47 protein-coding genes (2 of these 47 cut by a window edge) are annotated in these 57,671 nt (G+C 66.6%); 26 read left to right on the forward strand and 21 right to left on the reverse strand.

Features of this window, described 5'->3' with window-relative positions; all coding sequences use genetic code 11:
- Both ACPDIX_RS12635 and ACPDIX_RS12640 read left to right on the forward strand, forming a co-directional pair.
- Window positions 1-1,619, forward strand: partial view of a hypothetical protein gene (locus ACPDIX_RS12635; RefSeq protein ID WP_423432163.1) — the 3' portion only. Its footprint begins 217 nt before the window's first position; only the last 1,619 of its 1,836 coding nucleotides appear in the window; its start codon lies off the left edge, out of view; its stop codon occupies window positions 1,617-1,619.
- 101 nt (window positions 1,620-1,720) lie between these two features.
- Window positions 1,721-2,731 (forward strand): serine/threonine-protein kinase, encoded by a 1,011-nt coding sequence (locus tag ACPDIX_RS12640; protein WP_423432164.1) that lies wholly within the window; start codon window positions 1,721-1,723, stop codon window positions 2,729-2,731.
- 64 nt (window positions 2,732-2,795) lie between these two features.
- On the opposite strand, the gene ACPDIX_RS12645 is transcribed toward ACPDIX_RS12640, so the two are convergent.
- Window positions 2,796-3,593, reverse strand: coding sequence for a polyprenol monophosphomannose synthase (locus ACPDIX_RS12645; RefSeq protein ID WP_423432165.1), 798 nt, complete (start codon window positions 3,591-3,593; stop codon window positions 2,796-2,798).
- 223 nt (window positions 3,594-3,816) lie between these two features.
- Here ACPDIX_RS12645 and yajC point away from each other — a divergent pair, with 223 nt between their 5' ends.
- From yajC to recJ, 5 genes are read left to right on the forward strand one after another with little or no spacing between them, the layout of a single operon-like run.
- Window positions 3,817-4,149 (forward strand): preprotein translocase subunit YajC, encoded by a 333-nt coding sequence (gene yajC, locus ACPDIX_RS12650; RefSeq protein WP_423432166.1) that lies wholly within the window; start codon window positions 3,817-3,819, stop codon window positions 4,147-4,149.
- A gap of 41 nt (window positions 4,150-4,190) precedes the next feature.
- On the forward strand, window positions 4,191-6,821 hold the full coding sequence (secD, locus tag ACPDIX_RS12655; RefSeq protein WP_423432167.1) for a protein translocase subunit SecD: 2,631 nt from the start codon (window positions 4,191-4,193) through the stop codon (window positions 6,819-6,821).
- 3 nt (window positions 6,822-6,824) lie between these two features.
- Entirely contained in the window at window positions 6,825-7,850 is a 1,026-nt protein-coding gene (locus tag ACPDIX_RS12660) for a TerC family protein (protein ID WP_423432168.1), read from the forward strand.
- Complete coding sequence (locus ACPDIX_RS12665; protein ID WP_423432169.1) at window positions 7,847-8,584, forward strand: exopolysaccharide biosynthesis protein; 738 nt, start codon at window positions 7,847-7,849, stop codon at window positions 8,582-8,584. The genes ACPDIX_RS12660 and ACPDIX_RS12665 overlap by 4 nt, the downstream gene beginning before the upstream one ends.
- A complete protein-coding gene (gene recJ / locus ACPDIX_RS12670; RefSeq protein ID WP_423432170.1) occupies window positions 8,581-10,305 on the forward strand; it encodes a single-stranded-DNA-specific exonuclease RecJ in 1,725 nt (574 codons plus the stop codon). The genes ACPDIX_RS12665 and recJ overlap by 4 nt, the downstream gene beginning before the upstream one ends.
- 71 nt (window positions 10,306-10,376) lie before the next feature.
- On the opposite strand, the gene ACPDIX_RS12675 is transcribed toward recJ, so the two are convergent.
- On the reverse strand, window positions 10,377-12,650 hold the full coding sequence (locus ACPDIX_RS12675) for a cation:proton antiporter (protein WP_423432171.1): 2,274 nt from the start codon (window positions 12,648-12,650) through the stop codon (window positions 10,377-10,379).
- Between the two features lie 188 nt (window positions 12,651-12,838).
- Between ACPDIX_RS12675 and ispD the strand changes: the two genes are divergently transcribed.
- Together ispD and ACPDIX_RS12685 are read left to right on the forward strand one after the other, a co-directional pair.
- Window positions 12,839-13,558: a 2-C-methyl-D-erythritol 4-phosphate cytidylyltransferase gene (gene ispD, locus ACPDIX_RS12680; RefSeq protein WP_423432172.1), complete on the forward strand. Its 720-nt coding sequence runs from the start codon at window positions 12,839-12,841 to the stop codon at window positions 13,556-13,558.
- Between the two features lie 35 nt (window positions 13,559-13,593).
- Complete coding sequence (locus tag ACPDIX_RS12685; protein ID WP_423432173.1) at window positions 13,594-16,851, forward strand: excinuclease ABC subunit UvrA; 3,258 nt, start codon at window positions 13,594-13,596, stop codon at window positions 16,849-16,851.
- 28 nt (window positions 16,852-16,879) lie between these two features.
- Here ACPDIX_RS12685 and uvrB read toward each other — a convergent pair whose 3' ends face one another.
- The 6 genes from uvrB to ACPDIX_RS12715 form a co-directional block, all read right to left on the reverse strand.
- The gene (gene uvrB / locus ACPDIX_RS12690) at window positions 16,880-19,057 is read right to left on the reverse strand and encodes an excinuclease ABC subunit UvrB (RefSeq protein WP_423432174.1); all 2,178 of its coding nucleotides are present in this window, start codon (window positions 19,055-19,057) and stop codon (window positions 16,880-16,882) included.
- A gap of 73 nt (window positions 19,058-19,130) precedes the next feature.
- Complete coding sequence (locus ACPDIX_RS12695; protein WP_423432175.1) at window positions 19,131-19,361, reverse strand: hypothetical protein; 231 nt, start codon at window positions 19,359-19,361, stop codon at window positions 19,131-19,133.
- Between the two features lie 96 nt (window positions 19,362-19,457).
- Window positions 19,458-19,775 carry a hypothetical protein gene (locus tag ACPDIX_RS12700; protein ID WP_423432176.1) on the reverse strand — a complete coding sequence of 106 codons (318 nt, stop codon included), beginning with the start codon at window positions 19,773-19,775 and terminating at the stop codon, window positions 19,458-19,460.
- A complete protein-coding gene (locus tag ACPDIX_RS12705) occupies window positions 19,775-20,287 on the reverse strand; it encodes a hypothetical protein (protein WP_423432177.1) in 513 nt (170 codons plus the stop codon). Before ACPDIX_RS12705 ends, ACPDIX_RS12700 begins: the two co-directional genes overlap by 1 nt.
- Window positions 20,288-20,559: 272 nt before the next feature.
- On the reverse strand, window positions 20,560-20,694 hold the full coding sequence (locus ACPDIX_RS12710) for a hypothetical protein (RefSeq protein WP_423432178.1): 135 nt from the start codon (window positions 20,692-20,694) through the stop codon (window positions 20,560-20,562).
- Window positions 20,695-21,005: 311 nt separating this feature from the next.
- Window positions 21,006-21,368, reverse strand: coding sequence for a hypothetical protein (locus ACPDIX_RS12715; protein WP_423432179.1), 363 nt, complete (start codon window positions 21,366-21,368; stop codon window positions 21,006-21,008).
- Window positions 21,369-21,726: 358 nt separating this feature from the next.
- On the opposite strand from ACPDIX_RS12715, the gene ACPDIX_RS12720 reads away from it, so the two are divergent.
- Both ACPDIX_RS12720 and ACPDIX_RS12725 read left to right on the forward strand, forming a co-directional pair.
- Complete coding sequence (locus ACPDIX_RS12720) at window positions 21,727-22,608, forward strand: AAA family ATPase (protein ID WP_423432180.1); 882 nt, start codon at window positions 21,727-21,729, stop codon at window positions 22,606-22,608.
- A 52-nt stretch (window positions 22,609-22,660) separates the two neighbouring features.
- On the forward strand, window positions 22,661-24,004 hold the full coding sequence (locus ACPDIX_RS12725) for a DUF58 domain-containing protein (protein WP_423432181.1): 1,344 nt from the start codon (window positions 22,661-22,663) through the stop codon (window positions 24,002-24,004).
- A 107-nt stretch (window positions 24,005-24,111) separates the two neighbouring features.
- On the opposite strand, the gene ACPDIX_RS12730 is transcribed toward ACPDIX_RS12725, so the two are convergent.
- From ACPDIX_RS12730 to ACPDIX_RS12740, 3 genes are all read right to left on the reverse strand, one after another.
- Window positions 24,112-26,271 carry a polysaccharide lyase family protein gene (locus tag ACPDIX_RS12730; RefSeq protein WP_423432182.1) on the reverse strand — a complete coding sequence of 720 codons (2,160 nt, stop codon included), beginning with the start codon at window positions 26,269-26,271 and terminating at the stop codon, window positions 24,112-24,114.
- Window positions 26,250-26,999 carry a DNRLRE domain-containing protein gene (locus tag ACPDIX_RS12735; RefSeq protein WP_423432183.1) on the reverse strand — a complete coding sequence of 250 codons (750 nt, stop codon included), beginning with the start codon at window positions 26,997-26,999 and terminating at the stop codon, window positions 26,250-26,252. The genes ACPDIX_RS12730 and ACPDIX_RS12735 overlap by 22 nt, the downstream gene beginning before the upstream one ends.
- A 533-nt stretch (window positions 27,000-27,532) precedes the next feature.
- The gene (locus ACPDIX_RS12740) at window positions 27,533-28,480 is read right to left on the reverse strand and encodes a DMT family transporter (RefSeq protein WP_423432184.1); all 948 of its coding nucleotides are present in this window, start codon (window positions 28,478-28,480) and stop codon (window positions 27,533-27,535) included.
- Window positions 28,481-28,622: 142 nt separating this feature from the next.
- On the opposite strand from ACPDIX_RS12740, the gene ACPDIX_RS12745 reads away from it, so the two are divergent.
- Entirely contained in the window at window positions 28,623-29,042 is a 420-nt protein-coding gene (locus tag ACPDIX_RS12745; protein ID WP_423432185.1) for a rhodanese-like domain-containing protein, read from the forward strand.
- A gap of 65 nt (window positions 29,043-29,107) precedes the next feature.
- Here the strand turns inward: ACPDIX_RS12745 and ACPDIX_RS12750 are convergent, their stop codons facing one another.
- From ACPDIX_RS12750 to ACPDIX_RS12770, 5 genes are all read right to left on the reverse strand, one after another.
- Window positions 29,108-29,266 (reverse strand): hypothetical protein, encoded by a 159-nt coding sequence (locus ACPDIX_RS12750; RefSeq protein WP_423432186.1) that lies wholly within the window; start codon window positions 29,264-29,266, stop codon window positions 29,108-29,110.
- Between the two features lie 7 nt (window positions 29,267-29,273).
- Complete coding sequence (locus ACPDIX_RS12755; protein ID WP_423432187.1) at window positions 29,274-30,044, reverse strand: hypothetical protein; 771 nt, start codon at window positions 30,042-30,044, stop codon at window positions 29,274-29,276.
- 166 nt (window positions 30,045-30,210) lie between these two features.
- Window positions 30,211-31,506 carry a glycosyltransferase gene (locus tag ACPDIX_RS12760; RefSeq protein ID WP_423432188.1) on the reverse strand — a complete coding sequence of 432 codons (1,296 nt, stop codon included), beginning with the start codon at window positions 31,504-31,506 and terminating at the stop codon, window positions 30,211-30,213.
- Window positions 31,507-31,545: 39 nt separating this feature from the next.
- On the reverse strand, window positions 31,546-32,823 hold the full coding sequence (gene argA, locus ACPDIX_RS12765) for an amino-acid N-acetyltransferase (protein ID WP_423432189.1): 1,278 nt from the start codon (window positions 32,821-32,823) through the stop codon (window positions 31,546-31,548).
- 83 nt (window positions 32,824-32,906) lie between these two features.
- Window positions 32,907-33,242, reverse strand: coding sequence for a putative quinol monooxygenase (locus ACPDIX_RS12770; protein WP_423432190.1), 336 nt, complete (start codon window positions 33,240-33,242; stop codon window positions 32,907-32,909).
- 570 nt (window positions 33,243-33,812) lie between these two features.
- On the opposite strand from ACPDIX_RS12770, the gene ACPDIX_RS12775 reads away from it, so the two are divergent.
- Together ACPDIX_RS12775 and ACPDIX_RS12780 are read left to right on the forward strand one after the other, a co-directional pair.
- Window positions 33,813-35,195, forward strand: a complete 1,383-nt coding sequence (locus ACPDIX_RS12775) for a replication-associated recombination protein A (RefSeq protein ID WP_423432191.1) — start codon at window positions 33,813-33,815, stop codon at window positions 35,193-35,195.
- A gap of 21 nt (window positions 35,196-35,216) precedes the next feature.
- Complete coding sequence (locus ACPDIX_RS12780; RefSeq protein WP_423432192.1) at window positions 35,217-35,870, forward strand: 5-formyltetrahydrofolate cyclo-ligase; 654 nt, start codon at window positions 35,217-35,219, stop codon at window positions 35,868-35,870.
- 39 nt (window positions 35,871-35,909) lie between these two features.
- On the opposite strand, the gene ACPDIX_RS12785 is transcribed toward ACPDIX_RS12780, so the two are convergent.
- From ACPDIX_RS12785 to ACPDIX_RS12805, 5 genes are all read right to left on the reverse strand, one after another.
- Window positions 35,910-37,199, reverse strand: coding sequence for a glutamate-5-semialdehyde dehydrogenase (locus tag ACPDIX_RS12785; RefSeq protein WP_423432193.1), 1,290 nt, complete (start codon window positions 37,197-37,199; stop codon window positions 35,910-35,912).
- 47 nt (window positions 37,200-37,246) lie between these two features.
- Window positions 37,247-38,233, reverse strand: a complete 987-nt coding sequence (locus ACPDIX_RS12790; RefSeq protein ID WP_423432194.1) for an SDR family NAD(P)-dependent oxidoreductase — start codon at window positions 38,231-38,233, stop codon at window positions 37,247-37,249.
- A gap of 112 nt (window positions 38,234-38,345) precedes the next feature.
- Window positions 38,346-39,338 carry an NADPH:quinone reductase gene (locus tag ACPDIX_RS12795; protein ID WP_423432195.1) on the reverse strand — a complete coding sequence of 331 codons (993 nt, stop codon included), beginning with the start codon at window positions 39,336-39,338 and terminating at the stop codon, window positions 38,346-38,348.
- 58 nt (window positions 39,339-39,396) lie between these two features.
- Window positions 39,397-40,503, reverse strand: a complete 1,107-nt coding sequence (gene dprA / locus ACPDIX_RS12800) for a DNA-processing protein DprA (protein WP_423432196.1) — start codon at window positions 40,501-40,503, stop codon at window positions 39,397-39,399.
- 86 nt (window positions 40,504-40,589) lie between these two features.
- Entirely contained in the window at window positions 40,590-40,982 is a 393-nt protein-coding gene (locus ACPDIX_RS12805; protein WP_423432197.1) for a cupin domain-containing protein, read from the reverse strand.
- Between the two features lie 198 nt (window positions 40,983-41,180).
- Here ACPDIX_RS12805 and ACPDIX_RS12810 point away from each other — a divergent pair, with 198 nt between their 5' ends.
- From ACPDIX_RS12810 to ACPDIX_RS12865, 12 genes are all read left to right on the forward strand, one after another.
- Complete coding sequence (locus ACPDIX_RS12810) at window positions 41,181-42,476, forward strand: sensor histidine kinase (protein WP_423432198.1); 1,296 nt, start codon at window positions 41,181-41,183, stop codon at window positions 42,474-42,476.
- Window positions 42,477-42,530: 54 nt separating this feature from the next.
- Window positions 42,531-43,895 carry an MFS transporter gene (locus ACPDIX_RS12815; RefSeq protein WP_423432199.1) on the forward strand — a complete coding sequence of 455 codons (1,365 nt, stop codon included), beginning with the start codon at window positions 42,531-42,533 and terminating at the stop codon, window positions 43,893-43,895.
- Between the two features lie 2,755 nt (window positions 43,896-46,650).
- Entirely contained in the window at window positions 46,651-46,848 is a 198-nt protein-coding gene (gene rpsU, locus ACPDIX_RS12820; protein WP_165106150.1) for a 30S ribosomal protein S21, read from the forward strand.
- 165 nt (window positions 46,849-47,013) lie between these two features.
- Window positions 47,014-47,874, forward strand: coding sequence for a sugar phosphate isomerase/epimerase family protein (locus ACPDIX_RS12825; protein ID WP_423432200.1), 861 nt, complete (start codon window positions 47,014-47,016; stop codon window positions 47,872-47,874).
- A 364-nt stretch (window positions 47,875-48,238) separates the two neighbouring features.
- The gene (locus tag ACPDIX_RS12830) at window positions 48,239-49,129 is read left to right on the forward strand and encodes a phosphoribosylaminoimidazolesuccinocarboxamide synthase (protein WP_423432201.1); all 891 of its coding nucleotides are present in this window, start codon (window positions 48,239-48,241) and stop codon (window positions 49,127-49,129) included.
- A 279-nt stretch (window positions 49,130-49,408) separates the two neighbouring features.
- Complete coding sequence (locus tag ACPDIX_RS12835) at window positions 49,409-50,209, forward strand: hypothetical protein (protein ID WP_423432202.1); 801 nt, start codon at window positions 49,409-49,411, stop codon at window positions 50,207-50,209.
- Between the two features lie 93 nt (window positions 50,210-50,302).
- Window positions 50,303-50,635, forward strand: a complete 333-nt coding sequence (locus ACPDIX_RS12840) for an FmdB family zinc ribbon protein (RefSeq protein ID WP_423432203.1) — start codon at window positions 50,303-50,305, stop codon at window positions 50,633-50,635.
- 151 nt (window positions 50,636-50,786) lie between these two features.
- The gene (locus ACPDIX_RS12845; protein WP_423432204.1) at window positions 50,787-52,127 is read left to right on the forward strand and encodes a hypothetical protein; all 1,341 of its coding nucleotides are present in this window, start codon (window positions 50,787-50,789) and stop codon (window positions 52,125-52,127) included.
- A 97-nt stretch (window positions 52,128-52,224) separates the two neighbouring features.
- A complete protein-coding gene (locus ACPDIX_RS12850; RefSeq protein WP_423432205.1) occupies window positions 52,225-52,701 on the forward strand; it encodes an ACT domain-containing protein in 477 nt (158 codons plus the stop codon).
- 15 nt (window positions 52,702-52,716) lie between these two features.
- Window positions 52,717-54,243 (forward strand): alpha-amylase family glycosyl hydrolase, encoded by a 1,527-nt coding sequence (locus ACPDIX_RS12855; RefSeq protein ID WP_423432206.1) that lies wholly within the window; start codon window positions 52,717-52,719, stop codon window positions 54,241-54,243.
- Between the two features lie 384 nt (window positions 54,244-54,627).
- The gene (locus ACPDIX_RS12860) at window positions 54,628-56,301 is read left to right on the forward strand and encodes an immunoglobulin domain-containing protein (RefSeq protein ID WP_423432207.1); all 1,674 of its coding nucleotides are present in this window, start codon (window positions 54,628-54,630) and stop codon (window positions 56,299-56,301) included.
- Window positions 56,302-56,378: 77 nt separating this feature from the next.
- Window positions 56,379-57,671: the 5' portion of a glycoside hydrolase family 16 protein gene (locus tag ACPDIX_RS12865; protein ID WP_423432208.1), read on the forward strand. The gene runs 282 nt beyond the window's last position; 1,293 of the gene's 1,575 nt are visible here — the first part of the coding sequence; the start codon lies at window positions 56,379-56,381; its stop codon lies off the right edge, out of view.

Consider the following 57,671-nt stretch of genomic DNA (forward strand, 5'->3'; position numbering starts at 1 on the left):
GCGGGCTGGATCTGAACGGCGACGGTATGTTGGGCGGTGACGAACCGGTTACCCTGGTGGTGACGGTCACGGATGACGCCGTGCCGTTGGTGGCGGGTGTGACGAATTGGAATGTACCTTTCGATCAGGACCCTGCGGCCGGCAGCCTGAAAGTGCGGTTGAACTATTACCAGACGTGGCTGGACCACGCGGTGGGTACGAACGTGTGGGAACTTTCCAGTCCGACCGGCCGATTCTCCGCGGTCCGCGCCACGCAGGCATTGACCCTGCCATCCCTCAACCAGGGCGTGCAAGGCGTGGTGCGAGGTGGAGGGACGAACCAGCCGCATGCGATGGTGGTGGCGTTGGACGTGATGGCCGACCAATCTCTGGCCGCCGTGGCGGTGGCGGATCGACAGGGTCGATACGAACTGCGGTTGCCCCACGGGTTGTATGCCGTGATCGCTGCGAAGCCCGGCTGGGTTACGGACGTGGAAAGTGCGTTTCTTGTGGGGTTGGATGCCGGGCAGATGGTGACTGCGGACCTCGATCTGTTGCCCCCTTCGAGGACGCTCAGGGGCCGGCTGGTGCGCGCCGATCTGCCCGACGAGGGATTGCCTGCCGTGTTTTTGGATGCGGAGTCGGATAATGGTTTGTTTGCTCCGGGTTGGACCGATGTGGATGGCAACTTCGAGCTGGCTGTTCGCGGCGGGACCTGGTACGTGGAGCCGGCCTTCGAAGATCTGGCCCTTCATGGGTGCCTGTACGCCTCGGCAGAACAGGGGTATCTGACAAGCACCGGCAGCGTGACCGGGGTCCGACTGGAGGCGGTTGCTGCCAACGCGGCATTTTACGGTCGAGTCCTCGATGCGGGAGGCCAACCGCTGGCGGGTATTCGACTCAATGCTCACGGTCAGACGGGCAGCCGGTTCTATGACGGGCATGATCCGGTGACGGATGACCAGGGCCGCTACACGGCCATGGCCGTGGGTGGCACGCCTTCGTGGTGGTTGTTGCGGGCCGACCCGCTTCTGAACCGCGGGCTGACCAACCACGTGGTATCGGGTTTCCGTTTCAACCAGGCATTTGCCCCGGGTCAGGCAGTGGCGCAGGACCTGCGTGTGCTGCAGGCCACCAACCAGATCACAGGGACCGTCCGGGATGTAGAGGGGTTGGGGGTCATGGGGATCGGCGTGTTCGGCTGGTGCAGGCTCGGCGGTGAAACGTACTACGGCTCGGGCGGGTGGACCGACCCGGCGGGACGATATCGGATGCCGGTGGCGGGGGATGCATGGCAGATGCAACTGGCGTGCGACGAACTGCAGGACGGGGGTTACAACTGCGTGCCCGTGCAGTCGGTAACCGTTTCGGCCGGGGGCGCCGTGGTGGATTTCGTGGTGTTTCCGCAACCCGCACCGGGCATGAGTCAGCCGAGGCGGCTCGGCCCCAATCAGTTCCAGTTCCAGGTTCACGGGTTGCCCTTCACGACCTACGAAGTGCAGGTTTCCAGCGATTTGCGTCAGTGGCAGACGCTCACGACCGTGACGCCGGCCATGGAGGGGCCGGTTTACACCAACGCGCTCGTCACGGATTTCGTGGCCGGTGGGCCTCAAAGGTTTTACCGGTTGTTGCGCCGGTGAGGAGCGAGCCGTTATTGCGCTGTTGGGCTGTCCGTCGAAAGCGGGAAGCCCGCCGGTGAGGCGGCGCTTGTTCGTCCGCCCTCCGGTGTTAGAATGCTTCTGTGAGCGAGACTGCGAGCAAGCCTCTGAAGATGGTCACCTGCGACGGTTGTCATACCAAGGTGTTCATCCCGGGTGACCTCGAACCGTTGTCCACCGTTCCCTGTTCCAAGTGTGGTCATCCCATCATGATGCCGATGATGCTGGAGCACTTCGAGCTGCGCAGCGTCATCGGCAAGGGGGGCATGGGCAAGGTGTACCGCGCCTACGACACGGTTTTGCAGCGGATGGTGGCCATCAAGTTGATGCGGCCCGAGCTGGCGGAGGATCCGAAGCAACTGGAGGCGTTTTACCGCGAGGCGCGGATCTGCGCCTCGCTGAACCACACCAACATCATCCACATCTACAGCTTCGGGAACTGGCACGGTCAGTTGTATCTGGTGATGGAACTGGCGGACCAGGGGAGCCTGGATTCTCGAATCGAGGCGCAGCATCGCCTGCCGGAGCTGCAGGTGTTGGACATTGGGATCAAGATCGCGTCCGCACTGGACCTGATGCTGAAGCACAACCTGATCCATCGCGACATCAAACCGGGGAACATTCTGTTCAATGCGGACAATGAGCCGAAATTGGTGGATTTTGGCCTGGCCCGGCGTGCGGATGCGCCGATCACCGACGAGGACGGTGCGTGGGGCACGCCCTACTATGTGGCGCCCGAGAAGGTGAAGCGGGAGGGGGAGACCTTTCTTTCAGACATGTACAGCCTGGGCGGGACCTTGTATCACGCGATCACGGGGCACGTGCCGTTCGAGGCGCCCACGGTGGAGGAACTGGTGGCGGCGCACGTGCATACGCCGTTGACCCCGCCCAATCTGGTCGTGCCGGAGATCACGCAGCCCACCAGCGACGCCATCTGCAGGATGATGGCAAAGAACCCTTCCGATCGCTTTCTGAGCTACGACGATCTGATCATGGCCCTGACGGCGGCGCGCAGTCAGTTGCTGGTGCAGCAGTTCACGTCCAAATCGGCCACCCAGCAGATCAAGGCCAAGACGAGTTGGTGGCGGCGCTGAGGGGTCGGGTCGGGCGAGCGGCGCAAGGGGTGGCGCTGCCCGGGCTGCGCCGGGTCGTTTCGTGTCAGGCGGAGGGTGGTGGCGGCGGAGCCGGCGGGGGTACGGCCTGGATGGCGGCGGTGTCGACCGGGGGCGGGGTGACGCGTGGCTGGCGGCGCATACCGTTCTGCAACCAGAGGCGCCAGACCATGACGAAGGCTTCGCGGATGATGTTCCCGCTCATCTTCGAGTGGCCCTGAAGCCGTTCGGTGAAGACGATCGGGATCTCCACCACCCGCATGCCCTGGCGCCAGAGTTTGTGGGTGAGCTCGATCTGGAAGCTGTAGCCGTTGGAACGGACGGCGTCGAGATCGAGTGCCTCCAGGGCCCGGCGGCGGAAGCATTTGTAGCCGCTGGTGGGGTCGGTGAAGGGCATGCCGGTGATCGCGCGCACGTAGGTGGCGGCGGCCTTGCTGAGCATGAGCCGGCTGAGGGGCCAGTTCATGATGCGGATGCCGCCGAGATAACGGGATCCCAGGACCAGATCGGCGTGCGCCGCTGCGATCAGGAAACGCGGGATGTCGTCCGGGTTGTGGGAGAAATCCCCGTCCATTTCGAAGACGAACTCGTAACCGCGTGCGAGGGCCCATTTGAACCCGGCCACGTAGGCGCGGCCGAGTCCTTCCTTTTGTTGGCGGTGCAGGACGTGGATTTCCGGGTGCCGGGCGGCCAGTTCGTCGGCCAGGCGACCGGTTCCATCCGGGGAATTGTCATCCACGACGAGCAGGTGCACCCGGACCGGCAGCGCCAGGAGGCGCTGGGCGATCAGGGGCAGGTTGTCCCGCTCGTTGTACGTGGGCACGATGACGAGGGCGTCACTCATGGCACCGGCCGTTCGTGGCCGCTACCAGTGGATACCCCCGGCCGGTTCGGTTTACAAGGGCCGAAATCCGGTGGCCGTGCAACGGGCCGGGGCGTGGGGTTGCCGGCCGGACCGTTGGGGCGGGGCGAGGGGGGCTGGTGGCGCGGGGCGGTTCCGGGTCGTGGCATAACACTTGCCAAAGCGCGGCCGACCGGTACCTTGGCCGTTACTTGTGACGACGCTCATGATCGAACCCGTGGTTCAAAGCTTGGTTTTTTTGGCACAGGCCCGGCCGGGTCAGGAGACGCCGCCGTTGTGGACGTCCCTGGTTCCCATCGTGCTGTTTGTGGTGATTTTTTACGTGCTGTTCATTCGCCCGCAGCGCAAGCGGGAGAAGGAACACGCCGAATTGCTCAAGAAGCTGAAACCCGGTGACGAGGTGGTCACCAGCAGCGGGATCATCGGACGCATCACCTCGGTGAAGGATGACCGGGTCATTTTGCGGTCCGAAGATGCGAAGCTGGAGGTTTTGAAGTCCTCGGTGGCGCAGATCCGGCAGTCTTCGGGTCCTTCCTGATCGGGGGAACATCGGTTCTCTGAATTCGCGGGGTGCCTGTCATGGGACGGAACACTTGGAAATGGGTCGTGGTTGTCCTGGCGATCGCCTGGTCGCTTTACAACATTTATCCTCCCACCAGCCGGGACCTGGTGCAGGTCTTCCGCGAACGGGCCGTCAACAAGGACACCACCTTCTCGAACATCTGGTATCAGGTGGTGCAGTTGCAGCAGCAGCGCGCCGACCGGGCGTATGCGAATCTGCTGGAGGCGATCGGCACCAACGACATCCGCCGTTATTTTCCGTTCTACAACGTCGAGGGCGAGTCCCAGCCCACGCTGGCGATTCTGAACCGGCTGCAGCGTGAGGCGGCTGGGAAGATCCGTTTGGGACTGGACCTGCGTGGGGGCACCTCCTTTTTGCTGGAGATGGACACGAACCGGTTGGCCACGGTGGAGACGGTCACCAACCGGGCCGGCCAGGTGGAGACCCGGACCAACTATCTCAGTGAAAGCGAGGTGGAGACGGCCCTGGCCCAGGCCGTGGAGGTGTTGCGGCGGCGCGTGGACAAGTTCGGCGTGGCCGAGCCGATCATCCAACCGGCGGGAAGGAACCGGATTCTGGTGCAGTTGCCGGGCTTGTCCGAGGCGGATCGGCTGAGTGCGCAGCGGCAATTGCAGCGGGCGGCCTTCCTGGAATTCCGGCTGGTTCACCCGCGCAGTGACGAGCTGTTGCGGGAGGGGCTGATCGAACCCGGTTACGAGGTGCTGACGGAGGAACGGCGCAACCCGGACGGCACCAAGACGCTGCGGCGTTATCTGGTGAAGAAGCGGCCGGAACGCGGCATGACGGGTGCCTACATCAAGAGCGCCATGGTCGTGCGCGACAACCTGGGGCAGCCGCAGATCCATTTCCAGCTCACGCCGGATGGGGCGAGCTTGTTTGCCCAGATCACACGGGAAAATGTGGGCCGGCAACTGGCCATCGTGTTGGACGGGGTCCTGTACTCGGCGCCGGTGATCCGGGAACCGATCCTGACCGGGTCGGGTTCCATCTCGGGGAATTTCGACCTGCGGGAGGCGATCGAACTGGCCAATGTACTGGAGAATCCGTTGCGCGCACCGTTGCGGGTGGTGGAGACGCGCGACGTGGATCCCACCCTGGGGACGGACTCGATCCGCAGCGGCATTCGGGCGTGCCTGGTGGGCGGGCTTGCGGTGTGCGGTTTCATGCTGGTCTACTATCTGGTGGCGGGTGTGGTGGCCAACGTGGCGTTGTTGCTGAATCTCGTGCTCCTGCTGGGGGTGATGTGTTCGCTGGGGGCGACGCTGACGTTGCCGGGCATTGCGGGCATCGTGCTGACGGTGGGCATGGCGGTGGACGCCAACGTGCTCATTTTCGAGCGGATCCGGGAGGAGTTGGCCGCCGGCAAATCGCTCCGGGGAGCGATTGCGGCCGGTTACGAAAAGGCCTTCGGCACGATCCTCGATGCCAACCTGACGACGCTGATCGCCTCGGTGATCCTCATCAACATGGGCACCGGCCCCGTGAAGGGGTTTGGCGTGACGCTGACCATCGGTCTGGCGGTGAGCATGTTCACCGCGCTGTTCGTGTCGCGTCTGGTTTTCGATTTCATGGTGGACCGCGGCTGGTTGCGCTCGCTGCGCATGTTGCATTTGATCCGGCAGACGCAGATTGATTTCCTGCGATGGGCCAGGCCCGCGTTCATTGCCTCCTGGCTGCTGATCCTCGTGGGCAACGCGTACGGCATCTTCGTGCGCGGACAGGATGTCCTGGGTGTGGAGTTCACGGGCGGAGCCGACATCACGCTGGCGTTCGATCCGGAGCATCGGGTGGAGGTGGACCGCCTGCGCGCAGCGGCCACGGCGGCCAGTGGCGGGGACGTGCTGGTGGGTTACCAGCGTGATTTGGGGACGGGGAGCGACATCCTGCGCATTACCGCGCGGCTGCCGCGCAACGCGTCCGAGCAGGCCGTGGAGGGCCTGGCGCAACGGGTGGTCGAGGAGCTCCGGCGCCAATTCCCCGAAGCCGGCTGGAAGGTGTTGGGCGTGGACACGATCGGGCCGGTGATCGGGCGGGAGATCCTGCGGTCGGCCATCGTGGCGGCGGGTCTGGCGATGCTCGGCATTTTGGTTTACCTGGCGTTCCGTTACGAGTTTCCGTTCGCGCTCGCTGCGGTGGTGGCCACGGTGCATGATCTGTTGATGACGCTGGGATGGTATTGCCTGGCGCAGCATCAGATGAATGCCACGACGGTGGCGGCGCTGCTGACCATCATCGGCTACTCGATCAACGACACGGTGGTGGTGTTCGACCGGATCCGGGAAGACCTGAAGCTGGGCATGCGGGGTTCGTTCCGAGACATCATCAATCACGCGGTGAACCAGACGCTGAGCCGGACCTTGATCACCTCGGGGACCACTTTTCTGTCGGCGATGGCGCTTTACGTGTTGGGCGGGCCGGTGATCAACGATTTCGCGTTCACGCTCCTGGTCGGGATCATCACCGGCACCTACTCCAGCATCTACATTGCGGCCGCGCTGGTGTTGTGGCTGTACAAGGGGCAGCGCCCGGCCATCGGTCAGCCGGTGGCCGGCCAACCCGTGGCGAGTCAGCCGGCTGCGGCCGCGTCATCCCCGGCTGTGCGCGGCGTGGCCCCCGGTCGTGCCTGAGCCATGGAAGCCTGGATCGGAGTTCCACCCTGGCAGTGGGCCGTTTTCATCGCGTGCATTCTCTTTTTTCTGGCCCTGGACCTGGGTGTTTTCCATCGCCACGCCCACGTCGTTCGGTTTCGTGAGGCGTTGTGTTGGACGTGCTTGTGGGTGGGGATGTCGCTGGTTTTCGGCCTGGTCGTCGCCCCCCGCATGGTGGAAGGATGGACGCACCAGGAGACGTTGGAGTATCTGACCGGGTACCTGGTCGAGTTGTCCCTTTCGATGGACAACGTGTTCGTCATCGCGATGATCTTCGCGTACTTCCGCGTTCCGCCGGAGTATCAGCATCGGGTTCTGTTCTGGGGGATTCTGGGCGCGCTGGTGATGCGTGGGATCATGATCGCGGCGGGGGCGGCCCTGGTGCAGCGGTTTCTCTGGACGTTGTATATCTTCGGTGCGTTCCTGGTGGTGACCGGGGTCAAGATGCTCTTCAGCCGGGAGGAGGGGGTGCATCCCGAACGCAACCCGGTGCTTCGGGCGGCGCGCCGTTGGTTTCCGGTCACCAGCGATTACGTCGGACAACGGTTTTTTGTGCGGCAGGCCGGCCGGAGGGCGATCACGCCGCTGATGCTGGTGCTGCTGATGGTGGAGACCACGGACCTGATTTTTGCCGTGGATTCGATCCCGGCCATTTTCGGGATCACCACCAAGCCGTTCATTGTCTTCACGTCGAATGTGTTTGCGATACTGGGCCTGCGTTCATTGTATTTCGTGCTGGCGAATCTGATTGCCCTGTTCCGGTACCTCAAGACGGGTCTGTCGCTGGTATTGGTGTTCATCGGGGTGAAGATGTTGGTGGATCCGCACGGGCACAAGGTTCACTGGTGGCAGGTGGAGGTGCCCACGATGGTGGCGCTGGGCGTGGTGGCCGGAATTTTGGGCGCATCCATTCTGGCATCGATCCTCCAGGCGGCATGCGAGCGCCGGCCCGGTGGGGAAGCCTCGGCGAAGAACGCAGGGGGCGCGAGGCCGGCGGAACGCCCGTGAACCGGCGGAATGACCGCGCCGGGCTGGTGCCCGAGGAGGCGCCGGGAGGGATCAGGATGACCTCCCTAACACAGACGGAAGGCAACGAGTCGGCCCACGAGCCGCTCTCCCGGCAACTGGAACGTCTGTTGCGCGGACGGTCGGAGCAACCGCTCACGGCAAACGGGTTGCTGGCGGCGACGGGCGGCCGTGGCGGCTGGTTGGTGATGGTGTTGCTGGCACTGCCGTTTGTGGCCTGGGTGTCGGTGCCCGGTCTGAGCACGGTGGCCGGGCCGATGATCGCGATCCTGGCACTGCGGATGAGCTCCGGTCGGGTGCCGCGTCTGCCGGCCCGGTTGGGTGAGCGCCCGCTGCATCCCCGGACGCGGCAGGCCATTCTGACCGGCGGGTTGAGGGTCTGCCGGTGGATCGAGAAGGTGATCCGGCCGCGTCGGACGCGTTGGATTCGCCGGCCCTGGGCGCGGCGGTTTCACGGTTGGTTGATCGCGTTTTTGGCGATGTTGATGGCCCTGCCGTTGCCCTCGCCGCCGTTTTTCGGGTCGAACACGCTGCCGAGCTACGCCATCATCCTCCTGGCGTTCAGCCTGATGGAAGAAGACGGCTGGATGATCTGGGCCGCCTATCTGATGAGTGTGGTGGCCATCGGGTATTTCGTGGCATTGGGCGGCCTGGTGCTGTGGCATTTGAGCGAATGGATGGATCTGCTCCTGCGACTGTTGTGGTGGGCCGGTTGAAACCGCGATGGGAGCTGGCCCCGGCACAGCCGTTGCTGGCCGCGCATCTGGGGGAGCGATTGGGCGTGTCATCCCTGCTGGCGCAGTGTCTTCTGAACCGCGGGCTGACCGAGCCGGAGGCATGCCGGGCCTTTTTGGAGCCGCGGCTTGCGAGCCTGACGGATCCGTTTCTGTTGCCCGACATGCGGGCGGCGGTGGACCGCCTGGAACAGGCCCGGCAACGGGGCGAGACCGTGGTGATCTTCGGCGACTATGACGTGGACGGCGTGACCGCGTCAGCCCTGTTGCAGGAGGTGCTGGAAGGTCTGGGTTGGTCTTGTGCGGTGTACCTGCCGCATCGGTTCGACGAGGGTTACGGGCTGAGTCGCGAGGCGGTTACGAACTGCCTGCGCCGGCATCCCGCCAGGCTCCTTCTGGCGGTGGATTGTGGTTCCACGGCCTGCGACACCGTGGCGGAGCTGCGGGAGCAGGGCGTGGACGTGATCATCCTGGACCATCACCAGCCGGGTCCGCGCCGGCCGCCGGCGGTGGCTTTTGTCAACCCGCGCGCGTCCGGGGGCGGATCCGGCCCCTGCGAGGGCCGGGAGCTGTGCTCGGTGGGGTTGGCCTTCAAATTGGCGCATGCGCTGGTGAAAGAAGGCCGGCGCCGCGGAGAGGCCGAAGCCCACGGGTTGGACCTCCGGGACTGGCTGGAGCTGGTGGCTTTGGGGAGCATTGCGGACGTGGTGCCGCTTACCGGCGAGAACCGCATCCTGGTGAGAGCGGGTCTGGCAAGGTTGAACCGCACGAAGCGGCCCGGGCTGCAGGCGCTTTGCGAGGTGGCACGATGCGCGGGGGCGTTGGACACGTTCCACGTGGGGTTCCAACTCGCGCCGCGTCTGAACGCGGCGGGCCGATTGGAAACCGCGCAGACGGCGCTGGACCTTTTGCGCGCGTCTTCGCCCGAGGCGGCGCGGGCTCTGGCGACCCAACTGGATGATTGGAATCGCGAGCGGCAGGAGGTCGAACGCGAGATTCTCGGCGAGATCCGGCGTCGCCTGCAGGAGGGGTTCCGTCCGGAGACCGACTGGGTGATCGTGGAAGGCGATCCGGAGTGGCATTTGGGCGTGGTCGGCATCGTCGCGGCGCGATTGGTGCAGGAGTTTCACCGGCCGGCCCTGGTGCTGGGGGGTGATGGCGGGTGTCTGCGTGGGTCGGGCCGGAGCATACCGGGTTTCGACCTGGCGGCGGCGCTGCGTGCGTGCGGGGATCTGCTGGTGAGCCACGGGGGGCACGCCATGGCGGCCGGCGTGAGTCTGGAGCCCGACCGGCTGGAGGCATTCCGGCGCCGGCTCAACGATCTGGCCCACCGCACCCTGACCGCGGAAGCCCTGTGTCCGGCGCTCTGGTTGGATGCGGAGGTTCGGTTGTCCGACCTCACGCCGGAGGTGTTGGAGGAATTGGACCGGCTCAAACCGGTGGGGCCGGACAATCCGCCGGTGCACCTGGTGGCGCGCGGGGTGAGCCTGCAACGGCCGTTGCAGCGGTTCGGTCGGGAGCAGCGTCATGTACGGCTCTGGGTCACCGACGGCCGTGCGGTTTGTGAGACGATCTGGTGGTCCGGCGGGTTGGAGCCTGACCTGCCCGTGGGTACGTTCGATCTGGCCTTCGCCCCGCAGTGGCACGTCTGGAACGGGCGACGCCGGCTGCGCCTTCGCCTGCTGGACTGGCGGCCGGCCTGACGGGGCGGGCGGGGGCTTCCGCCGGCTGCGGCCGGTTTGCCGGGGCATCCCTGAGGTGGGCGGCTCGGACCTTAGGAGGTGCGATTCAGCCAGCCTGCGAACTCGCGGATTTGTTCGTGGGTGCCCAGCACCAGCAGTTCGTCGCCCGGCTCGATCCGGTCTTTCCCTGTGGGGATTGTTTGGCGTTGTCCGCGTCGTTGGAGGGCCACGACCTGGACGCCGAACTGCCGGATCGGATCCAGCTCCTGCAACGTGCGACCGGCTGCCGGACTGTCCGGTTCCACCACGACGGTTTCGAGGGCCAGATTGCCGAAGCCCGCGGACGTTTCGGCACCGGTCGTTTGGTGCAGGAATTCCAGCGCCCGCTGGAGGGCGTCCGGTGTGCCCAGCAACAACAACTTGTCGTGTGGATAGACGGGTGTGCGTCCGTCCGGATTGAGGATCGGCCACCCTTGTCGTTCGATGCCGACGACGGTGCAGCCGTATTGTTCCCGGAGTCGCAACTCTCCCAGGGTGCGACCCGCGTGAGCGGTTTGCCCCGGCAGCTCCACCTCGGCCAGGTCGAGCGGCCACTGGCCGGTTTCCGAAAGTGCGGCCAGCGAAACCGACTGCAAGCCGGCCTCCGTTCCCGGCCACTCCCGGCCCAACTCCAACTCCAGTCGGCTCTGCCATCGGATCAAACTGCGCCGGAACACAAGGGCGGCCAGGATGAGGGTGAGGACGACCGAGCTGGCGCTGCCGACCAGGGAGATTCCTGGGGGCATCCACAGCCCGAACCAGAGCAGCAATCCCACCACGCAGACGGCCCGCACGGCGACCTGGATCAGTGAGCGGAGCCGACCGGGCCGGGCGCTTCCTGCCGTGGCTGCCTCCGCCAGGACCATGGCGATGACTTCCAGATTGCGCCATACGGCCAGTGCCATTGGAAGGCTCAAGAGTCCCACGCCCAGGCCAAAGCACCATGCCCACCACCATGGCGCGGGCCCGCCAGCGGTCAAAGCCGGTTCGAGCGCCCGCCAGATACGGGGCGCGGTCACCAGCAACGCGGTCAGAACGCCCGTCCAGGCTCCGATCTGGAGCACGGGGCGCCGGAGCAACCGCCAGAGCAGGCGGCGGCCACGGCTGACCCGGAGCCGGCCCAACCATCCGCCGTAAAAGGCCAGCCAGTTCCGGATGGGGCCGGAGAAGCGGCCGATCACGCGCCAGCTCCAGGTCTCCGAATGGCGCGCCACCCATGGGGCGGCCAGGCTGGTGAGCAGGGCCGCGCCCACGACCGCGCCGTAGAACGAGCCCGGCAAGACCCCGGCCCCCACGGCCAGTTGTGCCAGTACGAAGGAGAACTCGCCCAATGGCGTGAGCAGCAGCCCGGCCTGGAGGGCCTCGCGCAACCGCGTGCCGGTAAGCAGCAATGCCAGCCCGCACGAGAGCGGGCGCACAGTCCAGGCCAGTGCGGCCAGGCCCATTGCCTGGGGCCAGACCGACAGGCTTTCGCGCACGTTCACCTGCATGCCGATGGCCACGAAGAACAACGCGCCGAATGCCTGTTGCAGCCCGTCGAACACACGTTCCAGTTCCGGCCGATGACGGGTCCCACCCACGATCATCCCGAACAGGAACGCGCCCAGGGCCAGGGAGTAACCCGCACGCACCGCCACCCAGGCCAGCCCGAGCAAAAGTCCGCCCACGATCAGTGTCCGAATCTCCGGCAGCTCCTCCCGAGCCAGCCTTCCCAACAACCGGGGGACCACCAGGAGGGTCAGTACCAACACCAACACCACGAATCCCAACAGCCCGCCCAAAACGTCCCCCAGGGCCGGCCGGGTCCCTCCCAGGTGCACCACGGAGGTCAGCACGGTGAGCATCACCACCGAGACCAGGTCCTCCATCAGCGTCATTCCCAGCGCCAGTTGGCCCGGCCGATCGTGGATTTGCTGGGTTTCCTGCAGGACCTTGGTGATGACCGCCGAGCTGGAGACCATGATCACGCCGGCCAGGAACAACGAGGCCACGGCGTCCAGCCCCAGAGCCCACCCCAGCAACCGGCCCAGCTGCAGCGTCAGCAGCGCCGCGCCCGCCGCCGCCGCCACGACCGACCAGCCCAGTGCGCGGAACCGGCTCAGGCTGAGGTTCAGCCCGATGGAAAAGATCAGGAACACCAAACCCAGCTCCGCCAGCAGTTCGACCCGTGCCTGGTCGCGGATCAGCGAAAAGGGCGGGGTGTGCGGGCCGATCACCATGCCGGCGAGCAGATAGCCCACCACGACGGACAGGCGCAGTTTCACACACACCCACGCGACTGCGCCTGCGACCAGCCATGCCACCGCAAGATCCCGGATCAGTTCCACCAGCCGTCTCCTCGGATGTCTGCCGGCTCCGACGCGCCATACGCCGCCGGCCCGACCTGATAAACAACGGAAACGCCGTCGGTGCCGCAACCCGATTCGCAATCCCGGCGCCCCGCCGCCGCGGATCCGGCGCCGGAGGGCGGGGATTGCCCCTTGGCGCCCGGGAAGTCACGCCTAGACTGGTCAGCATGAACAGCGCGGTTTTGGTGGCTGCCGGTCGCGGCACGCGGATGGGCGGCCAGGTGGACAAGCTCTGGCTGGAGCTGGCCGGTCGTCCCGTGCTGGCCCACACCTGGGCCGTGTTCGATCGGCTGCCCGAGGTGGAGGAGGTGGTGATTGTGACGCGTTTGGAGCGGATGGAGGATGTGGCGGAGCTGGCCCGGCGCTACGGGCTGGGCAAACCGTACCGCGTGGTGGCCGGCGGGGCGCGACGACAGGATTCGGTGCGGAACGGGCTGGCGGCGGTGGATCCGCGGGCGGAACTGGTGGCCGTGCAGGACGCTGCCCGTCCGTGCACGCATCCGGAGTTGATCCGGGCCTGCTACGAGGCGGCCCGGCGCACCGGCGCCGCGGTGGCGGCCCGACCGATGACCGACACGATCAAGGAATCGGAGGACGGCCGGTTCGTGAAACGGACGCTGGATCGCACGCGGCTTTGGGCCGTGCAAACGCCGCAGACGTTCCGGGTCGAGGTCCTGCGGCGTGCGCTGGAGGAGGTGGAACGGCGGGGTGTGGAGATCACCGATGACACCGCCGCGTGCGAGTTGATCGGTCAACCGGTCGAATTGGTGGTGCATCCGGCGCCCAATCCCAAACTCACCCGGCCGGAGGACGTGCCTTATTTGGAGTGGTTGTTGGGGCGGATGCAGGCCCGGGCGGGCGCGGCGTCCGGGGGAGCGGCTTCTTGACAAGCTGCCGGCGGACGGAACCTTTCTGCTCTCCGATGGCCGAGCGCGTGGCATTGCCGCCCATTCGACTCCGCGGGGTGCGACAGAACAACCTGAAAGGGTTCGATCTGGAGCTGCCGCAGCACCGGCTTGTCGTCATCACCGGCCTGAGCGGTTCGGGCAAGAGTTCACTTGCGTTCGACACCCTGTACGCGGAGGGCCAGCGCCGGTACATCGAAACGTTTTCACCCTATGCCCGGCAGTTTTTCGATCGGATGGACAAACCGGCCGTGGACGAGATCGAGAACATCCCGCCGGCCATTGCGCTCGAACAGTGCAACACGGTCCGCACGACGCGGTCCACGGTCGGCACCATGACCGAGATCTGCGATTACATGAAGGTGCTCTGGCCGTTTCTGGCCACGTTGCATTGCCGGGGGTGCGGCCGGCCGGTGCGGCGGGACACGCCTTCGGCCGTGTGGGAGGCGGTGGTGCAGGCGTCGGCCCGACATCCCGGTTGCGAGGCGGTCGTGACGTTCGACCTGCCCCTGTCCGAGCGCATGTCGCTGGCGGATTCGCTTTCCCTGCTCGAGCGCCAGGGCTATCGCCGTCTCTGGTGGGAGGATCGGGTGGAACGGATCGAGACCTGGCAGGAGCGGGCCGCCTCCGATGCGGTTCGACCGGCGAGCCTGACGGTGGTGCAGGATCGTGTGGGTCCCGGGCCGGCGGGCCGCGGGCGGTTTCTGGAGGCGTGTGAACAGGCCTATCATTTCGGGCGCGGCCGGCTGACCGTTCGCCTCGTGTCGGCGGTGGCGGGCGGCGCCGGGGAGGCGGAGAACGGCGGCCGGCGTTTTGTTGTCCATGAGCAACTGCCCTTTTCGCTGGGCCGCCACTGCCCGCACTGCAACATCGAGTATCCGGAGCCCTCGCCGGCCCGGTTCAGCTTCAATCATCCGCTGGGCGCATGCCCGGAGTGCAAGGGGTTTGGTCGCATCATCGCGATTGATTACCGGAGGGCGGTGCCCGACCCGAACCGCACGCTGGCCGAGGGTGCCATCCGGCCCTGGCAGACCGGCATGGGCCGCGAATGCCAGCGGGATCTGCTGCGGATGTGCCGGGTGCTCGGCATTCCCACGGACGTTCCGTTCGCCCGGCTCAAACCCGAATGGCAGGAATGGATCCTGGAAGGGGATCCGGAGTACGGCAAGGACGAGGAACATGAATGGCCGCGCACGTGGTACGGTGTTCGGGGTTATTTCCGCTGGCTGGAGAGCAAGACTTACAAGATGCACGTGCGGGTGCTGTTGTCCCGTTATCGTGCCTATGTGACCTGTCCGGCCTGCGGGGGCACACGGTTCCGGCCCGAGACGCTCCTTTACCGTTGGCTGGTTCCCGTGGCGACAGGCGGGACCGAACAACCCGTTGTCCGGCCCCCGTCGCGTTCGGGACCGAAGGATCTGCCGCCGTTGCCGGGCTTGTCCCTGGCTGATTTCTATGCCCTGCCGGTGCGGGATGCCCGGGCGCTCATAACCGATGCGGCCCGGCACCACCGGGGCCGTCCGCAGGACCCCGTGACCGTGGCGCTGGAAGAGGTGTTGTCCCGGCTGCGCTACCTCGATGAGGTGGGCTTGGGCTATCTGACACTCGACCGGCCCACGCGCACGCTGTCCGGCGGGGAAACGGAGCGTGTGAATCTGACGGCCTGTCTGGGGTCGTTGCTTGTCAACACGCTTTTCGTGTTGGACGAGCCGAGCGTGGGGCTGCACCCGCGCGACACGGATCGGCTGGTGCAGATCCTGCGCCGGCTGCGTGACGCCGGCAACACGGTGCTGGTGGTCGAGCACGAAGCGGGCGTGATTCGCGCGGCGGATCATTTGGTGGAGCTGGGCCCCGGTCGGGGCGCGGCGGGCGGGCAGATCGTTTTCCAGGGCACCTACCGGCAGATGCTGCGCTCGGCGCGGTCGTTGACCGGCCGGTATCTTTCGGGCCGTTGTGTCATTCCCGTTCCCGTCCGGCGGCCGGTGCCGGTGGCGTCGCCCGAACCGTCCGTCGGCCCTGCGTCGGAGCGGCGGATGGAGGCGGAGACGGCGGTCCTGCGGGATCAGCCCTGGAGCGGGGCCCCGGCTGCGGAGGTTTCCTGGCTGACGATTCGTCACGCGCGGCGGCACAATCTGCGGGATCTGACCGTGGCGATCCCGCTGCGGCGTTTCGTTTGCATCACCGGGGTGAGCGGTTCCGGCAAGAGCACCCTGGTGCGCGAGGTGTTGGTTCCGGCACTGGCGGCGCGGGTGGCGGCCGTCGAAGGGGGCAGGGACCGTGACTGGAACCCGGACGGCTTCGACTCCGACAACGCGCCTGAACCGGATGAACCGGTCGGGGCCGATCCCGCGGGGGCGGTTCTCGAAGGATGGGAAGCGGTGAGGGGCTGGGCGTGGGTGGATCAGTCACCCCTGGGCCGTACGCCCCGGTCCAATCCGGCCGTGTACACCGGGGCGTTCGAGCCGTTGCGGGAATTGTTTGCGGCTTCGGCCGAGGCGCGGTCTCGCGGCCTGCGTCCCGCGGCCTTCAGTTTCAATTCCTCGCAGGGGCAGTGCGAGCGGTGTCGCGGCGCCGGATTCGAGAAGATCGAGATGCAGTTCCTGAGCGACGTGTTCGTGCGGTGTCCCGACTGCCAGGGGCGGCGGTACCGGCCGGAGGTCCTGGAGGTCAAACTGACCCCGGAGGGTGCCGCGGCGTGGTCCATTGCCGATCTGCTGGAGGCGACGGTGGACGAGGCCGTGACGTGGCTGGAGGCGTTCCGGGAACGGCCGGCGGCGGTGCGGGAGGCGTGCGCGGCGTTGCGGCTGTTGCAGGCGGTGGGGCTGGGGTATTTGCGGCTGGGTCAACCACTCAACACCCTGAGCGGCGGCGAAAGTCAGAGGCTCAAACTGGTGCGGCATCTGGCGGCCGTTTCCCAGGAGGAAAACGTTTCGCGTGCCGGGGGCTGCGGGACGCTGTTGCTGTTGTTCGACGAGCCCACGACGGGGCTGCATTTCGATGATGTGCGGATTCTGCTGGAGACGTTTCAGCGGTTGGTGGACCGGGGGCATTCGCTGGTGGTGATCGAGCACAACCTCGAGGTGATCAAATGCGCCGACTGGGTGATTGACCTGGGGCCCGAGGCGGGCGACGGGGGAGGCCGCCTGGTGGTGGCGGGACCGCCGGAGACGGTGGCCGCCTGTCCGGAGAGTCACACCGGCCGGGCGTTGCGCGACGTGCTCGCGGGAGCGGCAGGGGTGCAGCGGCGGATGGTTCGGGCGGCACCGACTGGGTGAAACCCTCGCGTGAACGGGGCGCCGCGGCTCAGGGTGCGGTGCGCCGGGCACGGTTGCCGGTGCCGGCGCGGGGCCGCGGGTACTTCACCTTGGGCCCACGCGACTCTGCGACGGGGCCGGTCCCGGCGGAGGCGGGACCGGTCGCGAGGGCGCGTTTCAATTCCCGGATCTGGTCGCGCAGGAGCGCGGCCTTTTCGAATTCCAGTCGGTCGGCCGCCGCCAGCATTTCCTCCTCGAGTTCGCGGATGGTCTCGCTGAGGTCAGCGTCCATGCCCGTTTCGCGCAGGACGGTGTCGGCCTGTTGCCGGGTGGTTTCCCGGAGGTGCAGGCTTTCTTCGACGGCACGCCGGACGCTGCGGGGGGTGATGCCGTGGATGCGATTGTATTCGAGCTGTTTTCGGCGCCGGTACTCCGTGACGGCGAGGAAGCGCCGGATGCTTTCGGTCATCACGTCGGCGTAGAGGATCACCTCGCCGTTGAGATGTCGGGCGGCGCGGCCGGCCGTCTGGATGAGGCTGGTCTCGCTGCGGAGGAACCCTTCCTTGTCGGCGTCAAGGATGGCCACCAGCGAGACTTCCGGCAAATCCAACCCTTCACGAAGCAGGTTGATGCCGACCAGGACGTCGAACTCGCCCTTGCGCAGGGCGCGCAGGATTTCCACCCGCTCGAGAGCGTCAATTTCGCTGTGGAGGTACTGGACGCGGATGCCGATCTCCCGGAGGTAATCGGTGAGTTCCTCGGCTGTGCGTTTGGTCAGTGTGGTGACCAGGACGCGTTCGCCCGCGTCGGCCCGTTTGCGGCATTGCTCGATAAGATCGTCAATCTGACCGCGCAACGGTTTGACGGTGACCTTGGGATCCACCAGGCCGGTGGGTCGCACCACCAGTTCCACCACGCCGGGCATCGGCCCGGCCAGCGGGTTGTCGGCCTGCGTGCCGGCCTGCGGCAGGTCGGCACCCGGGACGAGGACCTTCCGGCCCAGCCGGCGGAGGGCGTCTTCGCGGGCCCATTGGAGTTCGCGCGCGCCGGGTGTGGCGCTCACGTAGATGGTCGGTCCCTGGAGGGCCTGGAACTCGTCGAACCGGAGGGGCCGGTTGTCCAGGGCGCTGGGGAGGCGGAATCCGTGGTCCACCAGCGTTTGTTTGCGGGAGCGATCGCCCTCGTACATCCCGCCGAGCTGGGGGATGGTGACGTGCGATTCGTCAATGACCAGCAGGTAATCTTCGGGCATGAAATCCAGGAGGGTGCAGGGTCGCGACCCCGGGGGGCGCCCGGCAATGTGGCGTGAATAGTTCTCGATGCCCGAGCAGAAACCCATTTCCTCGAGCATGGCCAGGTCGTATTCCGTCCGCATCCGCAGCCGCTGGGCTTCCAGGAGCTTGCCCTGTTTTTCGAACCAGGCCACGCGTTCTTCGAGTTCCTCACGGATGGTCACCAGGGCGCGTTTGAGTTTGTCGGCCGTGGTGACGAACTGTTTGCCGGGGAAAATGGTCAGTTGCCGCGGTTCCTCCAGTTTGCGGCCGGTCAGCGGATCGAAGCGGGTCAGCCGCTCGATTTCGTCCCCGAAGAACTCGACGCGGACGGCCTCCTCGCTGTAGGCCGGGCAGAGTTCCACCGTGTCCCCGCGCACGCGGAAATGCCCCCGCTGGAAGGCGATGTCGTTGCGGCTGTACTGGAGCGCGACCAGTTTCTCCAGCAACTGTTCGCGGCTCAGGTTCTGGCCCACCCGGAGGTGGATGAGCATGGCCTCGTAATCGTCCTTGCTGCCGATGCCGTAGATGCACGAGACACTGGCCACCACGATCACGTCGCGCCGGGCAAAGAGGCTGCTCATGGTGGAGAGCCGCATCCGTTCGATCTCCTCGTTGATGCTGGAGTCTTTTTCGATGTAGGTGTCGGTGCTGGGGATGTACGCCTCGGGCTGGTAGTAATCGAAGTAGCTGATGAAGTATTCCACGGCGTTGTGGGGGAAGAATCCCTTGAACTCGGCGTACAACTGGGCGGCCAGCGTCTTGTTGTGCGAGATCACCAGGGTGGGACGTTGCACGCGGGCGATGACATTGGCGATGGTGAAGGTCTTTCCCGAGCCGGTCACGCCCAGCAGGACCTGGTGCCGGGCGCCGGCCTCCAACCCTTCCACCAGTTTTTCGATGGCCTGGGGTTGATCCCCGGCCGGCTCGTAGGGTGCCACCAGCTTGAACTCCACGGTCCGGACCGTAGGCCACGGGCCGGGGCCCGTCAATGCCGGCAGCGCCGGGCACCTGTCCCTGCGCGTTCAATCAACCTGCATGCAAAACCTGCCGGACCTGGCGGTCCCGGTGTTCGAATGCCCGTGCGGCCTGAGGGATTAGGGCGGCGTAGACAGCCACCATGCCGGCCAGGCAGACGAGCGAAGCCATGACAACGACCGGTCCGCGTGGCAGACCCACTGTGCGCTCCAGCAGGGTCCCACCCAGGAGTGCGCCGGCTGCCGGCGACGCGGCCACCAGATGGATCAACAACGAGGGCATGGACGAAACCACTGCGCAGGGCGAAAAGACGGACCGGCGGGATGTGCCTCGCTGGATTCGATGCCGGTCCAGCGCACTCAGGAACATACCGCCCAGTCAGCGCAGCATCGTGATTCCCAGATCCTGCAGGATCACCGCTCCGGCTTCCCATGCCGGAGGTCGGAGGCAGACGATACCCGGGGCCAGTGAGGGCCAGAGTCCCAACCACGTCAACGCCAGCCATGCGGGGTGGTGCCTCTGCACCATTCGGGTTCGATCCAGGCGACTCAGGACCCAGAGCGCAACGCCCGGGCCGGCCAAACCGTGCTGGTTGGCCAGCCAGCTGGCCTGGAGTGTGCCATCGCCAACAGGGCCCGGAGCAGCAAAAGCCATCCTGACGGAGGCGTCCAGCGCCCGCCCGGCGAATGCAGCCACTACTGAAGGAAGAACCAGGGAATCGCAACGGCAAGGGCGAGCGACATGAGAACCTCCGGGTCACGTCGCGTGGCATGAAACATGGCGCGTGCCACTGCGGCTGTTCCGGGCAACAAACCGGGCAGGTCCCAACCGAACCTCGCACGTGCCGGGCCCTGGGCTGCTTCACCCCGTTCCAGCCCGGCCCTGATGCCCCGGCGCCGCCCCTTCTCACTGTGGTACCCTTGCCATGTGACGCGGCAGGCGATCCACCAGCCGAGCCCGGCCCATGGAGTGAAGGCCGCGGTGACAAGGACGACGGGCGTGAACCGACCTTCCGCGAGTTGCCCGGCCGCGCGGCCGGGTGAGAAGGGTGGCAGCCAGCTTTCCAAGGGCCGCAGGATCCGTTCCCAGACGGCGATCTGCAAGACCGCCTGCTGGCGGGCATCTTGCGCCGGATCCGCCTGAAGGACCCGGTTCGGACCCGGCGTTCGTTGGGCGGGAGGCGTGGGCTGCGCATGGTGCGCTGCCACGCTGACCAACAGCAGGAGAAGTCATGCGTGCCCACTCCCTGGGAGGCGGCGTCCTGCCGGATTGCGGACCCGGACCACGCTGAGGGCGTGGGCGTAGTACCGCGAGACGCCCATTCCTGCCAGCAGGACGGTGACGACCGGCATCAGCCACAACCAACGCGGTCCGTCTTCAGGGCCGGGCCCGTGAGAAAGGCCATTGAAGTCGCCCAAAGCCCCACGCGCATGTGCGAGAGCAGAAAACCCAGCCTGTGCGCCTTGAAAAGTTCACCGGGCTAGACCGGAAGGATGAGCAGCTTCCGTATCTCCGGGAGCTTCCCCTGGAGGGCGACGGACAGATCCAGGATCTCGACATACAGCACGGTTGCTGTCAGGCCGTGCCCGATCAGCCGGTGGACGCCAGGGGGCATGCCCGGCGCCAAGTATGGATCCTGCCAGAAAGCCGGTCAGCGACCCGATGCCCAGCAGCAGTGCCCCGGCGCCCACTGCCACGGCTCCGATGATCTGCAGGATCAGCTGTCCCAGCCACCACTGATGCCGTGCCAGCCTCCAGCGCAGCCAGAGCAGCATCCTCAGCGGCCGGATCTTGGCGCAGCCTCGATCTGTCCACCAGCTGAGATCGGGGCTGTCGGCGGGTGACCGCCGCGATAGCGCCAGGAATCGTTCTTCCAGCCGGCCTTCCCGGGCGAGTTCATTCAGGCTGCCGTGCAGCCGGAGCCGGCTAGGGACGATGATCCCCACTTGTGTGCAGGGTTTTTCCACGATTTCGAGGACGTGCGACGTCAGGAACACGGTGCCGCCCCCGTTCCACGAACTGTCGCAGCAGGTCGCGGATCCCGCGGATCAGGACCGGGTCCACGCCCTCAAAGGGTTTGTCCTGTAAGAGGACCTCCGGTTGACCCATGAGAGCCATGGCGAGGCCGAGTTTTTTCTTCACGCCGTGTGAATACTCGAGCACCAGTTGGTCCGCGCCGTTCGCCAGGTCGAGCCGGTCCACAGCGACAAAGCCGTTGAAGCAGCGTGTCAACCTGCGGGGTTCCACCGCTGGTGCGCCCGGCTGGGCTTGGCAGGGTGGGGCCTTCATGGGCTGTTGGGGGCGAGCAAGGTCAGGGTGTGGGGGCCTTCGGCAATGGACGGCCTTCGCGTGCCGACGTGCAGACCTGCCGGGGCATTCCGCTGGGAGCGGAGCGGGCGGAGGACGCGCTTGCGAGCGTTGGTTGCCCCGGATGTCGGGGGTGCCGGCGACACGGGCGCCGCGGCACCCGTCTGATTTTGGATCGCGCGGGCCCGGGCGCAAGGCTACAGTGCGGGCGGCATACATGGCAGATCATGTGACCAGTCCGTCCGGATTCAGGGTGCGTGGGCCGGGGGAATTGACTCCGGCGATGTTGGCCGCGGCGCGGGAAGTGGTTGACCGGATTTCGCGCAATATTGCGCGGGTGATGCAGGGGCAGGCAGCCGCCACGCGGAAGTTGCTGGCGGCCTTTGCCAGTGGCGGGCACGTGTTGCTGGAGGATTTCCCCGGCACCGGCAAGACCACTTTGGCCAAGGCACTGGCCCGGTCCATCGCCGCCACCTTCAAACGGATTCAGTTCACGCCGGATTTGTTGCCCTCGGACATCCTGGGCGTTTCGGTCTTCAGCCAGTTGGACCAGCAGTTTCATTTTCACGAGGGACCGGTCTTCACGAACATTCTGCTGGCCGACGAGATCAACCGGGCCTCACCGCGCACTCAATCGGCGTTGCTGGAGGCCATGGGCGAGGGACAGGTCAGTGTCGAGGGGGAGCGACGCGATTTGCCGGACGTGTTTTTCGTGATTGCCACACAGAATCCGGTCGAATTTCGCGGGACCTATCCGCTGCCGGAGGCGCAGATGGACCGGTTTGCGATGCAGTTCACGCTGGGGTATGTGCGGCCGGAGGAGGAGGTGGCCATTCTGACGGCGCAACAACACAACCATCCTTTGGAGGACCTGGAGCCGTGCGCAAGTTTGGACGAGGTGCGGGCGTTGCGGGCGGTGGTGGAACAGGTCCGGATCAGCGAGGAACTGAAACGCTACATCGTGGATCTGGTGCGGGCCACGCGAACGGCCGAGGGTGTGCAGCTGGGGGCCAGCCCGCGCGCGTCCATCGCCCTCATGAAAGCCGCCCAGGCACTGGCGCTGTTTGATGGTCTGGATTTCGTGACGCCGGATCAGGTGCAGGAGCTGGCCGTGCCGGTCATCGCGCACCGGCTGGTGATGCATCCGCAGGCGCGTTTTTCCGGTCGCACGGCGGTGTCGGTGGTGGAGGAGATCCTGCACCAGGTGCCGGTGCCGGCGTGAGGCGCGGCGGCCCTGCGGCGGGTCCGTTTGGGCGCGGCATGGTGGTGAGGCCATGAATCTTGGACGGCTTCGGCGACGTCGTCCGGTGCGCAGTTTGCATCGGTTCCGCCGCTGGTTGCGACGGCGGTTTACCCCGGCCGGGCTGGCCCTGCTGTTGGCCATGGTGTTGAGTGGTTCGATGGGTTTGGACCCGGAAAACGCCCTGACCTACCAGGTCTTCAGCCTGTTGTTCGGCCTGTTGTTGGCTTCGGCGCTTTCGGCCGGGTGGATGCGGGGCCGGTTCGAGGTCCGGCGCGAGCTGCCGCAGTTCGTGACCGCCGGCGTGCCGTTTCGTTACCGGGTCCGGGTCCGCAACCACACCCGGCGTACCCAACGCGGCCTGATGGTGTTGGAAGAGGTGGGGCCGGCGTGGGAGAGCCCGGTTGAACGCGCCTTGTGGCGGCGGGCGGAGCGGCGCCGGCTACGATCGTTCCGGCCGATGCGCCGTCCCCGGCGGCTTTGGCGGCTGCCGCAGCTCTGTCAGGGGCCGCTGCCGCCGCTGGCCCCGGGTCAGACGGGCACAGTGACGTTGGAGGCCGTGGTGTGGCGGCGCGGCCTGCTGGAGATGGATGAACTGGCCCTGGGCCGCACGGATCCGCTCGGTCTGGTGCGGGTGCTGCGGCGGTTCCGCGTGCGGCAGAAACTGGTGGTCTTGCCGCGTCGGTATCATGTGCCGCCGCTGGAGCTGCCGGGACAACCGCGTTATCAACCGGGCGGGGTGGCCCTGGCCACGCACGTGGGACAGAGCGAGGAATTCGTGAGCCTGCGGGACTATCGCCGCGGCGATCCGGTGCGGCACATCCACTGGCGAAGCTGGGCGAAGGTGGGCCGGCCGATTGTCAAGGAGTTCGAGGATGAGTTCTTCGTCCGGCACGCGCTCGTTCTGGACACCTTCACCGACTGGCCGGAGCACGAGGCTTTCGAGGCGGCGGTTGCGGTGGCGGCGTCCCTGGCCTGTGCGGTGCCCACGCAGGAGTCGCTGTTGGACCTGATGTTTGTGGGGCCGGAGGCGTACCGGTTCACCGTGGGCCGCGGCGTGGGGCATGTGGAGCAGATGCTGGAGGTGCTGGCGTCGGTGCGTCCCTGCGGGTCCCGACCCTTTGCCGCGTTGGAGCAGTTGGTGCTCGGGCATGTTGGCGAGATCAGCGGGTGTCTATGCGTGTTGCTGGCATGGGACGAACCGCGGCGCGGCCTGGTGGAGAAACTCGTCCAGGCCGGCGTGCCGGTGCGGGTGCTGGTGGTGCCGGTGGATCCGTTGCCGGGCCGACCGGATCCCGGCCCGCTGCGGGATCGGCCCGGGTGGTTCACGGTGCTCGAACCGGGCCGGTTGGAAGAGCAACTTGCCGGCCTGAGCTGAGGGGACGGGCCGTGCGGGTTTGACCGGCCGTGGCCGGATGGCTGCTCCGGCTTGCGTGGTGCGAGCCCGGGGCAGGGCTCTCGTGGCCGGGCTGAACGATGAGGTCTTCAGGGAGCGTCCGGATCCTCTGCCAGCTCGAGCCGGAGATAATCGTAGAGGACGCCCTGGGTCCAGGACTCGGCCGGGAGGTGCAGCGTGATCCGGTTCTCACCCGCACGCAGCAGGGCGGCGTCGAAACGGACGCGGCGCTCGGTCCAGTACCCCGTGATGCCATCCCGATGCATGGTGCTGGTGGCAGGCAACAGGCCGGTGTCGCCGACCGGGCGGCCGTTGACGGCCACTTCGATCCGGCAACGCGGGCCGGCTCCACAGAAGGCCATGCGCAGGACCGCCGTCCCTCGCACGGGCTCCGGCAGGGCAAAGCGGATGGTCCATGTCGTGGGCTCCACGCGGGTTCGGGGGCCTGCGTTTCCGTTGGCGGGTGGATCGGGTTCCTCGGTGATTTCCTGCTCTTCTGACAAGGGTATGCCGGGCAATGCGCGGATGCGGGGCGGCTGCACGTAGTTCCAGTCCCGGCGCCAGTCGCTGCGGCCGATCACGTAATCCACGTCGTGCGGGAACTCCTGTGGGTAACGGAGGTAGAGGCCCCACTGCCAGTAGTGATCGCCGTGTCGGAACTCGCGGGCGGTGCGGTCGGGCACACCGATTTCCCAGAGCGTGCGGCCGAAACGCTCCGGTTGCCAGGGAATCTCTCCGAGATCGAGCTGCTGCCCGGCTCGGACCGTTACGCCGGTTCGCACCAACTCACCGAGCACGCCCTCGGCGAAGGCGTGCAAGGTCCAGGTTCCCGGCCGGACGTGCGGGATTTCGAAGGAGCCGTCGGGCCGTGCCCGGGTCCAGAACTGGTAGTGTTTGCCGTCGCGCTGCCAGTCCACCAGCGGTGGAAAGCCCCGGAAAAAGTCGGGTGACCGGTTGGTGAGCCCGGGTGGGGCGGTGGGCGTGGCATTGGTGAAGGCCAAGCCGGGACGGTTGAAGCGGCGCCCGCGGCCCCGGATCGCGGGCACGGGATGGTCCGGTGCGGTGAGGCCCACCCACATGCGGCCGTGGCGGGAAGGGGTCGTCTCCGGATTCAGGAGCCGGATGCGGCCTCGGACGACCGCTCGTTCGGAGGCGGGCGGGTAGTCGGGATCGCGCACCCAATCGTACGGCCAACGGGCGGCTTCGGCACGGGCGCGTTCGAGTGCGTCGCCCCAAAGCTGCGCCGGCCGGCCGCCTCGATTGCAGTACAGGGCGATGGGACCGATGAACTTGCTCCAGGTTTCGTTGGTGCCCACCACCAGGGAGCTGCCGCCGTAGTGGCTGCCCAGCCACATCCACAGGAGCGTGGGGGTGCCACCCGGGTTGACGTCGAGATGACCGGTCAGTTCCACCTTGGTGGGGCCGCCGGCCACCGACTCCCACGAGGGTTGCACGATCCAAAGACCGATTCGTTCGCGTGTGCTGCTCCAGCCGTAGGCGGGGATTTCGTACAGCGGGGCGGCGTAGTCGTATTTGTGTTCGACCGTGCCGGCGTGCCGCCCCGTGACCAGGCGACGAGCCTCTTTCAGGTTGGTGGGTTCGCCCCGGTCCCAGTCTGCCGGGGCGGGCATGTGCCGTTGACGGGTTTTGTCCACCGACAGGAAATCAAACAGGTCCGGATTCAACTTCAGCGCGTAGCGGGCTTCTCCCACGGCCAGGGGCGGATCGCCGGCCCGATGCCTCCAGACCGCGCTCACGTAGAGACACGGCTCGCCGCGCAGCATGGTGTAGCGAAGGCTCATCTCGACGGAGGCGGGTTCCCGCTCCGGGTCCTGAAGGAACTCGGTGGCCACCTCGGCCAGGGCACCCCCGTTGGTGGCGGGGTCGATGCGTACCTGGCCCACGCGCCGGGGACCGGGAGTGAGGAGTCCCACCCAGGACCAGTACCCTCCCAGTGCGCCGCCGGCGCTTTGTTGTGCCAGCAGTTCGCGCCCTTCGAACCGGAGGGAGACCAGGACACCCGACCGTTGCTCGATCCGGGCGCGCAACAACCCGTTGTCCAGTATGAAGTGCCCTTGCGTGACGACGAGGCTGACCGGTGTCGGCGCCCGCCTGGCCGGAGAAACCGGCGCAAAAGAACACCCGGCCCCCGCCAGTCCTGCCATCAGGAGCGCGGGAAGCCAGGTGTGGCAAAAGGTCCGGATCGGTCCTTCCGAAGGCCGACGGCTCAGCGGAGGCGTCGGTGCCATGCCAGGAAGAGGAGACCGCCCAGCGTGAGGAGCGCGGGCAGGGTCGGCTCCGGTACCACCCACGCCACGGTCAGCTGGGGCCGGGCATCGGGATTGGTGTTTTCTCGCGACCCGAAGGCGAAGCCGCGCCCGCCTTCCGTGGTGGCGAAGTCGAGGATGAACGTGACCAGGCCGCCCGAATTCAGACGGTCACTCAGGAAACTGACCAGGTTGGCGCCGCTGATGGTAGCGAACCCGGCCGTGTTGTCGGCCACTTCGTTGCCCAGGTCATTGTCGAAACTGGTCACCCGGGTCGGATCGAATTCATTCGGGTTGGTCCATTCGGCGCCGATGGTGTTGAAGGTCAGGCTCAGTTCGTCCCAGTTTTGGGGCGTGTTGCCGTCCACTTCGTTGAGGCCCAGGATGCGCAGCCGGCCGGTCGTCAGGGTGTCGTTCCGGATGCCGCCGGTCACCTTGGTCAAATGGAGCGACGCGTCGGTCAATTGAATCCCGGCCGGCAACGAGGAGAGGTCGAAACGCACGTACGAAAAGTAATCGCGTGCGGTGCCGTTGCCGTACAGCTCGAGGTACTCGAGCGAGCCGTAGTTGTTTTCCTGGTTGATCCCGTAGCGGACGAAGGTGTCCGCGACCGGAGTGAAGACGTTGGTCTGGGTCTGGGCACGGGCCGGGACCGCCACGGCGACCAACCCGGCCAGCAAAATCCCAACATGACGCGGATTCACTTTCATAGACTGTTTGAGGACGTGGTTTTTGTCGGGTTTCACGTTTCGTTCTGACCTCGGCGCATCTGCTGCGCCGTCCCGTTTTGCGTGGGACATTATTCCACCGGGGGGCCTCCTTCGCCATGGCCAATTTTGGCCATGGTTCCAGAGGCAGGCCACCCGGGGGAGAAAGCACCCCGTCGCCGGCGGGTGCGGGACCGTCGCAAGCGGGTGGGCGCCAGATCGGTTCGCGCGGAGGAACCGCCCTTGTCACGGGGACGGGGTGACACCTGGTGCGCCTGCCTTTGCCGGCGCGGTATCGCGCCGGGCAGGGCCTCGAAATCTGAGCAGGTCCTGCAGGCTTGGGCGGTCCATCCGCGTCGTGGATGGACCCGGGGTTGGTGAGGGCCGGGTCTTCACCGACCCGTCGGGGAATGCCGGGGCCTGGAAGCCCGGCTTGGAGCTGGACGGCGAAAGGGGCCGCGCGCCGGATGCACGGCGGACTGGATCGGAGGTGTGGGAGGTGGGGTGGACCGGGCCGGCACCGTGTGGGTTTCCGGTCACGGTGGGTTGGCGGTGGGCGATTGCGGGACGGTGGTCGGTGCGTCGGGAGCGTGCGTCCGGGGGCTTTGACCCAGCCAGACGCCGGCCAGCACCAGGGCCAGGGCCATGAAGAATCGGACGGTGACGGGTTCGTCGAGAAACCAGGCCGCCCACAACATCGTGGTCAGGGGAATCAGGTTGTTGAACAGGAGGACGCGGCTGGCCTCCCAGTGTTTCAGGGCATGAGTCCAAAGGCCGAAGGCCGCCACGCCGCCGGCCAGGGCGCAATAGATCTGGACACCGAGCAGGTCGGCGCGCATCGGGACGGGGCGGGTCATCCATTCCGCGGCGGCCCAGGGGGCCAGCCAGACCGCCGCCCGCCACATGGAATGGGCGGTTACCTCGGCTCCTTGGAGGTGCTGGCCGAGCCAGCGGCATTGTCGTCCGTAATGGGTCCACAAGACGCTGGCCAGCAACCCCAACAGCTCGCCTCTCCAGCTCCAGCCCGATTGTTGGAGCTCCGGCGCCACCAACACGGCCACGCCACCCAGGGCCAGCGCGGCGGCCCCGTACGCGCGGAGGGCGTGACGGGCGGATGGGGGTCGGCCCTCGGCGAGCAGGGCCCACACGGGCGAGGCGGCCAGGAGGAGTGCCACGTGGGAGGCGGAGGTATGGCGGAGCGCCTCGTTGAAGACCACGATGTAGGCGGCGAGACTGAAGCCGCCGCGCCACCAGAGCGGACCGTTCAGTTTGCGGGGCACGGGTTGCCAGGGCCCCAGCCAGTGTGTCCCGCGCAGCACGGCCAACAAGAGCAACCCCGCCAGGAGGAATCGTGTGCTGCCGGTGAACACCGGCGGCCAGGATTGGACAAGGTAGCGCACGCCGGTGTTGTTGCCGCCCCAGAGAAAGACCGCTGCAAGCAGTCCCAGGGAAATCGGTAACGAGGATGGACCGGACCTGCACATGCCTCAGTTCGGAGGTGCGGCGGCGATCCGGCCCGTGTGGGTGCGGGGCCGGGGCGGGTGCGTCCGCCGCGCGAGCAGGGAGGGGAAGCGGGGTTTCGCCGGTGCGCTTGGCGTGTGAAAGGTGCGGAGGTAGGCTGACGCCATGCAGCATTCACCCGGGTTTCTGGCGCTGGTCAACGAGGCAAAAAAGAAGATCACGGAAATCAGCGTGGCCGAATTGCGCGCGCGCCTGGAGGTTAATCCCTCCGCGGTGTTGGTGGATGTGCGCGAGGACCATGAATGGCAGGCCGGCCATGCACGAGGCGCGGTGCATCTGGGCCGGGGCATTTTCGAGCGGGACCTGGAACGGCGGTTTCCTGACAAGGACATGGAGCTGATCCTGTACTGCGGCGGAGGGTACCGGTCGGCGCTGGCCGCGGAGTCGGCGCAGCGGATGGGGTATCGGCGCGTGGTATCGCTCATTGGCGGATATCGCGCGTTGTTGATGGCCGGTTGGCCGGTCGAAACGGGCTCTGGCGGATCGTCAGGAACGGCGAACCGACCGGCGGACACAGGCGGGTGATCGGGCTGAACGCAGGGCGCCGGGGCAAGGCACACCAGAGGCGCGCGCCGGCTTCTCCGACGGGTTCAGCGCCCCTCCAGAATCCCGGTCGGAAGACCGGTCTCCCACTGTTTGGGAGTGTTCCAAGGACGGGCCGAACGGTTGGCCGGGTCGGTCGAACTGCAACCCCAGCCGGCCACGCAGACCCATCCCAACCACAGGGCCAGCCAGAACGACCGTTTCATGGACGGTTCAGGATGCCGGGTGAGCCGGGAGGACCTCGTCGCCCTCCACCGGCTCGCCGAGTTTCCAGCCGGGCACCAGGTTGGCAACGGCCCGGTCCTTTTCCACCTTCCGGACGATGGCCTTGCCGACCAGTTGGCCGTTGCGGCTGATGAGCAGCTCGCCGTATTCGAGGAGACCCTGCTCCTCGCCGACGTTGACCACGACGAAATCCCACTTTGGATCGTAGGCGATGACCTTGCCCCGCAGATGTGCCGGGAGGCGGACCACGTACTCGGTGCCGCCCAACACGCGGGCCAGTTCGTTGGTCAGACGGGAGTTGGCCCGGATCAGGGCCTCGATCTCCTCTTTTTGGACCTCAACCTGTTCGAGCAGGCGCCGGTTCAGTGCCACCACTTCCTTGACCTGTTCGACCGGGATCCCGAGCACGTTCCAACGGGCCAGCTCGGCGCGGGCATCCTCGAGAGTTGCCCGGGTCTTTTTGAGTTCCTCGTCCAGTTGATTGGCGCGGCGGGTCTGGGTTTCGGCCGTGGCGACGGCTTCGTCGCGTTCTTTGCGGGCGGTGGCCAGTTCCTCCTCGGCCTTCTTGAGCTGCGCGGTGGTTTGGTTGAGTTGTTGCCGGGTGGAACTCAGCTCGGCCAGTGCCTGTTCCTTGAGCGATCGCTCGTTGTTGCGATCGGCCTTGAGCGTTTCGAACTTGGTCCGGACCTGGAAGAGGTTGATCCCGGCTGTTGCCAAACCGGCCACCAAGGCAATAATGAGACTGATGCGAATCAGCATGTGTGCGTCCTCTCCACAGCGATCAACGGTCGCAGCCTAGGGGCGGGTGCTCCACCTGTCAACCGTGTTTCCGCAACCGATGTCCGGTCGGGCGTGCGGTCCGACCCGGGCCGGGCGACGGCCGCCATCCGGCGCGGGCAAAGGCCGGACCGCGGGCGTGGACCGGTCAGAGCCCTTCACCGAACAGGTTGGCCAGACGCGCCACCAGTTTGCGCCGGGCCACGGCAAAGGAGAAATATTTCAGGCCGAGCTGATAGTTTGTCCGGGCCCATTCCTCGCGCAGCCGTGCGTTTTGCAGGATCTCCCGCACCTGTTCGACCACCTCGCGGGTGACCAGGTTGGACATGGCGATGGTGCGGAAGCCCAGCGGGGCAATGTCGCGCGCGTAGACGGCGTACGTGTTCACGACCACGGGCTTGCCGAAGTAGATGGCTTCCAGGAAGGCGTTGCCGAAACCTTCGTAGTAGCTGGGGTAGGTGACCAGGTCGGCGTGGGGATAGACATCGAACAGGGTGTAAACCTTCCGGCCCGCGGCGTTGAGGCCGCGTTTTTCGCCCACGCGGTCGGCGATGAATTTGACCTCGATGCCGGCGTCGGCGATCCGGTCCTGCAACATGGCCACGTAGGCGTTGCCCTCGTCGCCGGCGGGATGGGAGATGACCAGTTTGGCCCGGGGATCCTTGAGGCGGCGGACCAGTTCGATGGCGTGTTCGATTCCCTTGCGCGGCACCACGCGCGTGGGCTGGAGAATGAACCAGTCGTCATCGGCCAGGCCGATTTCCCTGCGCAGGTCACGGTTGTAATCGTCCATGCCCGGTGGCGGGGTTTCGTAATCCAGCACGTTGGGGATGATGGCGGAGGGGAGGCTGCAACGCCGGGCCAGCTCCTTCTGGGCCATGGAATTGATGACCACGTGCTCGATGCGGTGCAGAGCCGGCGGAAACGCGCAGCGCAGGTAATCGTTGACGGCGCTGATGACGAACCGCTCGCGTTCCCAGGTGAAGTCGTGGTGGTGAGCGATGGTGGGCAGGCCGGTTTCGGCCAGCACTTCCACCATGGCCAGGCCCAGCGGCACGTGCATGGGCAGCGAGAGAATGTTCTCCGAGATCACGACCTCGATGTTGAAGCGGTCGAGGAAGCGGTAGATCTCCTCCTTGAGCTGTTGTTTGATGGCCTGGATGCGGTCGGTGGTTTCCCGGCTGCGCGTGGTGACGCCGAAGAGCCGCGACTGCAGGTCGGCGATCTCGGGATGTCCGAAGAAGGCCAGGGGCACGTGATGACTGACCTCGGGGGGCGCGTCCAGTTCGCCGGCCATCCAGAAGCACTGGTGATCCATGTCTTCCAGGATGCGTGCCCATTTGCGGGCCTCCAGCGTGACGCCGTCGGTGCCCTTGAGGCGTGTGGAGATGAACCCGATGCGTTTTGGGGTGCCGATGCTGAGGATGCAGGTGGTGCTGCCCATGATGAAAACGGTGAGGGCCGGAGGGTTCCGGGACGGCGGTTAAAGGTGTTTGATCAGGATTTTCGAACGCCGGCCACTTTGTTCGTATTTTTCACGTCGGGCCGGCGGCAGGTCCTCGGGCGACCCTTCCACGAAGCCGGCCTTGGTCTGAAAATACATGAACGTCTGGGTGGAGAGGGCGAACAAGGTGCGCAGGCCCATCTCGCGGGCGCGATTTTCCACGAACTGGAGCAGTTTGCGGCCGATTCCCTGGTTTTCGTGGCTGGGTTTGACGTACAAGCAGGCCACCTCGCCCTTGGCTTCCTCGGGATACGGGTGCAGGGCCACGCAGGCCACGGGGTTGCGGTCGATCTCGAAAAGGTAATAGTCCCCGATTTGTCGCTCGATGCCGGCGCGGGTCCGGCGCATCAACTCTTCGGTGGCCACCGCCTGTTGGATCAGGGCATAGATGGTGCGGGCATCCTTTTTGAGGGCGCGCCGGATTTGCTGGTACTCGTCGGCGTAGACCAGCGTCCCGACGCCCTCGTTGGAAAAAACCTCGGCCAACAGACCTTCGTTGATCCGGCCGTTGATGATGTGGACGCGGTGCACGCCGGCGCGGCAGGCGGCCGCGGCGTGACGCGCCTTCGAGAGCAGCTCGCGGGGGAACCCGTCCGGCTGCTGGGCCAGCAGTTGTTCCAGGTCGGCCACCATGATGTGCCGGATGGGTTTTCCGTTGTGTTCCAGGGCATCGCGGGTGGTGACAAAAATCAGTTTGACGGCCTTGAGTGCCGTGGCCACCGCCACCGCCACGCTGTCCGAATTCAGGCGGTAGGTGTGGCCTTCGCCGTCGAAACCCAGCGGCGGGACGACCGGAACGATCCCGTGTTGGATCAGGGTTTCCAGCAGTTGGACGTCCACCCGTTCGACCTTGCCGGTGTAGAGGCGGTCCACGCCGTGCAGGATCCCGGCCGGGTAGGCCACGATTGCGTTCGGACAGGCGGCCCGCAAATCGGTGGCGGCCAATCCCTCCAGGATTTCGTGCGTGAGCCGGTTCGAAGCCGTCAGCGCCAGACGGAGCGTGGCCGCGTCTGTCACGCCGTCGCCGTCGAGGTTGGAGGGCTGGATCTGTTGTTCCCGGGCCAGGGCCTCGATCTGCGCCGCCGCCCCGTGCACCAGGACCACGTGGATGTTCAGTGACCGCAGAACCGCGATGTCCAACAGCAGGTTCGGGAAATTGTCGTCCGTGATCACCGCACCGTCCACGGCGATCACGAACGTGCGGTCCCGAAACTGCGGGACGTACTGCAGGATGCCTCGCAAATCGGTCGGTCTCACGGTCCCAACCTCCCATTCGCGCCGCGCGACCTTGCGCGGCAGACCTTTCGCTGGTGGGAATGCCTCATTCGTGTCGGGCTCACTCAGGCGGCATCCGCCGCAGCGGAGCCGGCTGGATCCCTGTCCCCGGCCGGTGCACAATCGCGGTACCGGATGCCCTGACGGGGCGCGGCCATCATCGGCGCCACTGTGTCACGCCAGACCGCGTAATGCGCGGTGGCCTTGTGTGCAGCCGCGGCTTCGGCATCCCGGTAGATCTCCACCAGCACGAACCGCGTCGGATCGTCTGCCTGCTGGAGGACATCGAATCGGATCACTCCCGGTTCCTTCCGGCTCTCACGGGCGTTGAGGCGTGTGGCCTCGAGGAACGGCTCGACGCACTCGGACCTTACCTGCACGTGGACATGCACGATATGCATGGTGTTCGTTGCTCCGGGCCGGACCTTACCGCAGGGGCCGCCGGTTCTGCAATCCCACGGACCGGACCACCGGCTGGTCCGCTCCCGGCGGTCGGCGGCGCGGCGGGCCCGTTTCGAATGGCGGATCCACATTCCCCGGGTGCGGGCGAAGCCGCCTTGGACGAAGGGCGCCGGAGCCCTTGGATGTGCCCGGCCGCTGGTGCAGGTGGGCGGGCGGGTGGGTTTGCCCGAGATCGCCCTTGCAGGGCTCGGGGCTCGGTGTGTGGACGGGAAGGGACCCGGGGCTGCCGTGCGGGGCGGCGGGATTGCGGGGCCCCCTTCGCTGTATGTTGCCGGGCGCCTGCCCGGTGCGGCTGCGTCGGCCTCTTTCCTCCGGGAACAAGAGGCTGCCCTGGCTTCCCGCCGGGGGAGTTTCCTCACTCAGGGGTCCGTTGGCCTGTGCTCAGCAGGGAACCGAAGGGTCGGTTGTTCAGCCCACTGGTCGCCGGCCTGGCGCCGGCAGGGGGCCCGGCGGCTACCGGGCTCTTTTCCGGCTTGGGCGGCGCCGGGTGGAGGGCCTACCTTTCCTGCGTGGCGGAGGACGACCTGTTCAGCCGATCCCAGGAAGCTTCAGGCGGCGGCGACGCATCCGCGGCGGCCGGGCATTCGGCCATGCCGTTGGCGGCCCGGATGCGGCCGCGGACATTGGAGGAGGTTGTCGGGCAGAGGCACATCCTGGGCCCGGGCCGGTTGTTGCGCCGCGCCATCGAGGCCGATCGCATCCAGTCGCTGATCCTTTACGGCCCACCCGGCACGGGAAAGACCTCGCTGGCGGAGGTGATCGCCCGCCATACACGCTCGCATTTTGAACGGCTGAGCGGTGTGGAGACCGGCGTGGCGGAGGTACGGCGTGTGCTGGCGGCGGCGGCGCACCGTCTTCAACGGACCGGCCGGCCCACGGTGTTGTTTCTGGATGAAATCCACCGGTTGAACCGCGCGCAACAAGATGTGCTGTTGCCGGATGTGGAATCGGGCGTCATCCGCCTCATCGGGGCCACCACGGAGAACCCTTTCTTTTTCGTCAACGCCCCGTTGGTGTCGCGCTCCCAGATCTTCGAACTGCAGCCTTTGTCGGAAGAGGACCTGATGGTGCTGATGCGACGGGCGCTTGCTGATGCGGAGCGCGGCCTGGGCCACATGCAGCTGGAGGTGAGCGAGGAAGCCCTGCGACATCTGGCCCGGGTGGCCGACGGCGACGCGCGCAAGGCGCTCAATGCGCTGGAGATCGCCGCGCTGACCACCGCGCCGGGTCCGGACGGCGTGATTCGAGTGGACCTGGGCGCGGCCGAACAGAGCATCCAGAAGAAGGCCGTGGTGTACGACGCGGCCGGGGACGCGCATTACGACACGATCTCGGCCTTCATCAAATCCCTCCGGGGTAGCGATCCGGATGCGGCCCTCTACTGGCTGGCCAAGATGATCCACGCGGGTGAGGATCCCCGGTTCATCGCCCGGCGGTTGGTCATCTGTGCGGCCGAGGATGTGGGTTTGGCCGATCCCATGGCGTTGGTGTTGGCCGTGGCGGCGCAGGAAGCCGCCGAACGCGTGGGCTGGCCGGAGGCACGCATTCCCCTGGCCGAAGCCACCGTCTACATCGCCACCGCCTGGAAGAGCAACAGCGCCTACAAGGCCATCGAAGCTGCGCTGACCGATGTGCGCCAGAACCGCACGCAGCCGGTCCCGCGGCATCTTCGAGACACCCACTACCGGGGCGCCGAACGACTCGGCCATGGTGCCGGGTACCTCTATCCGCACGATCACCCCGGACATTTCGTGGCCCAGGATTATCTCGGTGTGGAGAAGACCTTTTATGAGCCGTCCGACCAAGGGGCCGAGAAACGCATCCAGGAACGGCTTCGATACTGGCGCGGCCTCCGGGAACAAGGGCGGCCATCCCCGGGGGACCAGCCGTAGGGAACCCGGACCGATTGAGCCATGGGCGAATGGGAAGAGGCCGGGCGCGCCGCCGCCGAGAGTTTGAAACTGCGCTGGCGGGCGGAGATGAACCGCCGCCTGAACGCGATGGACGAGGCGCAGCGGGCCGAGGAATCGCAACGAATCTGCGAACACCTGCTCGGCAGCGCGGTCTGGCGGCGCGCGCGGGTCGTGATGTTGTTTGCGCCGATGCGTACGGAACCGGACGTCAGGCCGCTCTGGTTCCGGGCCCTGGCCGAGGGCAAGGTGTTGACCCTGCCCCGTTACAATCTCGAGACCCGCGATTACGCGCCGGCGGTGGTGACCGAACCGGAGCATGACGTCGTTCGGGCCCGGTTCGGCATCGAAGAGCCCCGGGCGGACCTGCCCAGCGTGGGCTGGGAGGAACCGGACCTGTTGATCGTGCCCGGGATGGCGTTCGACCGCCGCGGGAATCGGCTGGGGCGGGGCTGGGGTTACTACGATGTGTTGCTGGCCCGCACGCGGGGCTTTCGCTGCGGGGTTGCCTTCCGATGTCAGTACATCGAACGGGTGCCGGTGCTCCCGCACGATGTGCCGGTGCACGCCGTGGTCACCGCGTCGGGCTGGTTCGACCCGGGCGGCGCCGGGGGGGCCGGGCGGGCCGGCGAACCGGGTGGTTCCCGGCCGGACTGAGGCGCGGGCAACGGCCGGGGGAGCTCGAAAGGCCCGGTTTCAGGTTCGTATCTGTCCCTGGCCGAGGCCGATCCACTTGTAGCTGGTCAGCTCTTCCAAGCCCATCGGACCGCGGGCGCCCACCTTGTCGGTGCTGATGCCGATTTCGGCGCCCATGCCGAACTCGCCGCCGTCGGTGAACCGCGTGGAAGCGTTCCAGTACACGGCTGCGGCGTCCACACCGGCCAGGAACTGTTGGGCCGTGGTCTCATTGCGGGTGACGATGGCGTCGCTGTGGGCGCTGCCGTAGGTGTTGATGTGGCGGATGGCTTCCTGGACGCCGTCCACCACGCGCACGTTGAGGATCAGATCATTGTATTCGGTGTACCAGTCCTGTTCGGTGGCCGGGCGCAGCTCCAAGGGCGGCTCGGTCTGCAGATTCTGCAAGAGTTGTTGGGCGGCCGAATCCACCCGGAGCTGGACCTTGCGCGCGGCCAGGGCACGGCCGATGCGGGGTAGGAAGGACGAGGCGATCCGCCGGTCCACCAGCAGGGTTTCCATGGCATTGCAGACGGCCGGGCGCTGGCACTTGGCGTTGAGCACGATTTGCTCGGCCATGTCGGGATCCGCCTCGCCGTCCACATAGACGTGGCAGACGCCCTTGTAATGTTTGATGACCGGCACGCGACTGCACTCGGCCACGGCACGGATCAGACCCTCGCCACCGCGGGGGATGCACAGGTCCACGTACTGGGTGAGCGAGAGCAGGATCGGGATGGCCTCGCGATCGGCCGTGGGGACAACCTGGATGGCGTGGGCGGGGAACCGGTCGCCCAGCGCCTCCCGGCCTGCGCCGACGAGGATTTGTGCGATGAGCTGATTTGAATGCAGCGCCTCGCGGCCGCCGCGCAGGATGGTGGCGTTGCCGGACTTGAAGCACAGGCCGGCCGCGTCGGCCGTGACATTCGGGCGTGCCTCGTAAATGATCACGATGACGCCGATGGGGACGGCCACCTTGCGGAGGCGCAATCCGTTGGGTCGTACGCGTTCCTCCAGGATCCGGCCCACGGGATCGGGCAGGTCCGCCACCTCGCGCAGGCCGCGGGCCATGGCGCGAACGCGGTTTTCGTCCAGCCGCAACCGATCCAGCATGGCCGGCCGCAGACCCGCCGCGGCGGCGGCTTCCATGTCCTGCCGGTTGGCCTCGAGCAAAGCCGGGGTCTGTTGCTCCAGTGCATCGGCCATGGCCCGCAGGCAGCGGTTTTTCTCCTCGGTGGTGAGAAGGGCCAGGGCGCGCGAGGCGGCCCGCGCCTGACGGGCCAGCTCGGTCAGTTGTTCCTGCAGATTCATGGGGTTCAGCTTACCGCCCGTTGCGCGCAGTGCAACGCCGGGTCGGTTCAGGACGAACTCCCGCCGGAGCCGGGACCGGGTGGGGGCGAGGCGCGGTCCAGCCAGGCCACGAAATGTCGGATACCCTCCTCCAGCGGCACGCGGGGTTGGTAACCGAGGCGTGCAGCCGCCTTTCGGATGTCGGCGTAGGTGATGGGGACGTCGCCGGGTTGGGCGGGCAACCACCGGCGTTGGGCGGGCCGGCCCAGGGCCTGTTCGAGCAGTTCGATCAGGCGATCAAGCCGGACGGGCCTTGAATCGCCCAGGTTGAAGATTTCGAAGCCGAAGTCCTGGCGCATGCAGGCCTCGATGCCGTCCAGGATGTCGGTGATGAAGGTGTAATCGCGCGCGCTGGAACCGTCCCCGTAGACCGGCACGGGCCGCCCCTCCCGGATCAGCCGGGCAAACTTGTGGATGGCCAGATCGGGTCGCTGCCGCGGCCCGTACACGGTGAAGAACCGCAACATGACGACGTCCAGCCCGTATACGTGGTGGTAGACGTGGCCCAGCGCTTCGCAGGCGATCTTGCTGGCGGCGTAGGGGGAGATGGGGGCGGTGAGGGGATCGTCCTCGGCAAAGGGGACTTTCGCATTGCAACCGTACACGGAGGACGAGGAGGCCAGCACCAGCTTGCGCACGCCGCTTTCACGGGCCGCCTCCAGGACGTGGACCGTCCCCTCCACGTTGACGCGCTGGTACAGCGCGGGCTGTTCCAGGCTGGGCCGCACGCCGGCCCGCGCCGCCAGGTGCACGACCTGGTCGAACCGCACCTCGTGACAGAGCCGCCGCAGCGGCTCCGGCTCGGTGATGTCCCCCTGCACGAAATGGAACCGGTCGGAGATCCGCGTGATTTCGCGCAGGTTGCCGCGTTTGATCTCCGGATCGTAAAACGGATCCAGGTTGTCCAACGCCCACACGCTGTGCCCTGCGGCCAACAAACGCTCGCACAGGTGCGAGCCGATGAAACCGGCCCCGCCTGTGACCAGCACCTTCATGCGTGGATTCTCCGGCTGACAGGCACCACCAGGCGGCGGGCCGGCCCGGGAAAAGTTGCCGGCGCCCGACTCACCGGTCGGGTTCCGAGGTTTGCCCGAGACCGACGGACTTTCATGGTTTCAGCACGATTTTGCCAAACCAGCTGCCCCGGCCGTGCAGGGTGCTTTCCTCCTGCAGGCGATGCGCCCGCGCCGCTTCCGCCAGCGGCAGCACGTGCGCGATCCGTATCCGGAGCCGGCCCTCGGCGGTCCATCGGTTGATCGCTTCGGCGGCCGGCCGCAATTCGGCCGCCGGGTAGTTGAACATGGCGAAGCCGTACAGCGTGAGGTTCTTCACGTAGAACGGACCGACGGGAAAAGGCGGGCGGGCGTCGCGACCGGCAAACACCACCATCCGCCCATTCAGGGTCGTCAGACCCACCATGCGATCGAAATCCGGGTTCCGGCCCGTCTCGATCCACACCTGGACGCCCTCGGGCGCGAACTTTCGGATGGCATCCGGCAGGCCGGGATCGTGGTAGTCCAGGGCGAGGTCGGCGCCCCACTCGCGGCATGCCGCGACCTTCTCCGCGCTGCCGGCCAGGGCCACCACACGGGCACCCGTCAGCCGCGCCATTTGCAGGGCCACCGATCCCACCGCACCGCCCGCACCACAGATGACCACCGTCTCCCCCGCAATCAGGCGGGCGCAGCGGAACAGTGCCAGGTGAGCCGTGATTCCCACGAGGGAGAGCGCCACGATGGTCTCGTACTCGACACCCTCGGGTATCGGGTGAAGCCACTCTTCGTCCACTGCGGCCAGCTCGGCAAACGTGCCCGGCCGGCCTGCGAACCCCTGACCGGTGGCCCACACCCGGTCGCCGGGCTTGAACCGGCGCACTTCCGCGCCCACGGCGATTACCTCCCCGGCGAGGTCGCGTCCGGGGATCCACGGAAAGGAGAGCGGGGCGGGAACGGCGCCGCTGCGCACATAGACGTCAATGGGATTGACGTCCGCGGCACGGACCCGGACCAGGCACTGACGCGGGCCCGGTTGCGGATCGGGCAGTTCACCGTACTCGATCACCTCCGGCGGACCGGTTCGGCGGATGAAGGCCGCTTTCATGCCAGCCAGCCAAAACCGAGGGCCCTCGCCCTGTCAAGGTGGGGCGTCCGTTCGCCCGTCACCGGGCGCGGACGAAGATCTTGCCCGGCAGCTGTCGGATCAACCGTTTCATCTCCAGGGCCAGCAGGGCGACGGCGACGGTTGCAGCCGGCAGACCGGTGAGCCGGATGATCTCGTCCACGGACCGTTCCTCCGTGCCGAGGGCGTCCCAGACCCGTTGCTCGGTTTCGGGCAGTTCGAGGGCCGGCCCCGGAGCTGCCGGTGGACCGGTTCCCGTCCGGTTGGACGGCGGGAAGAGGTATTCGAACTCCGTCAGGATGTCCTCGGCGCTTTCGCAGAGTTTGGCCCCCTTCTTGATGAGATCGTGGCAGCCCTTGCTTTGCGGGGAGTCTATCCGCCCCGGCACGGCAAACACCTGGCGCCCGTAGTCCAGGGCGAAGTTGGCCGTGATCAGCGCCCCGCTGTGCAGTCCTGCTTCCACCACCACGGTGCCCAGGGTCATCCCGGCCACGATGCGGTTGCGGATGGGGAAACTCTGCCGGTCGGCCGGGCGATTGAAGGGGAACTGGGTGATCACCGCCCCCTGCGCGGCGATGCGCTCGAACAATTCGGCATTTTCGGGCGGGGTGACCAGGTTGATCCCGGTGCCCAGCACGGCCACCGTGCGGCCTTTGGCGGTCAGGGCACCCTGGTGGGCCGCCGTGTCAATGCCGCGGGCACCGCCGCTGACCACGGTCACGCCCACCCAGGCCAGTTGGCAGGCCAGTTTCCGCGCAGCCTCCATGCCGTAATGGGTGGTCATGCGCGAGCCGACGATCGCCACCGCGTTGCGGTCGCGCGGCAACAACCGGCCCTTCACATACAGCACCAGCGGCGGATCGTAGACCTGGCGGAGCAGTGCCGGGTACTCCTCGTCTGAGGGGATCAGCACCCGGCAGCCGAAGTCGCGGATGCGTTGCAGTTCCCTGCCGAGATCCACCTGTTCCTCCCACCGCACGATGGCCTCGGCGGTTTCCTCCCCGATGCCTTCCACGCGCAGCAGTTCATCGCGCGTGGCCCGGAGGATGCGGGCGGCGGATCCGAAGTGGTTGAGCAGATGTCGGGCACGCACCGGCCCGATGTGGTCGATCATGTTCAGCGCGATGAACGCTTCCCGCTCGTCCATGCCGCTGCTCCCCTTACCGCGGCGGAGGGTTTCGGGCAAGCTCCCGGGCGTGCGGGCGCCGGGCGTTCCGCGGTTGGACCGGCGGTTCAGGCCTCGATCAACACGTGACGCACCGTGTCGGGCCGGGCCGGGTCATGGGGACGATTCGTAAAAGCCACCAGCACGATGGGGCGGGTGCCGATGTTCTGGATGACATGAGGCACCCCGGGCGGGAAAAAGAAGCGACGGGCCTCGCCCTCGGCCACGACCGTTTCCTGCCGCCGGCCCTCCTCTTCCCAGCAGACACGCGCCGGCCCGGTGACCAGCAGGATCTCGGTTGTCGCCCGGTGATAGTGATTGCCTCGCAACCGGCCGGGTTCGGTCCACACCACGTGGACGTTGCGGATCCCCGGCAGATGCCGTTCCTCCACCGGTTCGACCACCCAACCCCGGGCGTCGCGGATCACCGGCAGGTTTTCCACCGTCACCGTCGGATTCATGCACCTCCACCGTAGCACGAACGGGCGATCGGGCCAGCCCCGATCCGGGCGGGGGCGGCCTTGGGAGGGGTTGGTAACCGCGGAGGTGCCGGGGATTGCGGGCTTGAGATGGGGCCGATCCGCTGTAAGATGCGTTTATGAGCGGGACGGGCCGTCCGCGGGCGGCCCGGGCGGGGATCGCACGAGCGGAAGAACGACATGAGCACCACGTTGATACCGGACGCAGCCAGGACGGCGCCGGTGAACGCCTTGCCGCGCCGGAAACCGGTTCTGTTAATCGTGGATGACGAGGAGGGACCTCGCCAGTCCTTGCAGGTGATCTTCAAGGACGAGTTCGAGGTCCTGCTGGCGGCCGACGGTCCCACCGCCATTGCCCTGGCCCAGCAGCATCCGGTGGACGTGGCCATCACGGACATCCGGATGGCCGGCATGTCCGGCATCGAGGTTCTCGAACGGCTCAAACATGTCAATCCGGGGATCGAGGTGGTGGTCATCACCGCGTACGAAACCACCGAGACCATCCGGCAGGCGCTGCGTCTGCAGGCGTGCGACTACATCAACAAGCCGTTCGACGTGGCGACCATCCGGGCCGCGGTGCGCCGGGCGCTTCAGCGGCACACGCTCGATTATGAACTGCGGCACAACGCCGAACACGTCCAGGCCCTGCGCGCCGAATTGCAGAACCAACGCATCTCCGAGCAGATCGCCCAAACCCGCGGAGAGATTTACGCCAGCATCATCCACGACATCAACGGGCCGCTGACCGTCATCTCCGGTTATCTCCAGATGCTGAACCAGCGGCTGAGCCAGACCGACCGACTCGAACCGGCCGATCTGGAGTTTCTGCGTGAGCGGTTGCGGGTGATCACCCGGCAGGTGACCAACTGCATCGAAATCTCCCGCCGTTACCTGAGTTATCTGAGGCGGGGAGGCGAGGACACCCTCAGCGGGCGGGTGGAACAGCTGCTGGGAGACCTGGCCCAACTGGTGCGGGTGCATCCCAGCTCCCAACGGCACGAGTTCGTCCTGCATCCGGTGACCGACCCGGTGGCTGTGCGCGCCAACGGCACGGATTTCATCCAGGTGCTGCTGAACCTGATTGTCAACGCCTTCCAGTGCAGTCCCGAACCGCATCGCGTGGAGGTGGAGGGACGCGTGTACGAAACGGCGCTCGACCTCTCGCAGTTCCGCGACACGCCCCGTACGCGCTTCATCAACATGGAGGGATTCGATAACACGCCGCCCCTGTTGGCCATGCAGGTCCGCGACAACGGACCCGGCATGGCGCCGGAAGTGCTGGCCCGGATCTTCGATCCTTGGTTCACCACCAAGGACCGGCAACAGGGCACCGGCCTCGGGCTGAACATCGTGCAACGACTGGTCAAGGCGGCGCGTGGGGCGATTCACGTGGAGACCACTCCGGGTCAGGGCACCACCTTCACCGTCTATTTCCCGGCCGTGCGTCTGCCCTCGGCCGGCGGGGGGGCGAGCTGACCGGCTCGCGGGAGGCCCCGGAGTTCCGTTGCCACGGGGGGAGGTTGCTGGCGCGTGGCTCGTCCTTTGCCCGAGAATCGCGACCAGGGTGCGGAGCGCACCCTTTTTGGCTGCGCAGGTGCGGCGTCGGGCTCCGAGACGGAGGCCGCAGCGGGCGGCGCGCGGAGGCGCGGCGTGAGCCCGGCGGTGCTGCGCGAGAAAACCTACTACTACGAACGCTGGCGGGCGGTGGCCAGCGGCATTCTGGAGACGGCCGGAACGACCTTCCTGCTGCTCATTGCGGTGCGTTGGTTCCAAGCCGGCGCGTGGGCCAAGGCACTCGTGGCCGGCGGTGGCAGCGTGGGATTCCTGCTTTCACCGTGGTTGGTTTCCCGGGTCGAACGGGCCGGTTGGCCGGTGACCCGTGCCGCGGCAGCGCTGGCCTTCACCGGGGCGGCTGTTCTGATCGCCATGGCCACCTTCCGCATCCTGCCGGTCTACGTGACCGGCGCGGCCGTGGCCGTGGCCTGTCTGGCCATGGCCGTGCCCCTCATGACCCAGGTGTTCCAGGACAATTATCCGGAACACGAACGCGGCCGGTTGTTCTCGCGCACGGTCATGATCCGGATTGCCGTGGCGGCCGCCTTCAGCGAGGTGGCGGGTCGGGCCCTTTCGGGTCGGGTCGAACGCTGGCCGGTTTTGCTGCTGGTGTTCTCCCTGGCGTTTTTGCTCGCGGGGTGGGCCATGAGCCGATGCCCTTCCCGGCCGTTGGAACGCTCCGGCGGCACCCACCCGTTCAAGGCCCTGCGGTTCGTGCGGGAGGATCCACTCTTTCGCCGCACGCTGGTGATGTGGATGCTGATGGGTTTCGGCAACCTGATGATGCTCCCGTTGCGGGTGGAATACCTGGCCAACGCACGGCACGGAGTAACGGTTGGAGGCCAGCCGCTGAGCGTGGCCGGAGTGGCCTTTCTCACGGGAGTGATCCCCAATCTGGCCCGGCTGTTGATGAGTCCGTTCTGGGGTTGGCTGTTCGACCGGGCCAACTTCTTCGTGCTGCGCATCGCGCTGAATCTGGGATTCGCGGTTGGAATCGGCACGTTCTTCACCAGTGATCACTTGGTGGGACTGGTGCTGGCGGCCGTTCTTTTCGGAGTTTCCAACGCCGGGGGCGACGTGGCCTGGAGTCTGTGGGTGACCAAGTTCGCCCCGCCGGGTCGGGTGGCCGATTACATGAGCGTGCACACGTTTTTCACGGGGGTCCGGGGTCTGCTGGCACCGGTGGCGGCTTTTTTCCTGATCGAGCATTGCACGGTGGGTCAGGTGGCGGCCATGAGCGTGGGCCTCATCCTGGCCGGCACGTTGTTGTTGGTGCCGGAGATTCCGGAGGGCCGTCGCGGCCGTCGCGCCGGTGCATTGGTGGAGGAGGTGTCGGAATAAAAGGGCAGGGCCCGTTCGCAGCCGGTCGGCGAGGGCATTCATTCAACCCACGGGCACTGAACCCCCTGCGAGTGTGCTCCGGGGTGAGCGGGGCCACGGTGGCATCTGCCGGACCCGGCGGCAGGAGGTTCAACACAGGTGCTTGAGACTTTTTTTCATCCTACAAACGGTCTCGTGATGATCAGGGTGTGGACCAAAGCGTGCGGAGGGTCGAAGCACCTTTCCCTCCCTGCGCAGATGGGCCCAATCCTCGTACACTCACGCCTCGGCGGGACAAGAGTGGCGGTGCCTGGCATCTTCGTTGGTGACAGGAGCCGCCGCACGGAGCTTTCCATAAGAGAACAGACGGGCACGGACCTTGGCGTTGTTGCCACGTCCAGGACCCGTCTGCGCCTGCGCCGTTCGCGATCTTTCGCCTGATGAACGTCTGCCTGCTGAGCCTGTGGTTGCTGCAATGCGGTTTGCCAGGATGCATGGGAGGGGAAACCAACGCAAACGTCAACTTACTCCAACAGTATTGGGAAGGTCCTTCGTGGATCCGGAGGATCGCTTTCCGCTGACCACGCAACTGGATGCGATGCTTCATCCAGGGAAAGCACATCTCGGGAAGAGCCCAGGGTTGGGCCCGCTTTGAGTGGCCTTGCAACCGGGCGGCTGGTACATCAAGCACATGGAGGACTCTCCGCAGTACGACGTTTTTGTCCGGGACGGCGTGCCGCGGCTCGGAGCACCGCCTCGAGACACGGAGGAGGTCGTGCAGGCCAACTCGGAGTATTACTGGGAGTTCGGACCCGGCCGCCCTGATTCGGCGCCCATGGGGCTGGGGCCGGGCAACGATTTGCTTCGCCTCATCCCGAGAGAGGGACGGCCGGGATACAGTCCAACCAACCACGGCGTTTTCCGGATGCATTACGGGCGGACCAACGATATCGAGCCTGTTCGGCTGGTGGGATTCTACCGGCTGTACCTGCTCAAGATGAAGGTGGAATGGACCGACCGCGGCAGGTTTGTGGCAGGGGCCCCGGACGGTTCAACTGCGGAAGGAAGGGTGACCAGCTGGGTGGACGGGCAGCGCCCGGCGCGCCGGGAATGCATCGTTCGGCCGGCTCACGTTAACGCATGGAGCCTCTGGGTGGAGTATGAGTATGACTGTTCCCGCACTTCCCGCCGGTCCGGTTCATCATGGATGGAGCCGCGGTTGCCGGGGAGCCGATCCGTTTCGTCTTCGCCTTGGACAGATTCGAGCCCGGTCTGGATGAACGGTACGGTGAAAGGCCGCGGGCCGGAATGTGTGGCTCGGTTGAGGCCTGTTAAGATGCTTTCGAGCACCGTTTGTCATGGCGTTCTGTACCCGGTCGGTTTCTCCCTGAACCGGGAGCCGTTGGACTGCGGGGCGCCCGGGCTGGCGCTGGGGCTGGATGGCCGACCAGGACTTTCTCACGGGCGGAGGCGGACGTGGATCCTCCTCGTGCGCGTGCGGGTTGGCCGGCCTTTGGAGGACGGCCACCTGCTTGGTCAACCGGATCAGAATGTGAAATCGGGCGAACTGCCCGGTCCGCATGCCTGCACTCCCGGGGCGAGGGTCAGCACGCAATCACCTCCGCGGCCACACCGGCCAAACCCGGGGAAAAGCGCTGCCGATTTGTGGTGCCTTTCTCTCCTGCATTGCCAGGCTTCGTGACGGGTCCCGCGCGCATCATTTTGCGGCATCTCGGATGGAGCACGGGGCCCGTACCCGGTGGAGCCGGAAGTGCCATGAGGGCCGCTTCGGGTCTTGCCAGCCCGACAGCATGGAGAACCGTTTGCTGAGGGCAAGATTGGGACTGCAGGGAGAAAAGGGAGAGCTTGCTGCATGAGAACCATGGCTTCGCACGACCGGTGCACGGGCCCGACGGGGTCGGCGCGCGAGGCAAAGAGGAATGGGATGAACGCAGGGACGCAGCATCCGCAGAGACCGAAACGAGGTGGTTGCCCAAGATCCCTTTCCCGGCTCGGTCCAGCCCTGCCGGAGCTGAAAGAATGCGCAAGCCAACGGCAGGTACGCGTAAAAAGCCGGCATGGGCCTCTTTTCCAAGTCGGACCAGAGCCTCCTCCATGCCGCCCCGGGCCGCCTCTGTTCACCACCTCACGCCGGCGCCACCGCCGTGGGGACCCATCCCACTGCTTCCTCCGAGTCTCCGGCCGGGACCCACCCGAATGCGGCTCGCTCGGCTTCATGCCGGGCGCCCGAATGCCGATTTCACGCAGCACTGTCACATTGCCTGGTTCCCGACCGCCGATTCCGGAGTTTGTTCCGTCAGCATCGAATCGAACACTCCCTGTTTGACCGGGCGGAGCTATGTGACCGGGCTGAGCGACCTCAGGGCCAGGGGGACGCCCTGCCCGTCGGCGGCGATGGTCATCCTGACCCCTTTGCCCGGCTCTGTGCGCCGGAATGGTTTCCCTTCGTCCCGGCTTCGGTCCTGCTGTGGCAGGCGGGTCTGCATGCGCCGGCGTGCGTACGAAAGCAGGGGACACCGCGGTTTTGCGGCATGGCGGACTTCACCTGTGGCTCCCGATCGTGTGGAGTGTCAGTGTGCAACATGTTGCGGCTGAGCCGTATGGAATGGAATCGGGGTGGATCTGGTGCGGGCCGGTTTTGGGCGTTGACAGCGGGGGCGGTCGGGTTTTAAGGTGATCGCCCCTTGAACCGGACAGCCCTGGCGGGTTCCGTGAGGGCCTGTTCCGGGCAGAACTGGAAAGGACGGGATAGACCTTGAGCGAGATCCGACTGAAGAAAGGTGAACCGATTGACAAGGCCCTGCGGCGGCTGAAAAAGAAGCTGGACCGCGAGGGGATCCTGCGCATTGTGCGCAACCATCGGCACTACGAGAAGCCGAGCGAGCGACGCCGGCGCAAGGAGAAGGCGGCCCGGTTTGCCGCCATGCTCAATGCGCGGTACGCCGAGATGTGAACGGCGAAGGTCGCCACGCCGGCTGGAGCCCGCGGCGGCGGGCCGGCCGGTTTTTTGTTTTCAGGGGCGGGCGCCTGAAGCGAGCGGTCCCACAGGTTGGGTGGCATCGTCATGTACGCATTCTCCACATGCTGGAACTCGCACCGGCACACTGACGGCCGGGAGATGTTGCGTGAGATCCGCGAGTTGGGTTTCGAGTATGCGGAGCTCAGCCACGGAGTTCGATTGAGCCTGGTGGAGGGGATCCTTCAGGCGGTTGACGCGGGCGAGATCCGGATTTCCAGCCTGCACAATTTCTGTCCGCTGCCGATGGGGGTCTCGCACGCGGCTCCCAATCTTTTCCAGTTTTCGGCCGAATCGCCGCGGGAGCGTGAGCTGGCGTTCAAGAACACGCTCAAGACGTTCGATTTCGCCGTGCGCGTGGGTGCGCCGTTGGTGGTGCTGCACATGGGCAGCGTGGAGATGAAGGATTACACCGAGCGTTTGAAAGGATTGCTGGCCGATGGCCGACGGGAAACACCACGGTATGAAGCCCTGTTGGCCGAGGCGATCGAACAGCGCGAACGGCGGAAGGAACCGTTCGTCGAACGGGCCTACGACACGCTCCGTCGCCTGATCCCGGAGGCGGAGGCACGCGGACTGCGGCTGGGGATCGAGAACCGGGAGGCGCTGGAAGAGATCCCTTTCGAGACCGACTTGCGCTTTTTCTTCCGCGAATTCAGTCAACCGACGGTGGCCTACTGGCATGACACCGGCCATGCGCAGATCAAAGAGGAGCTGGGGCTGATCCACCACATGTTGCATCTGGAGTCGTTTGCGGATCGGTTGGCCGGATTCCACATTCACGATGTCAAACCACCCTGCCGGGACCATTGCCCGCCGGGGACGGGCCGGGTGGATTTTGCCTCGTTGCGTCCGTGGGTGCGCCCGGAACATGTGAAGGTGTTCGAACTGAGTCCGGCCCTGAGCGCCGACGAGGTGCGGGCCGGCGTGGCACACATCAAGCAGTTGTGGGGCGAGGAATAGCCGCCTGGTGCACGGACAAGCCTTGGGCGGAGGATGGCCGCCGGTGGCTGTCCCCACCTGAACGGAGATGGACCCCGCTTGACGGAGCCGGGAGCGCTGAGGACGGCGATTGCCGGCGGCGGTTTTTCGCGTGGCATGTGCCTCCAGGCGCCCGATGGGCCGGGGTCCTTCCCCGGCCGCGGGTAACCATGGCCGTCCCTTTGTCCTTCAGACCGGCTTCGAAAGCGGCCCACACATGGTCCCGGCTGCATCCGGCGTATCAGACTCCCGCCGAAGAGGCCATCGCGATGACCGGCAGGTTGCTGATCCAAGGGGGCGATGTTTCCAGTTGCCGGGTCCGGGACGGGGCCGCAGCATGCGGCTCATGACGAGCGAACCTCTGCTGGAGATCGAACTGCCGGGCATTCCCAGGCTCCGCAGCGGAAAGGTGCGGGAGATCTTCGATCTGGGGGACGAGCTGCTGATGGTGGCGACCGACCGGATCTCGGCTTTTGACGTCATCCTGCCCAACGGGATTCCTCACAAGGGTGAGGTGCTGACTCGGATTTCTTGTTTCTGGTTCCGCCGGTTCGAGTCATTGATACCGCACCATCTGATAGCCGGCCCGGACGATCCCTTGCCGCCTGCCCTCCAGCCGTACGCCCACTTGCTGCGCGGCCGTTCGATGCGGGTTCGGAAAGCCGAGCCGTTGCCCATCGAGTGCATTGTGCGCGGTTACCTGGCCGGCAGTGCCTGGAAAGAGTACCGACAGACCGGTGCGGTGGGGGGCTTGCGCCTCCCACCGGGCCTGCGGGAATCGGAAGAGTTGCCCGAACCGATCTTCACACCCTCCACCAAAGCCCGGCACGGGCACGACGTGAACATCTCCTTTGAAGAAGCCTGCCGCATCGTGGGAGAGGACCTGGCGTATCGCGTGCGTGAGCTGAGCCTGCGCATCTACGCCGAGGCCCGCGCCTACGCGCGATCCCGCGGCATCATCATTGCCGATACCAAGTTCGAGTTCGGCCGGGCCGGAGAGAGGCTGCTGTTGATAGACGAGGTGTTGACTCCCGACTCCTCCCGTTTCTGGCCGGCCGATCGATACGAACCGGGCCGTGCCCAGCCCAGTTTCGACAAGCAATTCGTCCGCGACTATCTGGAGAGCCTCGACTGGGACAAGACCCCGCCCGGACCGATCCTGCCTCCGGAGATTGTGGCGGCCACGAGCGCCCGGTATCGCGAGGCGTATGAACGGTTGACCGGACAGCCGCTCTGAAGCGGGATTGGTCCCGTTGGGGCTGGCCCGGTTCGCTCCGTCCCGGCCTTGGTCAAGGGGCCGGACCGGTCCTGCGCGAAGGTCCCCGCCCGGCTGGATGGACCTCCCCGATTGGCCCTGGCCTGAAAGGCCCTGAAGATCATGCCGGCCCGATGGTGTGGTCGCCAAAGGGCGGCCCGGATCGGCCCGGAACATGGGGGATCGAACGTTTCCGCGGCCCGGGAGGGTGTTCCTGCGGGACTTGCCAAAGGTGAGCGAACCCGGCATTGTCGGCCTCATATGAAAACCAAGGTCGTGGTGATCGTGCTCGCTCTGGTGGCGGCGGCGCTGGCGATCAGTCTTTGGATGGCGCGGCAGAAGGCCAGAGAAGATCAGCAAAAGGCCACGGAAGCGATTCTTTTTCACTCGAACCGCTGGGTGACGGCGGAGAGCAACCTGGAAAACGAGCGCCGCAGGAGCAGCGAACTGGAACGGCAGCTGACGGAGCAGGGGCAGGCGCTGACCCAGTTGACCAACGAGTTCACCCTGTTGTCCACGCGCCTGCAGCAGACCGAAGGGACACTGGCCGAGACCCGTGCCCAATTGGAGCAGACCCGCAAGGCACTGGCCGAGCGCGAGGCTCGCATCGGCGAGCTGGAGTCCCAGCGCAACGAGCTGGATGAAAAGGCCCGGGAGCTGACACTGGCGCTGACGAACCTCACCCAGCAGATCGCCGATGTGCAGGCCAAACTGGCCGCGGCCGAGGGAGACAAGGCTTTCTTGCAACAGGAACTCAAGCGGTTGCTGGCCGAAAAGGCCGAGCTGGAGCGTCAGTTCAACGATCTGGAAACCCTGCGGGCGCAGGTGGCCAAGTTGAAGGAGGAACTCAACCTGGCCCGGCGGCTGGAATGGATCCGGCGCGGTTTGTTGGGCGCGGGGACGGAAATGCGCGGAGCCACGCTGCTCATGCACGGTCCGGCCCGCCGGCCCGCCCGGCCCGCCGAGGAGTACGATCTGAACGTGGAGGTCAACGCCGACGGCACGGTACGGGTGATCCCGCCGCCGACGAACGCGCCGGCGACCAACCCTCCGGCTCGTTGACCTGCCGGTGGTTTCCACGGACCCGACCGGGCGGCCGTGCCGCAGGGTGCGACCGACGCCACCGGCGCAACCGCCCCAGGAGGAGGTAGCCATATGCCCACGTACGAATACGTTTGCGAGAAGTGCGGTCACCGGTTCGAAACCTTCCAGTCCATCAAGGAACCGCCGCTGGAGGTCTGCCCGCGCGAATTGTGCGCCCGCGAGCGTTGGGGCAAGGGGCGCGTGAAGCGGGCCATCAGTGGCGGGGCGGGCTTGCTCTTCAAAGGCAGCGGCTTTTACATCACCGATTATCGCAGCGAGAGCTACAAACAGGCGGCCAAACGCGAAGCCGCCGCCGCTTCCGGCGGAGACGGCCAGGGCGGCAAAACGGCTGCCAAGGGTGGTGAAAGCAAGGGCTCCGGAACCGGTTCGGGCAACGGATCCTGAGTCCGGGCGGCGACTTGTGCTTCCAAACTGGCGGGACAGGGCACGGCGGAAGGCATGCCGGCCCGGTCCATGGTTGCTGCTTTGCCTGTTGGCTCCCTGGTTGGCAGTTGGGGCGGGAACAGGCAGGGCCCCCTCGCCCGCTGCAGTGTTGGTGAGTCATTCCGGGCAGTTCTTGGTCAGTCAGCCGTTCTCGGTCAAACTGCCCGCCGATCTACTGGCCGTCTCCACCAACGCGGGTTTTCTGCAGGTGGACCCGGCGCTGTTGCTGGTCACCTGCGAACGGGTCCGACAGCGCCTGGCACAGGAGCTGGGCGGATTGCCGCCGGGCAGGGATCGCGTCCATCTGACCGTCATCCCCGCGCGAACGCCAACGGATCCCCTCACTCTGCTGGCCGAACGGCACCCGGGGGGATGGACCTACCGGCTGGCGGTGCCGGAGGTGGTGCAACAGCGGCGGCTGTTGGAGGGGTTGGTACAGGTGATGTTTCTCGAGATTGCCAACCGCTCCGCGGGCGAGTGGTCCACCGATCTGCCCGCCTGGCTGGTTGCGGGTTGGGCCGGGCGATTGCTCGCTCTGGCCGGGGAGGAACTGTTGTTTGCGCCGCCGTCCGGGGGCGGGCCGCTGGCCGTTCGGCGGACGGTGGTGGAACGACGGCGGTACGACCCTCTGCGCGGGGTGCGTCCGGTGCTGGAGCACCACGGGGTGTTGAGTTGGCAACAGCTTTGCTGGCCCGGCAGTTCCGGCAACCCGGGAGCAGAAACCGAGGTCTTCCGCGCCAGTGCGGAACTGCTGGTCCACGAACTGTTGCGACTCCCATCCGGCCCGGCTGCCATGACGGCGTTCATTCTCGGGCGGGCGCAGTACCTCAACTGGCAGACGGCCTTCCTGGCGGCCTATGCGGCGCAGTTCGAACGCATGCTGGATGTGGAGAAGTGGTGGGCGCTGCAGGTGGCCTGTTTCCGGCCTGATCCAACGCTGCCCGGGGCGCCGGGCGGCACCGGCGTCTGGGCCGGCCTCCGCGAGGCGGTCCGTGTGCCCGTGGAGGTTCGCCCCTCCCCGGACGAACTGCCCGCCGCCCGTACCAACTGGCCTTTGCAGGAGGTCATTCGCCGGTGGGACTGGTCCCGGCAACGGCCGGCCTTGGAAGCCTGCATGGCCCGGCTTCAGACTCTGGGAGCCACGCTGCCGGCCGAGGCACAATTGCTGGCCCGGGCCTACATCCAAACCCTGGCCCGATACCTGGAACAACGCCCGAGGGCGGATGCCTCCGTGCCTGCTTCGGGTCTGGTCCGGCCCACACCGGCCCGGCTCGTGTACGAGACCTTGGACCGACTCGACCAGCTCGACGCGGAACTCGAAGCGAACCTGGCCCGTGCCGGGCAGGCCCCGCCCGGCCCACTCCCCGCCCGGGCGTCGGCGGTCCGGGTCGTCACCAACGACCTCGGCACCTTGCCCGGCCCGCCGGAAGGCGGGGCTTCTGTTCCCCGCTGATCGCCCGGCCCGGAAACCGGCGTGCAGTCGGCCGGGGATTGGCCTGTGGCGGGCACCGCCGCTGGTGCGCCACTGGGCCGTGTGCTAGGATGCGGGCGTGAAAAGGAGCACTTCCGGCCGCGGCCCTTCGGTGGCCTCCATGCAGATTGCCAAGCAACTGGCGATCTTCCTCGAGAACAAACCCGGCATGCTGGCGCGCGTGTGCGACGCCCTTGCCGAGGAGAAGATCAACATCTACGCGCTGACCACCAGCGACACGGTGGATCACACGGTCATCCGTCTGGTGGTGAGCGATTACCGCCGTGCGCTGCATGTGTTCGAGGAGCGCGGCACGTTGGTCGTGGAAGACGACGTGCTGCTGGTGGAGGGCCGCAACCAACCGGGCAGCCTGGCGGCCATTGCGCATGCGCTGGCCGACGCGGGTGTGAACATCGAGTACGCCTACTGCGCCACCGCGCCCGGGCAGCAGAAGGGGTTGCTCGTGCTGCGCGTGCGCGACGTGGCCAGGGCGCTGAAGGCGCTGAATCTCCATGCCACACGGATCCCGGCCGCCGGACGCAAGGGCCGCGGCTGAACGGGGCGGCATGCGATGAGCCCGTTGCTCTGGGAGGTGAACCTCCGGTGCCGCTGGACGGAACTGGAATCGGTCCACGGCCGGCGGTTTCAACTTTGCGACTGGCCGGAGGAAGAGCTGGATCTTTGGCAGGCCCGGGGCGTGACGGATGTGTGGTTGATGGGCCTCTGGCCCACCGGACCTCGCGCCCGCCAAATCGCACGGGAACATCCGGATCTCCGGCTGGTGTACGATACCGTGCTGCCGGGATGGCGGCCGGACGACGTGGCGGGTTCGCCTTATGCCATCGCCGCCTACGAGGTCCCGGAGCGTTTCGGCGGTCGGGACGCCCTGCTCCGCCTGCGCGAGCGCCTTCATCAACGCGGGATTCGATTGATCCTCGATTTTGTCCCCAACCATCTGGGATTGGATCATCCCTGGGTTCGAGAGCATCCCGAGTGGTTCGTGGGCTCGCCCGGGCCGCGGCCGGGGACCTTCGAGGCGGCGGTCGGCCCGGACCGGTCCGGTCTGGGCGGCGGCGGGCGGGGGCCGGCACGGCGCTGGCTGGCGCATGGCCGCGACCCGTATTTCCCGCCCTGGACCGACACGGTGCAATGGGACCATCGTTCAGCCGCAGCTCGCCGGGCCTTGGTGAACACGCTGTGCGAGGTGGCCGGTCTGTGCGACGGTGTCCGCTGTGACATGGCGATGCTGGTGCTTCGGTCCGTGTTTGCCCGGACCTGGGAAGGTTGGCCGGCGCCGGCCGATCCCGTGGACGGGGAGTTCTGGGCCGAGGCGATCGAAGCCGTTCGGTCGAAGCGGCCCGATTTCCTCTTCGTGGCCGAGGCCTACTGGGGCTTGGAAGGTTGCCTGCGCGAGCTCGGGTTCGATTTCACCTATGACAAGGGGCTTTACGACGTGTTGGTGCGGGGTGAAGGCCCCGGGATCCAGCGGTATCTGCTGGAGCAGTCACCGGACGCGCTCGCGGCCGGCGTGCATTTCCTCGAAAATCATGATGAACCCCGGGCTTCCCGGGTTTTCCCTCCGGATCGCCACCGTGCGGCGGCTTGGACGGTCATGGCCCTGCCGGGTATGCGGTTTCTTCACGACGGACAGTGCGAGGGGGCGCGTCTGCGTCTGCCGGTGCAATTGTCTCGCCGGCCGCCGGAGCAACCGGACCCCGCGATCGTGCAAATCTACGAAGAGATCTTCCGGATTCAGAAGCGGGCCGGGATCGGCAGGGGAGGTGCCCGCCTCCTGACGCCCTTGGCGGCGTGGGAGGGGAACCCGAGCGGCCTGAACTTCGTCTTGATCGTCTGGCAACAGGCGGCCGACCGGTTCACGCTGGTGGCGATCAATCACGCCCCGCATCCCGGCCAGTGTCGGGCTCCCTGGCCGGCGGAGGCTGTTCGCTCCGGCCGATGGCGCGTTCATGAACATGGCGCGGGTTGGACGGATCAGCGGGACGCGGCGGCCATGGTCGCGCAGGGGATTTATCTGGACCTGCCTGCCCGCGGTGTCCAGGTGCTCGAGTTCACCCGGATGGAAGGACCGGTCGCGTGACCGGCGGAACCGTCGTGGATCGGGCTGGGCTGTTCTCCGCACAGCCTTTTGGCTGTCGTGATGGGGCCGGCTGTGCCGCGAGCGGAGGAGCCGCTGGAGGCCATGACAAACCCGCGCCCCCGGTACTCTTCCGGTTCCGTGTCCGCACCGGTCGTCACAGGGCTCACCGGGGTTTACTCGTCCGGGGTGAAGTGGGCCGGCAGGGGCGGCCCGGTGGGCGCGTGCGTGCCGCCCGCGTTTGACACCCTGTCCGGTCCGGGCGTAGGCTGGCACCGCAACGGAAAAGCGCGCTCGGACGTTCCCGGTTGGCCGCATGAACCAGGCCCCGGAGAAGGGACGGGGTGGGCTCCGGGGACGGGCGGGCCGCATACGCGAGACGTCGCCATGAAAAAAAGTCCTCAACTGGTCTCCCTGGTTCTTGCCGGGGTCGTATGGTGGTCGGGTTCGGCCTTCACCTCGGGTCAGGTCACCGTCAAGGTGGATTCCACCAAGACGTGGTTGGGTTGGATGAATGTGTTCAACATGGACAACACCTATGCCTTCGGGCAGGCATGGGCGCCGGCGGATTTGCGCGCGGCGTTCGAGCCGGTGCAGAGCAATGCCACGCGCGTGGTGCTGCGCATCAACACCAACACGTTCAACACGGGCGGTTACTGGAATCTCACCGACGGCACGCCGAACAAGTTGCTCGAGGCGAACTTCTACGTGGACGTGGGGACGTTGTACGGCGGACAGGACGTCACGTTCACCGGCTATGTGGAGTCCAACACCCTCCCGGCGGGTTGGACTGCGGTGGCGGTGATCAAGGAGTTTGCTCCGGGGTACGCGTACATCGGAGACACGCGGGCGGAGTTGTACGCGGGCTGGGAGTTTTCCGTGACGCGTTCGATTGCGCCGGGGAACATCACCCAGTACGGGTTCCTGCTGTACGGGCCCAATGCGGCTCCGGGCTCGCCCGAGGCGGAGGCCGGGGTCAGCATCGTGGTGGACAACGAGGATCCCTCCATCACGGCCGAGCCGCGGTCCAAACGGGTGCTGATCGGGAGCACGGCGCAGTTTTCGGTCACGGCGGTCAGTTCGTCGCCCTTGAGTTATCGCTGGAAAAAGGACGGAGTGCCGCTGAGTGAGGGCGGCCGGTTTCAGGGCGTGCAGACGGCCACGCTGACCATCGTGGATGCGCAGCCGGAAGACGCGGGCCTCTACAGCGTCACCGTGACCTCGGCAGCCGGCACGAAGGATTCCCAGCCGGCCCGGCTGCGGGTGTTGTCGCCGGCCGAGTACGCCAACTGGCTGGACAACCCGGGTTTCGAGTTCGACGTCGAGCTGCCCACGCAGGTCCCGCCGCCCTGGTTCAATTTCTCCGGCGCAGCACTGGCGAGCACGAACGATTTTTACGGCAACCAGTGGGATTACCCCGTGCAGGCCCGGGAAGGCACCAACGTCGTGCGGATTTACAACGCGGGCGAATGGAACGGTGTGTTCCAGGACCAGCCGGCGGCGCCGGGTGACGTCTTCACCGCCGACGGTTGGTTCTGGTTGTCCACGGCCGATGCCCTGGCCGGCGACACCAGCCTGCAAATCGAGGTGCAATTCCGTGCCGGGCCCACGCCCCTGGCCATGTGGGTTTCCTCGCCGGTCAGGCCGGATTCGCCCAAGGACCAGTGGTTGTATCTGGAGGTGACGAACGGAGTGCCGGCCGGTTGGACGCAAATCAGCACGGAAAACGCGCGGTATCTTGTGGCCCCGCCCGGCACGGAAACGGTGCGGTTCCAGTTGACCCTTCACAACCTGGGCGGCGGCACCGGCAACGTGTATGCCGACGCCCTGCGGCTCATGAAAAAGGAACGCGTGCGCATCACGGCGCGGCGCGTGGGCGATCAGGTCGAGCTCTCGTGGCCCACGCAGGGAGCCACGCAGTACCAGGTGATCGCCACGGAGGACCTCGGCCAGCCGGTCTGGACGCCGGTGGGCGAGCCGGTGGAAGGCGACGGCTCGGTGCGCACGGTCACGGTGCCGCTGGGAACCCGGGCGCGGTTTTTCATGGTGCTGACGCTTTGAGAGCCGCTGCTGCAAGACGTTCCGGTGGGCGGGCGGGCACGCCCGGATCCGGGGCTTCGCAACCCGGGAGGACAGGCGTGCTCGCCCTGCTGTTTCTGCTGGCGGTCGGCACAAACGGGTGGGGTCAGATCCGGCCCGGCTGGCGTCTGGTCTGGGCCGACGAATTCGATCAGCCCGACGGCAGCCGACCGCATGCGGGTTGGTGGACTTACGACCTGGGGGGCGGCGGCTGGGGAAACAACGAGCTCCAAACTTACACCGCGCGCACCAACAATTGCCGCATCGAGAACGGTTGTCTGGTCATCGAGGCCCGTCGCGAAACTTACACCGGCACCGACGGGATCACCCGGCAGTACACCTCGGCCCGCTTGAAAACACAGGGCCGGCTGGCGTGGCGGTTCGGCAGGATCGAGGCGCGCATCCGGCTGCCCCGCGGGCAGGGATTGTGGCCGGCGTTTTGGATGTTGGGGACCAACTTCCCCTCTGTGGGATGGCCGGCCTGTGGGGAGATCGACATCATGGAGAACATCGGCCGGGAACCGGGCACGGTGCACGGCACGGTTCATGGCCCGGGTTACTCCGGCGGCGACGGCATCGGCGGTCGCTACGTGCTGCCGGGCGGCGGCGCATTCGCGGATGACTTCCACGTGTTCGGCGTGGAATGGGAACCCGGGCGGATCCGTTGGTTTGTGGACAACACGCTATATTTCACGGTCTCCCCGGCCTCGCTGCCGTCGGGATCGAGCTGGGTCTTTGACCAACCATTCTTCCTGATCCTCAACGTGGCCGTGGGCGGCAGATGGCCGGGCAACCCGGACGAGACGACCGTTTTCCCCCAGGTGATGCAGGTGGATTATGTGCGCGTGTACCAGCGGGAGGACGGCGGGACCAACGGCTGCGGGGGCAACATCCTGTGGAACGGGGGATTCGAGGATCCCACCCTGGCGGGCTGGGTCCATGCCGGGAACGGAGTGTCGGCGATCGGGCCGGTGCCGGGGCTGGCGCATGCGGGCGTTCATGCGCTCGAGCTGGCGGCTGCGGAGGGCGATGCCTTTGCCGAGGTGCAGGTCTTCCAGGAATTCGCGGTGGCGCCCGGCCAAAAGTTCCGAGTGGCCGGCTGGGTGATGAATTCGCCGGTATCGGGTTTGCTTCCGGGCCAACGGGCATGGCTGGAGGCGGTGTTCCATGACGGCACGGGTGGCGTGCGGGAACTCCACCGGTCCGCGCCCATGGAAGCGGATGCACCCCCGGGTGTCTGGCAACGTTTGGAAGTGACGAACCGGTTGGATCCGGTCACGGGTGCCCTGCTCGGATCGGCCGAGGAACTGACGGCTCCGCCGGGCGCCGCCGGACTGCGGGTGCGAATGGCA

Source organism: Limisphaera sp. 4302-co (assembly GCF_049537155.1).
In the GTDB taxonomy this organism is placed as follows: domain Bacteria; phylum Verrucomicrobiota; class Verrucomicrobiia; order Limisphaerales; family Limisphaeraceae; genus Limisphaera.

What these genes read in the sequence shown, in the direction of transcription:
- ACPDIX_RS12645 (WP_423432165.1), bottom strand. Translation starts at nt 3,593, where the DNA reads ATGAGTGACGCCCTCGTCATCGTGCCCACGTACAACGAGCGGGACAAC.
- yajC (WP_423432166.1), top strand. Translation starts at nt 3,817, where the DNA reads ATGATCGAACCCGTGGTTCAAAGCTTGGTTTTTTTGGCACAGGCCCGG.
- secD (WP_423432167.1), top strand. Translation starts at nt 4,191, where the DNA reads ATGGGACGGAACACTTGGAAATGGGTCGTGGTTGTCCTGGCGATCGCC.
- ACPDIX_RS12660 (WP_423432168.1), top strand. Translation starts at nt 6,825, where the DNA reads ATGGAAGCCTGGATCGGAGTTCCACCCTGGCAGTGGGCCGTTTTCATC.
- ispD (WP_423432172.1), top strand. Translation starts at nt 12,839, where the DNA reads ATGAACAGCGCGGTTTTGGTGGCTGCCGGTCGCGGCACGCGGATGGGC.
- ACPDIX_RS12685 (WP_423432173.1), top strand. Translation starts at nt 13,594, where the DNA reads ATGGCCGAGCGCGTGGCATTGCCGCCCATTCGACTCCGCGGGGTGCGA.
- ACPDIX_RS12695 (WP_423432175.1), bottom strand. Translation starts at nt 19,361, where the DNA reads ATGCCCTCGTTGTTGATCCATCTGGTGGCCGCGTCGCCGGCAGCCGGC.
- ACPDIX_RS12710 (WP_423432178.1), bottom strand. Translation starts at nt 20,694, where the DNA reads ATGCCCCCTGGCGTCCACCGGCTGATCGGGCACGGCCTGACAGCAACC.
- ACPDIX_RS12715 (WP_423432179.1), bottom strand. Translation starts at nt 21,368, where the DNA reads ATGAAGGCCCCACCCTGCCAAGCCCAGCCGGGCGCACCAGCGGTGGAA.
- ACPDIX_RS12720 (WP_423432180.1), top strand. Translation starts at nt 21,727, where the DNA reads ATGCAGGGGCAGGCAGCCGCCACGCGGAAGTTGCTGGCGGCCTTTGCC.
- ACPDIX_RS12725 (WP_423432181.1), top strand. Translation starts at nt 22,661, where the DNA reads ATGAATCTTGGACGGCTTCGGCGACGTCGTCCGGTGCGCAGTTTGCAT.
- ACPDIX_RS12730 (WP_423432182.1), bottom strand. Translation starts at nt 26,271, where the DNA reads ATGGCACCGACGCCTCCGCTGAGCCGTCGGCCTTCGGAAGGACCGATC.
- ACPDIX_RS12735 (WP_423432183.1), bottom strand. Translation starts at nt 26,999, where the DNA reads ATGAAAGTGAATCCGCGTCATGTTGGGATTTTGCTGGCCGGGTTGGTC.
- ACPDIX_RS12740 (WP_423432184.1), bottom strand. Translation starts at nt 28,480, where the DNA reads ATGTGCAGGTCCGGTCCATCCTCGTTACCGATTTCCCTGGGACTGCTT.
- ACPDIX_RS12745 (WP_423432185.1), top strand. Translation starts at nt 28,623, where the DNA reads ATGCAGCATTCACCCGGGTTTCTGGCGCTGGTCAACGAGGCAAAAAAG.
- ACPDIX_RS12750 (WP_423432186.1), bottom strand. Translation starts at nt 29,266, where the DNA reads ATGAAACGGTCGTTCTGGCTGGCCCTGTGGTTGGGATGGGTCTGCGTG.
- ACPDIX_RS12755 (WP_423432187.1), bottom strand. Translation starts at nt 30,044, where the DNA reads ATGCTGATTCGCATCAGTCTCATTATTGCCTTGGTGGCCGGTTTGGCA.
- ACPDIX_RS12760 (WP_423432188.1), bottom strand. Translation starts at nt 31,506, where the DNA reads ATGGGCAGCACCACCTGCATCCTCAGCATCGGCACCCCAAAACGCATC.
- ACPDIX_RS12770 (WP_423432190.1), bottom strand. Translation starts at nt 33,242, where the DNA reads ATGCATATCGTGCATGTCCACGTGCAGGTAAGGTCCGAGTGCGTCGAG.
- ACPDIX_RS12780 (WP_423432192.1), top strand. Translation starts at nt 35,217, where the DNA reads ATGGGCGAATGGGAAGAGGCCGGGCGCGCCGCCGCCGAGAGTTTGAAA.
- ACPDIX_RS12785 (WP_423432193.1), bottom strand. Translation starts at nt 37,199, where the DNA reads ATGAATCTGCAGGAACAACTGACCGAGCTGGCCCGTCAGGCGCGGGCC.
- ACPDIX_RS12790 (WP_423432194.1), bottom strand. Translation starts at nt 38,233, where the DNA reads ATGAAGGTGCTGGTCACAGGCGGGGCCGGTTTCATCGGCTCGCACCTG.
- ACPDIX_RS12795 (WP_423432195.1), bottom strand. Translation starts at nt 39,338, where the DNA reads ATGAAAGCGGCCTTCATCCGCCGAACCGGTCCGCCGGAGGTGATCGAG.
- dprA (WP_423432196.1), bottom strand. Translation starts at nt 40,503, where the DNA reads ATGGACGAGCGGGAAGCGTTCATCGCGCTGAACATGATCGACCACATC.
- ACPDIX_RS12805 (WP_423432197.1), bottom strand. Translation starts at nt 40,982, where the DNA reads ATGAATCCGACGGTGACGGTGGAAAACCTGCCGGTGATCCGCGACGCC.
- ACPDIX_RS12810 (WP_423432198.1), top strand. Translation starts at nt 41,181, where the DNA reads ATGAGCACCACGTTGATACCGGACGCAGCCAGGACGGCGCCGGTGAAC.
- ACPDIX_RS12825 (WP_423432200.1), top strand. Translation starts at nt 47,014, where the DNA reads ATGTTGCGTGAGATCCGCGAGTTGGGTTTCGAGTATGCGGAGCTCAGC.
- ACPDIX_RS12830 (WP_423432201.1), top strand. Translation starts at nt 48,239, where the DNA reads ATGACGAGCGAACCTCTGCTGGAGATCGAACTGCCGGGCATTCCCAGG.
- ACPDIX_RS12835 (WP_423432202.1), top strand. Translation starts at nt 49,409, where the DNA reads ATGAAAACCAAGGTCGTGGTGATCGTGCTCGCTCTGGTGGCGGCGGCG.
- ACPDIX_RS12840 (WP_423432203.1), top strand. Translation starts at nt 50,303, where the DNA reads ATGCCCACGTACGAATACGTTTGCGAGAAGTGCGGTCACCGGTTCGAA.
- ACPDIX_RS12855 (WP_423432206.1), top strand. Translation starts at nt 52,717, where the DNA reads ATGAGCCCGTTGCTCTGGGAGGTGAACCTCCGGTGCCGCTGGACGGAA.
- ACPDIX_RS12860 (WP_423432207.1), top strand. Translation starts at nt 54,628, where the DNA reads ATGAAAAAAAGTCCTCAACTGGTCTCCCTGGTTCTTGCCGGGGTCGTA.